This window comes from Brachybacterium sp. GCM10030267 (assembly GCF_042666875.1).
GTDB lineage: Bacteria > Actinomycetota > Actinomycetes > Actinomycetales > Dermabacteraceae > Brachybacterium.
In genome coordinates, this window is the sequence record NZ_JBHTCX010000009.1 from 56,239 (window position 1) to 111,683 (window position 55,445).

At 72.2% G+C, this 55,445-nt stretch carries 54 protein-coding genes (1 of these 54 running past the window's edge); 29 read left to right on the forward strand and 25 right to left on the reverse strand.

Annotated elements, in window-relative coordinates; all coding sequences use genetic code 11:
* Nucleotides 1-119: 119 nt before the first annotated feature.
* Nucleotides 120-2,114, reverse strand: a complete 1,995-nt coding sequence (locus ACFQS2_RS07920) for a VWA domain-containing protein (protein WP_377793283.1) — start codon at nt 2,112-2,114, stop codon at nt 120-122.
* Between the two features lie 31 nt (nt 2,115-2,145).
* Nucleotides 2,146-3,531 (reverse strand): sigma 54-interacting transcriptional regulator, encoded by a 1,386-nt coding sequence (locus tag ACFQS2_RS07925; RefSeq protein ID WP_377793284.1) that lies wholly within the window; start codon nt 3,529-3,531, stop codon nt 2,146-2,148.
* A gap of 57 nt (nt 3,532-3,588) precedes the next feature.
* Between ACFQS2_RS07925 and ACFQS2_RS07930 the strand changes: the two genes are divergently transcribed.
* The 3 genes from ACFQS2_RS07930 to ACFQS2_RS07940 are packed head-to-tail and all read left to right on the forward strand — an operon-like array spanning nt 3,589 to nt 5,660.
* Nucleotides 3,589-4,236: a histidine phosphatase family protein gene (locus ACFQS2_RS07930; RefSeq protein WP_377793285.1), complete on the forward strand. Its 648-nt coding sequence runs from the start codon at nt 3,589-3,591 to the stop codon at nt 4,234-4,236.
* Nucleotides 4,233-5,015 (forward strand): SCO1664 family protein, encoded by a 783-nt coding sequence (locus ACFQS2_RS07935; protein WP_377793286.1) that lies wholly within the window; start codon nt 4,233-4,235, stop codon nt 5,013-5,015. Before ACFQS2_RS07930 ends, ACFQS2_RS07935 begins: the two co-directional genes overlap by 4 nt.
* 30 nt (nt 5,016-5,045) lie before the next feature.
* Entirely contained in the window at nt 5,046-5,660 is a 615-nt protein-coding gene (locus tag ACFQS2_RS07940; protein WP_377019379.1) for an endonuclease, read from the forward strand.
* A gap of 3 nt (nt 5,661-5,663) precedes the next feature.
* Here the strand turns inward: ACFQS2_RS07940 and ACFQS2_RS07945 are convergent, their stop codons facing one another.
* The 8 genes from ACFQS2_RS07945 to ACFQS2_RS07980 form a co-directional block, all read right to left on the reverse strand.
* The gene (locus tag ACFQS2_RS07945) at nt 5,664-5,993 is read right to left on the reverse strand and encodes a plasmid stabilization protein (protein WP_377793287.1); all 330 of its coding nucleotides are present in this window, start codon (nt 5,991-5,993) and stop codon (nt 5,664-5,666) included.
* 86 nt (nt 5,994-6,079) lie between these two features.
* Nucleotides 6,080-7,252, reverse strand: coding sequence for a Vms1/Ankzf1 family peptidyl-tRNA hydrolase (locus ACFQS2_RS07950; RefSeq protein WP_377793288.1), 1,173 nt, complete (start codon nt 7,250-7,252; stop codon nt 6,080-6,082).
* Between the two features lie 128 nt (nt 7,253-7,380).
* Nucleotides 7,381-8,343, reverse strand: coding sequence for a RimK family alpha-L-glutamate ligase (locus ACFQS2_RS07955; RefSeq protein WP_377793289.1), 963 nt, complete (start codon nt 8,341-8,343; stop codon nt 7,381-7,383).
* A gap of 35 nt (nt 8,344-8,378) precedes the next feature.
* Entirely contained in the window at nt 8,379-9,209 is an 831-nt protein-coding gene (locus ACFQS2_RS07960) for an ABC transporter ATP-binding protein (protein WP_377793290.1), read from the reverse strand.
* On the reverse strand, nt 9,206-10,291 hold the full coding sequence (locus tag ACFQS2_RS07965; protein ID WP_377793291.1) for a FecCD family ABC transporter permease: 1,086 nt from the start codon (nt 10,289-10,291) through the stop codon (nt 9,206-9,208). Before ACFQS2_RS07965 ends, ACFQS2_RS07960 begins: the two co-directional genes overlap by 4 nt.
* Nucleotides 10,288-11,343, reverse strand: a complete 1,056-nt coding sequence (locus tag ACFQS2_RS07970; RefSeq protein WP_377793292.1) for a FecCD family ABC transporter permease — start codon at nt 11,341-11,343, stop codon at nt 10,288-10,290. Before ACFQS2_RS07970 ends, ACFQS2_RS07965 begins: the two co-directional genes overlap by 4 nt.
* Nucleotides 11,340-12,362: an iron-siderophore ABC transporter substrate-binding protein gene (locus ACFQS2_RS07975; protein WP_377793293.1), complete on the reverse strand. Its 1,023-nt coding sequence runs from the start codon at nt 12,360-12,362 to the stop codon at nt 11,340-11,342. Before ACFQS2_RS07975 ends, ACFQS2_RS07970 begins: the two co-directional genes overlap by 4 nt.
* 126 nt (nt 12,363-12,488) lie before the next feature.
* Entirely contained in the window at nt 12,489-13,145 is a 657-nt protein-coding gene (locus ACFQS2_RS07980) for a mismatch-specific DNA-glycosylase (RefSeq protein ID WP_377793294.1), read from the reverse strand.
* Nucleotides 13,146-13,180: 35 nt separating this feature from the next.
* Between ACFQS2_RS07980 and ACFQS2_RS07985 the strand changes: the two genes are divergently transcribed.
* Nucleotides 13,181-13,696 carry an O-acetyl-ADP-ribose deacetylase gene (locus tag ACFQS2_RS07985; RefSeq protein ID WP_377793295.1) on the forward strand — a complete coding sequence of 172 codons (516 nt, stop codon included), beginning with the start codon at nt 13,181-13,183 and terminating at the stop codon, nt 13,694-13,696.
* 5 nt (nt 13,697-13,701) lie between these two features.
* Nucleotides 13,702-14,295, forward strand: coding sequence for a thymidine kinase (locus ACFQS2_RS07990; protein ID WP_377793296.1), 594 nt, complete (start codon nt 13,702-13,704; stop codon nt 14,293-14,295).
* Nucleotides 14,296-14,304: 9 nt separating this feature from the next.
* On the opposite strand, the gene ACFQS2_RS07995 is transcribed toward ACFQS2_RS07990, so the two are convergent.
* Nucleotides 14,305-14,781 (reverse strand): hypothetical protein, encoded by a 477-nt coding sequence (locus tag ACFQS2_RS07995; protein ID WP_377793297.1) that lies wholly within the window; start codon nt 14,779-14,781, stop codon nt 14,305-14,307.
* Nucleotides 14,782-14,878: 97 nt separating this feature from the next.
* Here ACFQS2_RS07995 and ACFQS2_RS08000 point away from each other — a divergent pair, with 97 nt between their 5' ends.
* Entirely contained in the window at nt 14,879-18,103 is a 3,225-nt protein-coding gene (locus ACFQS2_RS08000) for a GH92 family glycosyl hydrolase (RefSeq protein ID WP_377793298.1), read from the forward strand.
* Here ACFQS2_RS08000 and ACFQS2_RS08005 read toward each other — a convergent pair.
* Nucleotides 18,051-18,857, reverse strand: coding sequence for a TIGR02206 family membrane protein (locus tag ACFQS2_RS08005; protein WP_377793299.1), 807 nt, complete (start codon nt 18,855-18,857; stop codon nt 18,051-18,053). The two genes, ACFQS2_RS08000 and ACFQS2_RS08005, sit on opposite strands and share 53 nt — an antisense overlap.
* A gap of 246 nt (nt 18,858-19,103) precedes the next feature.
* Between ACFQS2_RS08005 and ACFQS2_RS08010 the strand changes: the two genes are divergently transcribed.
* The gene (locus ACFQS2_RS08010; RefSeq protein WP_377793300.1) at nt 19,104-19,616 is read left to right on the forward strand and encodes a phosphoribosyltransferase; all 513 of its coding nucleotides are present in this window, start codon (nt 19,104-19,106) and stop codon (nt 19,614-19,616) included.
* A gap of 82 nt (nt 19,617-19,698) precedes the next feature.
* Here the strand turns inward: ACFQS2_RS08010 and ACFQS2_RS08015 are convergent, their stop codons facing one another.
* Complete coding sequence (locus ACFQS2_RS08015; protein WP_377019362.1) at nt 19,699-20,706, reverse strand: DUF808 domain-containing protein; 1,008 nt, start codon at nt 20,704-20,706, stop codon at nt 19,699-19,701.
* A 140-nt stretch (nt 20,707-20,846) separates the two neighbouring features.
* On the opposite strand from ACFQS2_RS08015, the gene ACFQS2_RS08020 reads away from it, so the two are divergent.
* On the forward strand, nt 20,847-21,494 hold the full coding sequence (locus tag ACFQS2_RS08020; protein ID WP_377019361.1) for an SDR family oxidoreductase: 648 nt from the start codon (nt 20,847-20,849) through the stop codon (nt 21,492-21,494).
* 143 nt (nt 21,495-21,637) lie between these two features.
* Nucleotides 21,638-22,786 (forward strand): MFS transporter, encoded by a 1,149-nt coding sequence (locus ACFQS2_RS08025; RefSeq protein WP_377019360.1) that lies wholly within the window; start codon nt 21,638-21,640, stop codon nt 22,784-22,786.
* On the opposite strand, the gene ACFQS2_RS08030 is transcribed toward ACFQS2_RS08025, so the two are convergent.
* Nucleotides 22,776-23,060 carry an acylphosphatase gene (locus ACFQS2_RS08030; RefSeq protein WP_377019359.1) on the reverse strand — a complete coding sequence of 95 codons (285 nt, stop codon included), beginning with the start codon at nt 23,058-23,060 and terminating at the stop codon, nt 22,776-22,778. The two genes, ACFQS2_RS08025 and ACFQS2_RS08030, sit on opposite strands and share 11 nt — an antisense overlap.
* The gene (locus ACFQS2_RS08035) at nt 23,060-25,537 is read right to left on the reverse strand and encodes a phosphoketolase (RefSeq protein WP_377793301.1); all 2,478 of its coding nucleotides are present in this window, start codon (nt 25,535-25,537) and stop codon (nt 23,060-23,062) included. Before ACFQS2_RS08035 ends, ACFQS2_RS08030 begins: the two co-directional genes overlap by 1 nt.
* A 173-nt stretch (nt 25,538-25,710) precedes the next feature.
* Here ACFQS2_RS08035 and ACFQS2_RS08040 point away from each other — a divergent pair, with 173 nt between their 5' ends.
* The 4 genes from ACFQS2_RS08040 (at nt 25,711) to ACFQS2_RS08055 (ending at nt 29,026) form a co-directional block, all read left to right on the forward strand.
* A complete protein-coding gene (locus ACFQS2_RS08040) occupies nt 25,711-26,598 on the forward strand; it encodes a glycosyltransferase family 2 protein (RefSeq protein WP_377793302.1) in 888 nt (295 codons plus the stop codon).
* Entirely contained in the window at nt 26,595-27,527 is a 933-nt protein-coding gene (locus ACFQS2_RS08045; protein ID WP_377793303.1) for a glycosyltransferase family 2 protein, read from the forward strand. Before ACFQS2_RS08040 ends, ACFQS2_RS08045 begins: the two co-directional genes overlap by 4 nt.
* A gap of 94 nt (nt 27,528-27,621) precedes the next feature.
* Nucleotides 27,622-28,119, forward strand: a complete 498-nt coding sequence (gene tpx / locus ACFQS2_RS08050) for a thiol peroxidase (protein ID WP_377793304.1) — start codon at nt 27,622-27,624, stop codon at nt 28,117-28,119.
* A gap of 106 nt (nt 28,120-28,225) precedes the next feature.
* Nucleotides 28,226-29,026, forward strand: coding sequence for a sulfite exporter TauE/SafE family protein (locus ACFQS2_RS08055; RefSeq protein WP_377793305.1), 801 nt, complete (start codon nt 28,226-28,228; stop codon nt 29,024-29,026).
* Here the strand turns inward: ACFQS2_RS08055 and ACFQS2_RS08060 are convergent.
* From ACFQS2_RS08060 to zupT, 4 genes are all read right to left on the reverse strand, one after another.
* Nucleotides 29,016-29,807: an alpha/beta fold hydrolase gene (locus tag ACFQS2_RS08060; RefSeq protein ID WP_377793306.1), complete on the reverse strand. Its 792-nt coding sequence runs from the start codon at nt 29,805-29,807 to the stop codon at nt 29,016-29,018. The two genes, ACFQS2_RS08055 and ACFQS2_RS08060, sit on opposite strands and share 11 nt — an antisense overlap.
* Nucleotides 29,808-29,930: 123 nt before the next feature.
* On the reverse strand, nt 29,931-32,159 hold the full coding sequence (locus ACFQS2_RS08065; RefSeq protein WP_377793307.1) for an NADP-dependent isocitrate dehydrogenase: 2,229 nt from the start codon (nt 32,157-32,159) through the stop codon (nt 29,931-29,933).
* A gap of 140 nt (nt 32,160-32,299) precedes the next feature.
* A complete protein-coding gene (locus tag ACFQS2_RS08070; RefSeq protein WP_377793308.1) occupies nt 32,300-33,493 on the reverse strand; it encodes a hypothetical protein in 1,194 nt (397 codons plus the stop codon).
* Between the two features lie 61 nt (nt 33,494-33,554).
* A complete protein-coding gene (gene zupT / locus ACFQS2_RS08075) occupies nt 33,555-34,394 on the reverse strand; it encodes a zinc transporter ZupT (protein WP_377019350.1) in 840 nt (279 codons plus the stop codon).
* Nucleotides 34,395-34,496: 102 nt separating this feature from the next.
* On the opposite strand from zupT, the gene hisD reads away from it, so the two are divergent.
* On the forward strand, nt 34,497-35,834 hold the full coding sequence (gene hisD / locus ACFQS2_RS08080; protein WP_377793309.1) for a histidinol dehydrogenase: 1,338 nt from the start codon (nt 34,497-34,499) through the stop codon (nt 35,832-35,834).
* A gap of 127 nt (nt 35,835-35,961) precedes the next feature.
* Here the strand turns inward: hisD and ACFQS2_RS08085 are convergent, their stop codons facing one another.
* On the reverse strand, nt 35,962-36,438 hold the full coding sequence (locus ACFQS2_RS08085; protein WP_377793310.1) for a DUF3054 domain-containing protein: 477 nt from the start codon (nt 36,436-36,438) through the stop codon (nt 35,962-35,964).
* Nucleotides 36,439-36,567: 129 nt separating this feature from the next.
* Between ACFQS2_RS08085 and ACFQS2_RS08090 the strand changes: the two genes are divergently transcribed.
* The 7 genes from ACFQS2_RS08090 to ACFQS2_RS08120 all read left to right on the forward strand — a co-directional run bounded on the left by ACFQS2_RS08090 (nt 36,568) and on the right by ACFQS2_RS08120 (nt 41,442).
* Nucleotides 36,568-37,701 (forward strand): histidinol-phosphate transaminase, encoded by a 1,134-nt coding sequence (locus ACFQS2_RS08090; protein ID WP_377019347.1) that lies wholly within the window; start codon nt 36,568-36,570, stop codon nt 37,699-37,701.
* Entirely contained in the window at nt 37,698-38,321 is a 624-nt protein-coding gene (hisB, locus tag ACFQS2_RS08095) for an imidazoleglycerol-phosphate dehydratase HisB (RefSeq protein WP_377019346.1), read from the forward strand. Before ACFQS2_RS08090 ends, hisB begins: the two co-directional genes overlap by 4 nt.
* Nucleotides 38,318-38,920, forward strand: a complete 603-nt coding sequence (locus tag ACFQS2_RS08100) for a hypothetical protein (protein WP_377793311.1) — start codon at nt 38,318-38,320, stop codon at nt 38,918-38,920. The genes hisB and ACFQS2_RS08100 overlap by 4 nt, the downstream gene beginning before the upstream one ends.
* Entirely contained in the window at nt 38,917-39,639 is a 723-nt protein-coding gene (hisH, locus tag ACFQS2_RS08105) for an imidazole glycerol phosphate synthase subunit HisH (RefSeq protein ID WP_377793312.1), read from the forward strand. Before ACFQS2_RS08100 ends, hisH begins: the two co-directional genes overlap by 4 nt.
* Nucleotides 39,636-39,794 carry a hypothetical protein gene (locus ACFQS2_RS08110; protein WP_377019343.1) on the forward strand — a complete coding sequence of 53 codons (159 nt, stop codon included), beginning with the start codon at nt 39,636-39,638 and terminating at the stop codon, nt 39,792-39,794. Before hisH ends, ACFQS2_RS08110 begins: the two co-directional genes overlap by 4 nt.
* 83 nt (nt 39,795-39,877) lie before the next feature.
* The gene (priA, locus tag ACFQS2_RS08115; protein WP_377019342.1) at nt 39,878-40,612 is read left to right on the forward strand and encodes a bifunctional 1-(5-phosphoribosyl)-5-((5-phosphoribosylamino)methylideneamino)imidazole-4-carboxamide isomerase/phosphoribosylanthranilate isomerase PriA; all 735 of its coding nucleotides are present in this window, start codon (nt 39,878-39,880) and stop codon (nt 40,610-40,612) included.
* Complete coding sequence (locus ACFQS2_RS08120; protein ID WP_377019341.1) at nt 40,609-41,442, forward strand: SseB family protein; 834 nt, start codon at nt 40,609-40,611, stop codon at nt 41,440-41,442. Before priA ends, ACFQS2_RS08120 begins: the two co-directional genes overlap by 4 nt.
* A 62-nt stretch (nt 41,443-41,504) precedes the next feature.
* Here the strand turns inward: ACFQS2_RS08120 and ACFQS2_RS08125 are convergent, their stop codons facing one another.
* Together ACFQS2_RS08125 and ACFQS2_RS08130 are read right to left on the reverse strand one after the other, a co-directional pair.
* Nucleotides 41,505-41,849: a DUF1844 domain-containing protein gene (locus tag ACFQS2_RS08125; protein ID WP_377019480.1), complete on the reverse strand. Its 345-nt coding sequence runs from the start codon at nt 41,847-41,849 to the stop codon at nt 41,505-41,507.
* A gap of 90 nt (nt 41,850-41,939) precedes the next feature.
* On the reverse strand, nt 41,940-42,947 hold the full coding sequence (locus ACFQS2_RS08130) for a hypothetical protein (protein ID WP_377793313.1): 1,008 nt from the start codon (nt 42,945-42,947) through the stop codon (nt 41,940-41,942).
* Between the two features lie 353 nt (nt 42,948-43,300).
* Between ACFQS2_RS08130 and infC the strand changes: the two genes are divergently transcribed.
* From infC to ACFQS2_RS08155, 5 genes are read left to right on the forward strand one after another with little or no spacing between them, the layout of a single operon-like run.
* On the forward strand, nt 43,301-43,879 hold the full coding sequence (infC, locus tag ACFQS2_RS08135) for a translation initiation factor IF-3 (RefSeq protein ID WP_377793323.1): 579 nt from the start codon (nt 43,301-43,303) through the stop codon (nt 43,877-43,879).
* A 25-nt stretch (nt 43,880-43,904) separates the two neighbouring features.
* Nucleotides 43,905-44,099 carry a 50S ribosomal protein L35 gene (gene rpmI / locus ACFQS2_RS08140; protein WP_377019339.1) on the forward strand — a complete coding sequence of 65 codons (195 nt, stop codon included), beginning with the start codon at nt 43,905-43,907 and terminating at the stop codon, nt 44,097-44,099.
* 58 nt (nt 44,100-44,157) lie between these two features.
* Complete coding sequence (rplT, locus tag ACFQS2_RS08145; RefSeq protein WP_377019337.1) at nt 44,158-44,538, forward strand: 50S ribosomal protein L20; 381 nt, start codon at nt 44,158-44,160, stop codon at nt 44,536-44,538.
* Nucleotides 44,539-44,554: 16 nt separating this feature from the next.
* Nucleotides 44,555-45,463 (forward strand): TrmH family RNA methyltransferase, encoded by a 909-nt coding sequence (locus ACFQS2_RS08150; protein WP_377793314.1) that lies wholly within the window; start codon nt 44,555-44,557, stop codon nt 45,461-45,463.
* Complete coding sequence (locus ACFQS2_RS08155; RefSeq protein WP_377793315.1) at nt 45,460-47,595, forward strand: cytochrome c oxidase assembly protein; 2,136 nt, start codon at nt 45,460-45,462, stop codon at nt 47,593-47,595. Before ACFQS2_RS08150 ends, ACFQS2_RS08155 begins: the two co-directional genes overlap by 4 nt.
* A gap of 19 nt (nt 47,596-47,614) precedes the next feature.
* On the opposite strand, the gene ACFQS2_RS08160 is transcribed toward ACFQS2_RS08155, so the two are convergent.
* The 3 genes from ACFQS2_RS08160 to ACFQS2_RS08170 all read right to left on the reverse strand — a co-directional run bounded on the left by ACFQS2_RS08160 (nt 47,615) and on the right by ACFQS2_RS08170 (nt 51,208).
* Entirely contained in the window at nt 47,615-48,235 is a 621-nt protein-coding gene (locus ACFQS2_RS08160) for an MBL fold metallo-hydrolase (protein ID WP_377019334.1), read from the reverse strand.
* A complete protein-coding gene (locus ACFQS2_RS08165) occupies nt 48,232-49,332 on the reverse strand; it encodes an S-(hydroxymethyl)mycothiol dehydrogenase (RefSeq protein ID WP_377019333.1) in 1,101 nt (366 codons plus the stop codon). The genes ACFQS2_RS08160 and ACFQS2_RS08165 overlap by 4 nt, the downstream gene beginning before the upstream one ends.
* A gap of 109 nt (nt 49,333-49,441) precedes the next feature.
* A complete protein-coding gene (locus ACFQS2_RS08170; RefSeq protein ID WP_377793316.1) occupies nt 49,442-51,208 on the reverse strand; it encodes a WXG100 family type VII secretion target in 1,767 nt (588 codons plus the stop codon).
* Between the two features lie 260 nt (nt 51,209-51,468).
* Between ACFQS2_RS08170 and pheS the strand changes: the two genes are divergently transcribed.
* From pheS to argC, 3 genes are all read left to right on the forward strand, one after another.
* Nucleotides 51,469-52,575, forward strand: coding sequence for a phenylalanine--tRNA ligase subunit alpha (gene pheS / locus ACFQS2_RS08175; protein WP_377793317.1), 1,107 nt, complete (start codon nt 51,469-51,471; stop codon nt 52,573-52,575).
* Nucleotide 52,576: 1 nt separating this feature from the next.
* Entirely contained in the window at nt 52,577-55,177 is a 2,601-nt protein-coding gene (gene pheT, locus ACFQS2_RS08180) for a phenylalanine--tRNA ligase subunit beta (protein ID WP_377793318.1), read from the forward strand.
* A 185-nt stretch (nt 55,178-55,362) separates the two neighbouring features.
* A protein-coding gene (gene argC, locus ACFQS2_RS08185; protein ID WP_377019329.1) for an N-acetyl-gamma-glutamyl-phosphate reductase crosses the window boundary here: on the forward strand, nt 55,363-55,445 show its 5' end (the start). The gene runs 1,048 nt beyond the window's last position; 83 of the gene's 1,131 nt are visible here — the first part of the coding sequence; its start codon is at nt 55,363-55,365; the stop codon falls past the right edge of the window.

Genomic DNA, 55,445 nt, shown 5'->3' on the forward strand with positions numbered 1-55,445 from the left:
GAGAACCCTCGTCAGTTCTCGTGATGACGTGCGCAGCGTGGCGGATACTCCCCCGTTGCCGACACGGAGTCTACACAGGAGCCCTGAACGCCCGCGAGAACGCTGAGAGCAAGGGCACCTCAGAGCAGGTCGTCAGGCCCGGTGTCCCGGTGGGCGTGGAGGAACTCGTCGACCACGGCCGCCCCGAGATCCTCGGGGTCCGGGGCGACGACGGTGCCGCCGACGCGTCGGGCCATCGCCGCCAGGAACCTGGTGAGGCCAGGGTCGTTCCCGAGCCGGAAGAAGGTGGTCGAGGCCCCGGCCCGGCCGAGTCGGTCGAGCTCCGCCACGGTGGCGGTGATCGTCTCGGCCTCGGGCGGGTAGGAGAACCAGGACTCGCCGCCGGGAAGCAGCTGCGCGGTGGGCTCGCCGTCGGTCACCACCAGCAGCACGGGCTGCATGCCGGGGTGCTTGCGGAAGAACTGTCCGGCGAGCATCAGCCCGTGGTGGAGGTTGGTGCCCTGCTCGTGCACCGCCTCGAGCGCCAGCAGCTCGCCGATCTCGCGGGTGCGTGCGTAGCGGCCGAAGGAGACCAGCTGCAGCGCATCGCCCCGGAATCGGGTGCTGATCAGGTGGTGCAGCGCCAGGGCGGTGCGCTTCATCGGCACCCAGCGGCCCTCCATCGCCATCGAGAACGAGGTGTCCACGAGCAGTGCGACGGCCGCCCGGCTGCGGGCCTCCGTCTCCCGCACCTCGATGTCCTCGACCTGCAGGTGCACCCCGGCACCGGGGTCGCCGCCCTCGCCGGCGGTGCGGGTGATCGCATTGGTCAGGGAGCGGCCGACGTCCCACGGCTCGGCATCGCCGAACTGCCACGGGCGCGTGGCCCCGGTCTGCTCGCCGGCCGCGCCGGCCTGGCGGGTCTCGCGGGCCCCGGTGCGGGAGGAGAGTCTGCTCGCGGTGTCGCGCAGCAGGGACGCGCCCAGCTTCCGCGTCGCGGCGGGGGAGAGCCGCAGAGTCCCGTCGGCGGAGCGACTGAGGTACCCGGAATCCCGCATGGCCTGTTCGAGCTCCTGCAGCGTGCGGGCCGAGACCGCAGCGTCCTGACCCAGGTGCCGGGTCAGGGCTTCGATGTCGAGGTCCGACAGACTCGAGCCCGCGTAGGACTGCGAGAGCTGTTCGGCGAGATTGTCGAGATCGGCGAGGTCCTGCATCACGCCCGCACCCTCGCCGAGACCGAGCCCCTCCTCCCCGTCGAAGGACTCCGAACCGGTCCAGTCCTCACCCGGGCGCAGCGCCTGCAGAGCCCCGTCCATGCGGGCCAGCTGCGCCATCAGCTCCGGTGACCCGAAGGCCTGGCCGGACAGTGCCATCAGTTCCTCGCGCTGCTCGGGCGTCATCGAGCGCAGCATCCGCGCGGCGGCGGCCGAGCGCTGGGCCAGCACGTCGATCAGCTCGTCGATGTCCTGGGGGTCCTCGGGGAAGGCGTCCCCGTGCTTGGCCATGAACCCGTCGAAGTCCTGGGAGGTGTCCTCGCCGCGAGCGTGCTTCTCCAGCAGGTCGCCGAGGTCCCGGAGCATCTCGGTGATGGCCGCGCGGTCCTCGTCGGTCGCTCCTTCGAGGGCCTGCTTCATCCCGGCGAAGCGCTGGTCGAGCATCTCCCGGCCCAGCAGCTCCTGGATCTGCTGATAGGTCTCCCGGCCCTCGGTGGAGGCCCAGTCGTAGCCGGCGAGCTCGGTGACCGCGGCCGACGTGGAGCTGGGCAGGTTCTCGATCGTCATCTCCCGCAGTGTGCGGTCGGTGGGATCCATCTCGGTGTCTCGGGCCAGCTGCCCGCGCTCGGCGAGGACCGCCTTGTCCAGCAGCTTCTTGACCTCCTGCAACGTGCCGTCGAGGCGGTGCCGGCTCAGCAGATCGCGCCGCCGCTGCTGGACGCGGCCGGCGAGCTCGTCGAGTCCCTCACGGCTGCGGCCGCCGCGGCGCAGGAACTCCCGCAGGGCGTTCTCGGGCGAATAGCCGTCCATGACCCCCTCGGAGACGGCATCGAGGGCCTCGGCGAGGTCGACGGGGGGCGCGAGCGGATCGGGGCCTCCGGTGAACCGCCCGTAGCGGGCGCGGCGCTGGGGTCGGGGCATCGCGTCATCCTCCTTCTCGGCCGAGGAGCACTCAGCCGTAGACCGTCTCCCCGGCCCCGCTCTCCTTGGAGAGGCGGCGGACCAGGAACAGGCCCTCCAGGGCCAGCTCGATCGCCCCGGCCCGCCCACCGGGACTGTGCGCGCCGAGCCGTTCGGCGATCTCGTCGTACATCTCCGGGGCGGACAGCTCGGGCAGGGACTCGAGGAATTCCGTGGCCGTCACCTTGTCGCCGGTGGTGACGGTCTGGGACCCGTCGAAGGCCTCCACCAGCGGGCCCAGGTCGAGGTTGCGGAAGTGCTCGCGGACGGTCTCGGCGGTGGCGGTGCGCAGCAGGTGCTCGAGGATCTCGAGTTCGCGCCCCTCCTCGCCGGATTCGAACTCGACCTTGCCGCCGAGAACGTCGATCGCCGTCTCCAGGTCGACGGGCCGGGCCACGGCCTCGTCATCGCGCACGGTCGCGCGGTGCAGGGCGGCCGCGGCGACGGTCTCCGCGGCGGCGATGGCGAAGCGGGCCGAGACCCCGGAGGCCTGGTTCACGGCCGCGGAGTCACGCAGGTTGCGGGTGAAGCGGGCGAGGATCTCCAGCAGTACGTCGGGCACCGCGGCGGCGAGCTCGGCCTCCTGGCGGGTCACGGCGATCTCGTCGGCGATCTCGAGCGGGTAGTGGGTGCGGATCTCGGCGCCGAATCGGTCCTTCAGCGGGGTGATGATCCGCCCGCGGTTGGTGTAGTCCTCCGGGTTCGCCGAGGCGGCGACCATCACGTCCAGCGGGAGCCGCAGCACGTAGCCGCGGACCTGCACGTCGCGCTCCTCCATGACGTTCAGCAGCGCGACCTGGATGCGTTCGGCCAGGTCGGGCAGCTCGTTCAGCGCCACGATGCCGCGATTGGCGCGGGGGACCAGCCCGTAGTGGATGGTCTCGGGGTCACCCAGCCGGCGACCCTCCGCGACCCGCATCGGGTCGACGTCACCGATCATGTCGGCCACCGAGGTATCGGGCGTGGAGAGCTTCTCGACGTACCGCTCGCTGCGGTGCAGCCAGACGATCGGGAGGGTCTCGCCCTCGGCCGCGAGGCGTTCGCGGGTCGCGTCGGTGATCGGGTCGAAGGGATCCTCGTGCAGCTCCGAGCCGCCGACGGCCGGGACCCATTCGTCGAGCAGACCGACGAGGGTGCGCAGCAGGCGGGTCTTGCCCTGCCCGCGCTCACCGAGCAGGACCACGTCGTGACCGGCGATGATGGCGCGCTCGAGCTGCGGGATGACGGTCTGCTCGAAGCCGTGCATGCCGGGCCAGGGGGAGCGGCCCTCGGCCAGGGCGGCGAGCAGGTTCTCGCGCATCTCCTCGCGCAGGGTGCGGTGGGTGTATCCGGCGGCGCGCAGCTCGCCGAGGGTGGTGATCTCAGGCTTCTGGCTCACACCCACACGGTAGACCTCTCTGTCCTTCGCGGGGGAGGGGTGCCTACTCTGTGGTCGATGAGCGAGAACACGGGCACCCTGGTCCTGCTGGTGCGTCACGGGACCACCTCGACCACCGGCACCCTGCTGCCCGGGCGGGCGAGCGGCCTGCACCTGGCCGACTCCGGTCGCGCCCAGGCCGAGCAGGTGGCCGAGCGGCTGCTCGAGCGCCACGTGCAGCGCCCGCTGAGCGCCCTGCTGACCTCGCCGTTGGAGCGGGCCGTTCAGACGGCGACACCCACGGCCGAGCGCACCGGGCTCACTCTGAGGCACGAGGAGCTGCTGCTGGAGTGCGACGTCGGGGAGTGGACCGGGCAGAAGCTCGCCGACCTCTCGCGGCTGCCCGAATGGCGCACCGTGCAGTCGGCGCCCTCGCAGTTCACCTTTCCCGGCGGGGAGAGCTTCACCGACATGCAGAACCGGATGGTCTCGCTCGTCGAGCGCCTGCGCACCGAGCACCCCGGCGGCACCGTGGTGTGCTTCTCCCACGCCGATCCGATCCGCAGTCTGCTCGCCCACGCCCTGGCCGGTGGTCTGGATGCGATGCAGAGGCTGTCGGTCTCCCCGGCATCGGTCTCCGCCGTCCAGTACCCCGAGGACGGGAACCCGGTGGTGCTGCTGACGAACTCCGGGACCCGCCCCCTGGCCGATCTCACCGCGCAGTGACCGAGCTCCACGCCCTCGAGACGGAGCCGATCGAGCTGCTCGGCGGGATCGTCGGCTCGAGCAACGAGACGTTCCTGGTGCGGCTGGGCGAGGCCTGCGCTGACGTGCACGCGGTGTACAAGCCCGAGCTGGGCGAGCGGCCCCTGCACGACTTCCCACCCGGCCTGTATCGGCGGGAGCGGGCCGCCTACCTGCTCTCGCAGCATCTGGGCTGGGGCCTGGTGCCGCCGACGGTCATCCGCGAGGACGGACCTTTCGGGGTCGGCTCCTACCAGCTGTTCCGCCACCACGACCCGGACGAGCACTACTTCACGCTGTACACGCGCAGCACGGGGCACGTTCTGCCCGTCGTGCTCGAGGGATTCGGCGACCCCTTCGGGCTCGGTCTGCTGGAGGCCTCGGCCGACGGGGCGGGCGAGGACGTCCAGGAGCAGCTGCGGCGACTGGCCGTCTTCGACATCCTCGCCAACAACGCGGACCGCAAGGCGGGTCACGTGCTGCGTGGGACCGACGGGCGGGTGTGGGCGATCGACCACGGGCTGTGCTTCTCCGAGGATCTCAAGCTGCGCACCGTGATCTGGGACTTCGCCGGGGAGGCGTTGGAGGACGAGACTCTGGAGTCGTTGTGGGATGTCGTCGACGAGGTGCCCGCAGAGGTCGCGGACCTGCTCGAGCCCGCGGAGGTGCGAGCGCTGCAGGGACGCGCCCGCTGGCTCACCGCGGTCGGCGAGCTGCCCGGGGACCCGACGGGGATGCGATTCCCCTGGCCGCTGATCTGAGCCTGGCCGCTGATCTGAGAGGAGCGAAGGATGGCACGGGAGCACGAGAAGACCGTCGCCGAGCTGCTGGAGACGTATGGGACCACCTATGCCCAGCAGGCGGGCATCACGCTGCGGGACAAGCCCTCGCCGCTGTACCGGCTGCTGGTGCTGTCCACGCTGCTGTCGACCCGGATCAGCGCCGACATCGCGGTGGACGCCGCGATCGAGCTCTCCCGCGCCGGGTATCGCACGCCGCAGCGGATGCGTGAGGCGAGCTGGCAGCAGCGGGTCGACGCACTCGGTCGTGGGCACTACCGCCGGTACGACGAGTCCACCGCGACGCGGCTCGGGGACGGTGCCGAGCTGCTGCTCGAGGAGTACCGCGGTGACCTGCGCCGGCTCCGCGAGCAGGCCGAGGATCGTGAGGGCGTCCTGGATCTCCTGCAGGCCTTTCCGGGCATCGGGCCGACGGGCGCCGCGATCTTCGTCCGCGAGGTGCAGGGCATCTGGCCGGAGCTGGGCCCGTTCCTCGATGCCAAGGCACTGGACGGGGCCCGGCGCGCCGGGCTGCCCGAGGACGTCGCGGCACTGGACGCCCTCATCGACCCCGGCGACCGGCCCCGGCTGGCTGCGGCCCTGGTGCGGGTCGCGCTGGAGGGGTAGGACTCACTCGCGGTCCTCGACCGCGTCCTCCAGCTCGTCCTTGTCCATCTTCGAGCGGCCCTCGACGCCCTGGCGCTTGGCGTCCTCGTACAGCTGGTCCTTGGTGCGGCCCTGGGGGCCCTGGCCGGACCGCTCGCCGCCGCGCTCGGACGGGGACTTGTCCTCGGTGGAGGTCTTCGAGGCCTCGTCGGCCTCGCCTTCCTGGGCCCGCGTCTTGTTGACCGTGCGGGCGGCGATCTCCTCCGCCGTGTCCTCCGAGCGGCCCTGGTCCTTCACGCTGTCCTTGACGTGCTCGTACTGCCGTTCGCGCTTCTCGCTCCATGCCTCGGGCATGATCGGCTCCTTCCCTCAGGGAAACTCATCCATCTCCATACTGGAAGTCCTCGCCCCGAGCGTCGAGCGCCCGGACCAAGCGGTTCTCAGCTGCGCAGCTGCTCCTCCTCCTCGGCCCGCGGCGAGGGCTCCTCGCGCTCGGGCTCGACCGCGTCCTCGCGCTGGGTGTCTCCGCTCATGCTGCCGATCCGGTTCGACGGGGTGGCCTCGTCGCGCCAGCGCAGCAGGGCGCCGACGCCTTCCGGGATCCCGTCGAACTCCGCCTCCAGCGCGGAGACGGAGGCGTCGGTGAGGATGGCCCGGCGCAGCACACTCTCGATGCCGTCCGGCTCGGTGCCGGAGACGAAGATGAGCTCCTCGACCTGACCGCGGTCCAGGGCCTGGCCCACCTCGCGCGCACCGCCGACGGAGGCGCCGTCGCGGGCCTGGCTCTCGTGGAACCGCTCCGAGAGCGCGCGCTGGCGTTCGTCGATGAACTCCCGGGTGGTGCGGGCGACGACCTCGCGGAACGAGTCGCGCTCCAGCGCCACGCCGCGGGTGCCGCCGGAGACCTCCTGCAGCCGCTCCCGGACCTCACGGCCCACGGCGTCCTTGCACAGGCTCATAGCGCGCACGTCGCCGCTGAGCAGCACCATGTCGGGGTCGTGCTCGCGCACGATCCGGTCGACCTTCTCGGCGACCGCGTCGGCATTGCGCTCCCAGGAGTCCTCGACCCGGGCCTCGTAGTTGTTGGCGCGCCAGCCGTGCTGGGTCCCGCCGCCGAGGTTGGCCTTGTGCAGCTCGTCGTGGCCGCCCTCGACCGTGTCGTCCGCGCCCAGCCCGTTGGGCCCCTGTGCGATCGACGGATTCTCCGGGGCGCGCAGATGCAGATCAGCGCCCGCTCGATCCACGACGATCAGCAGCTGGCTGACCGCGAACGGCGTCAGCTGCAGCAGCGGCAGCAGCTGAGGCGACTCGCCCCGGTGCACCGACTCCTGCAGCGGCGGCACGGGCAGGACGCGGTCGATGAGGATCTCGTCGTCGGTGGCGATGATCGTGCGGCCGTGGCGGCCGCCGATCGGGGACGGGCTGAGCACCGTCTCCTCGATCCGGGTCAGCAGGTCGTCCGGGGCGCCGTCGGCCGCGAGCGAGGAGCGCATCTGCGACCAACGCGTCTCGAGCTCGGCGGCGGAGTGCGGATCCGTCCTGGTGGTGTCGAGGTGGACCGAGGTGAAGGGACCGGACCGTTCGAGTGCCGGCTTGAGCCAGGGCAGTTTCACTGTGACCTCCTGCGTGCTCGACGTGCGGGGACCGAGCTCCCAGCTCGGCCTCGTTGCACCGCGTGGGTCGTCCCACCCTTCCACGCGGTGGGGGCCGCCGCAAGCGGCATCCCGAGGCGGTGGCCGAGTCAGTGCTCGCCGCCGGTCTCCTGACGCAGCAGACCGCCGAGCCAGCGCGCGATGTGCCGGGCCGCCGGCACCTCGAGACCGTTCTCGACGTCCGGGTTGTAGTTGGTGTTGGTGTTGATGTCGTAGGTGACGGCGCGGCCGTCGACCGTCCGCATGTACTCGACGCCGGCGATCTCGATACCGTGCCGCGCCAGCAGGTCCCGGTAGCCGCGGATCAGGGGATCCTCGGCGGTGACCTCGGGGCGGATTCGGAACATCGGCTCCGGCTCGACGCCCGGTTCCGGCACGGCGCACGCCTCGGCGGGGCACAGCTCGAAGCCGCCGCCGGAGGTGTCCACCCGGACCGCGTAGACGAACTCGCCGCCGACGAACTCGGCGCGGGTGATGGCCGGCTCGGCGGCGACCAGGAGCTCCTGCAGCAGGGTGATCCCGTCGGCCGCCTCCTCGAACTCCTCGCCCTCGACGTACGCGGCGAAGGAGGCGTGGTCCTCGAATCGGCGCACGCCCTGGCCCTTGCCGCCCTGGTTGTGCTTGGTGATGAAGGGGGCCTCGATGCTCCCGGCCGCCTCGAGGAGGCCCGCGCGGCCGTGGACGGCCACGGTGCGCGGCACGTCGAAGCCCGCGCTGCGCAGCACGGAGTGCTGGATGACCTTGCTGACCTCGAGGTCGGCGACGTCGCGGCCGCCCACCACGCGCCGGCCCCGGGAGGCGGCCCAGCTGGTGATCGAGCGGGCCGCGTCCTTCGCCAGAGGCGCGCCGCGGGTGTGGGAGGAGGCGCTCAGCCGCGACCAGAACACCCCGCGCGGCGGCTCGGAGTCCAGGTCCAGGGTGCCCTGCCCCAGCGGCCACTCCACCAGTGGCACGCCCTCGGCCTCGAAGGCGCGGCGGAAGGGCGGCATCCACTCGGGGTTGTCGTGCAGCACGTGCACGGCCGGTTCACCGGTGGCGGCGGAGGTACTCATGGTCTTCTCCTCGTCGGCGATGTCTGGGCGCTTCGTCAATGCGCATCGGCGGCCGGATATTCCAGCGCTCGACCGTGATGGCGGCCGATCGGCACCATCAGCGGCAGCCCGGAGACCGGATCGGTGATGACCCGGTTGGTCAGGCCGAAGACCTCCTGCACGCGGTCCTCCGTGAGCACCTCGGCGGGGCGGCCGCACGCGCGCACGGCGCCGGAGGCGAGCATCACCAGCTGGTCGCAGTAGCGCGCGGCGAGATTCAGGTCGTGCAGCACCATGACGATGGTGATCCCGCGGGCCCGGTTCAGATCCGTCAGCAGGTCCAGCACCTCGACCTGGTGGCTGACGTCCAGGAACGTGGTGGGCTCGTCCAGCAGCAGCAGATCGGTCTCCTGCGCCAGCGCCATCGCGATCCACACCCGCTGGCGCTGCCCGCCGGAGAGCTCGTCGACCGGCCGGTCGGCGAGGTCCGCGGTGCGGGTCGCGTCCAGGGCGGCGGCGACCGCGTCGTCGTCGGCGCGGCTCCAGGGGGAGAAGACCCCCTGGTGCGGGTGCCGCCCGCGGCCTACGAGATCGGCGACCGTGATCCCCTCGGGCGTGATCGGGGCTTGGGGAAGCAGTCCCAGGAGGCGGGCCAGGTGCTTGGCGGGCATGCGGTGGACCTGCTGGCCGTCCAGCAGCACCCGGCCCGCCCGCGGCGTCAGCAGGCGGGACATCGAGCGCAGCAGCGTCGACTTGCCCGAGGCGTTCGCGCCCACGATCGCGGTGACCTTCCCGGGCAGCACCGAGAGGTCCAGTCCCTCGATGACGGTGCGCTCGCCGTAGCCGAGGGTCAGCTCCTGGACGCGCAGGGTGTGGTCACTGGTCACAGGGTGCTCCCTCGACGGTTCACGCGGATGATGAGAAAGATCAGGTACGGGGCCCCGAGCACGCCGGTGACCACGCCGACCGGGTAGCGGGTACCGGTGGCGTACTGGCCCAGCAGATCCGCGACGAGCACCAGCAGTGCGCCCACCAGAGCGGCGGGGACGAGCGGGGAGGAGTCCGGACCGACCAGTCGGGCGGCGATCGGACCGGACAGGAACGCGACGAAGGCGATCGGCCCGCAGGCGGCGGTGGCGAAGGAGATGAGCCCCACGGCGGCGACCACGACGATCAGCCGGGTGCGGCCCACGCGTACGCCGAGGGCCTGGGCGGCGTCGTCCCCGAGCTGGGTGGCGCGCAGATCGCCGGTGCGGGAGAGGAGCACCGGGGCCAGCACCGCGAGCGCGACCAGGACCGGCACCGTCTGCTGCCAGGAGGTGTTGTTCAGGCTGCCGGTGAGCCAGCGCAGCGCCTCCTGCAGGTCCCACTGGCCGGCACCGGTGAGCACCCAGTCGGTCAGGCTCTGGAGCATCGCCGCGACTCCGATGCCCACCAGGATCAGCCGCATCCCGGCCATGCCGCCCCGCGCGGCCAGCAGGTAGATCAGCACGGCGACGCCGAGGCCCGCGAGGATGGCCAGCAGCGAGACCGCGGGGCCGGACAGGCCGAGGACCACGATCCCGAAGGCCGCCGCGGCGCTGGCGCCCGAGGAGATGCCGATGATGTCGGGGCTCGCCAGCGGGTTGCGCAGCATGGTCTGGAAGGTGACACCGCCGAGACCGAAGCACGCCCCGGCCAGGACCGCGAGCACGGCGCGGGGCAGCCGCAGCCTGCCCACGGTGAAGCTCGCCCCGGGCACCTCCTGGCCGGCGATGACGGCCAGCACCTCGGCGGGGGTGTAGAACGTCCGCCCCACCATCAGCGAGAGACAGAAGACCAGCAGGATCGCCGTGGCGAGGACGATGACGGTCACGGCGGCGCGGGTGCGGCGCCGGCGCCGGGCCGCGGTGACCCGTGCCAGGGTGCCGGTCGTGGGCGCAGCGGTGCTGCTCGGAGCGTGCGTTCGCGTGCTCAGCGTGGCGCTCATAGGGAGGCCAGCCTCTGGCGTCGGACGATGGCGATGAAGACCGGCGCTCCCAGCAGAGCGGTGACGATGCCGACGTCCAGCTCGGACGGGCGTGCGACGATGCGACCGAGGACGTCGGCCGCCGTCAGCAGGGCCGCCCCGGCCACCGCGCTGAAGGGCAGCAGCCAGCGGTGGTCCACGCCGATCAGGAGCCGGCACGCGTGAGGGACCACCAGGCCGACGAAGCCGATGGGGCCGGTCACCGCGGTCGCCGCTCCGCACAGCACGACGGCGCCGAGCGCGGCCACCGCCCGGGTCACGGCGACGCGCTCGCCGAGTCCGGCCGCCAGCTCGTCCCCGAGCGCCAGGGTGTTCAGCCCCCGTGCGGACAGGAGGCTGAGCACGAGACCGCCGAGGAGGAACGGGGCGACCTGCTGCAGGGAGGCGTAGGTGCCGCCGCCCACCCCGCCGATCTGCCAGGAGCGCACACTGTCGCCGATGTCGGAGCGGGGCAGCACGACAGCGCTGATGAAGGAGGTCAGCGCCGCACCGGTGGCCGCCCTGGCGAGGGCGAGCTTCAGCGGGGTGGCTCCGCCCCGGCCGAGCGAGCCGAGCGTGTGGACGAGCACCGCAGTGGCGCCGGCGCCGACGATCGCCACCCAGATGTAGCTCGAGGCGGCGGTGAGGCCGAAGTGGGCGATGCCGATCACCACGGCCAGCGACGCACCGGTGTTGATCCCCAGGATGCCGGGGTCGGCGAGCGGGTTGCGGGTCACGCCCTGCATCACGGCACCGGAGACGCCGAGCGCGGCGCCCGCGGCGATGGCGAGCAGCGTGCGGGGGATGCGCGTGGCGACCGCGGCCGGCCCGAATCCGTCGGTCGATCCGCCGAGAGCCGCGAGGATGTCGGCCGCACCGACCTCGCGCGAGCCGATGGTGACCGAGAGCGCCATCAGTGCCGTCAGCACCGCGAGCGTGACCAGCAGCCAGAGCGTGCGCGTGCGCGCCGACCGCCGCAGCGTGGCGGCGGTGCCTGCTGTGGCCGGGGCCGAGCTCGGGGCGGTCGCGGTCACGAGACGGCGCGGTCCAGCTCGGCCAGGTAGTCCTCGAGGATGTAGGAGATCGCCAGCGGGGTGGGGTTCGCCGCGGTGCCCAGCGGGCTGTCGCTGGGCAGGTTCACCACGGCACCGTTGCGGACGGCGGGGATCTGGGAGAGCAGCGGGTCGGCCTCGAGGGCCTCGATCAGGGTCTCGTCGCCGTAGGTCACGATGATGTCGACGTCGTGGAACACGTCGGCCTGCTCGGCGCTGATCGTCGCGGAGAACTCCGTGGCGTCCTCGGAGGCGGCGACAACGCTGGGGGCGATCGCCATCCCGAGATCCTCGAAGAACATCGTGCGGGTGTCGTGGGCCGTGTAGAAGCTGATCTCGGAGAGGTCGATGGTGTCCACGTGGGTCAGGAACATGGCGTTCTTGCCGGCGATCGCGGGGTGCCCGGCGGCGGCGTCCTCGATCTCGGTCTCCAGCTCGGCGATCAGCGCCTCGCCCTCGGAGGCCATCCCCATCGCGGTGGAATTGACGGTGATCATCTCGCGCCAGGGCGTGCCCCAGGCGATCTCCGGGAACGGCACGGTCGGGGCGATCGCGGTGAGGGTGTCGTAGTCCTCCTGGGTCAGGCCCGAATAGGCCGCGAGGATCACGTCGGGCGCGGTGTCGGCGACGCCCTCGAAGTCGATGCCGTCGGACTCGTCGAACAGTTCCGGGGTCTCGGCCCCCAGCTCCTCGAGCTTCTCGGCGACCCAGGGGAGGACCCCGTCCCCGTCGTCGTCACCGAAGTTGGCCGCGGCCATCCCCGCGGGCACCACACCGAGGGCCAGCGGCACCTCGTGGTTGGCCCACGCCACGGTGGTGATGACCTCGGGGGCCGCCGGGATGGCCGTGGTCCCGAAGGCGTGCTCGATCGTGATCTCGCCATCTCCGCCGACGTCGGAGGAGCCGCCCTCCTCGGCCTGGCCGGAGGAGGAGCAGCCGGCGAGGGCGGCGGCCAGGACGGCGGCGGAACCGGCGAATGCGCGGCGGGACAGACGGGTCATGAGAGGCCTTTCGTCAGTGGCCGCGCGCGGAGGCGGGCGCCGGTCGGGCATGACACGGCCCGGAGAAGAACAGCTAAGGCTTGCCTCATCAAAATACGCAACAGCAGTGTTGCGTGCAACTGGGTGTCACTGGTCGTGCGGATCCTCGAGCGGGACTCCCGCGCGGCGGGCGACGTCCCGCCAGGTCGCCGCCAGCGATTCCACGGTCGCGTGAGCGTTCAGGCCGCTGGGCTGGGGCACCACCCACAGCGCCACCTCCGCCGGCCACCCGGCCAGACCTGCGGTCTCCTGCGGGCCCAGCTGCGCCCGCGGCACCGCGAACGCGGCGCGGAAGGCCGTGATCCCGGCGATGGCCACCAGGGCCGGCCGCAGCTCGGCGGCACGGCGGCCGAGCACCTCACCGGCCTCGCGCAGCTCTGCCCGGCCGAGCTCGTCGGCGCGCGCGGTGGCCCGGCCGATCAGGTTCGTGATGCCGATGCCGCGCTCGCGCAGTGCCTGCTCGTCCTCGGCCCTCAGCCCGCGGGAGGCGTCGATCAGGTGCGGGGTGAGACCCGCGCGGTGCAGGGAGGGCCAGAAGCGGTTGCCCAGCCGGGCGAAGGGCGCGTTGACCGCGGCGGTCCACAGCCCCGGGTTGATGCCGACGATCAGCAGCCGCAGCTGCTCGCCGCGCGATGGGTCCGGGAGGACATCGTCCATGGCATCGCCCTCGAGGGCGGCGAAGCGGGCGAGATCCTCGCGGGTGGGCCTGCGGCCGGCCAGGGGAGAGGGGAGGCGCGTGCTCATCCGGGCACTGTACGTCGGCTCGGTATCCTGAGCCGATGGAGCTGCGGATCGCCCCCGGAGACATCACCACGACCGCCGCGGACGCCATCGTCAACGCGGCGAACTCCTCCCTGCTCGGTGGCGGAGGCGTCGACGGCGCCATCCACCGCCGCGGCGGGCCCGAGATCCTCGCCGAGTGCCGACGGCTGCGGGAGGACGAGCTGCCCGACGGCCTGCCCGCCGGTCGGGCGGTCGCCACCACAGCCGGTGACCTGCCGGCCCGCTGGGTGATCCACACGGTCGGCCCGGTGCACGCGACGAACGAGGACCGCTCGGAGACCCTGGCCTCCTGCTACCGCGAATCACTGCGCGTCGCGGCCGCGATCGGCGCTCGCAGCGTCGCCTTCCCCACCATCTCCGCCGGCGTCTACGGCTGGCCGCTCCCGGATGCGGCCCGGATCGCCGTCGAGACGGTCCGGTCGATGGACGACGAGGTCGGCGCCGACATCGCCGAGGTGCTGTTCGTGCCCTACGGCGAGGCGGCCGAGGCGGCGTTCCGCGGCGTACTGTGACCTCCATGCGCCGCCCCGAAGCAGCTCGGCTGACCGTGATCGCCGGCCCCATGTTCGCCGGCAAGACCGAAGAGCTGCTGCGACGCGTCCACCGCTCGCGGCTCGCCGGCCTGCGCGTCGACGTCATCGGCCACCGCCTGGACGACCGTGCCGGACCCGGTCGCCTGAGCACCCACATCGGGCGCTCCACACCGGCCAGGATGCTCGGCGAGGCCCGCGACGTGCTGGAGGTCCTCGACGGGGAGCGTCCGGACAAGCTCGCGATCGACGAGGCACAGTTCTTCGGCCCCTCGATCGCGCCGGTGATCGAGCAGCTGCTGGAGGCCGGCATCGACGTGGAGGTCGCCGGGCTCTGCGTCACCTACGACGGGGAGCCGTTCGACCCGGTCCCCGCCCTGATGGCCGTCGCCGAGGAGGCCGTGAAGCTGACCGCGGTGTGCGCGGTCTGCGGGGCCGACGCGGCTTTCCACGTGCGCCTGGCCGGGGAGGCGGGCGATGCGCTGCGGCCCACGGCCGAGCAGGTCGGGGGCAGCGAGTCCTACCAGGCACGCTGCCGCAGCCACCGGCTCCAGCGGCCGGACGGGGCCCGGAACAGGTGATGGCCCGGATCAGGTGATGGGGTCGTCCCCGGGCTCGACCAGGCGGATCCCGTCCAGATCCCACTGGCCGTCGGTGCGGCGCACGAAGTACTGCAGCTGGACCTCGGTGTCCCGGCCGTCGACGGTGTACGTCTCGGTCACGTCGAAGATCGCGTAGCCCTGGCGGTTGGTGCGCTCGGTGACCTCGTAGTCGATCCCGGACATGCCGCCGACGGTCTCCTCGAAGACCTCGCACGAGGTCAGCCCCGTCGACTCGCGGTACTCCTGCGTCGTCGAGTCCTCGAACAGCTCGCAGTCGCCGGACTGGAGCGAGGAGTAGAAGTCCTCGAGCGTCGACTGCGGATTCCCGCGGGTGAGGACCTGCCAGGCGATGATCACCGCGAACAGGCCCACGATCACGAGGCCGACCGCGGCGATGCCCGCGGCCAGCAGCCAATGCCACAGCGGGCGCCTGCGCGCGCTGCGCGGAAACTGTGCGTCGACCATGTCTTCCCCCCGAGGACCGGCAGCCGTGTCGTGACGCAGTATTCCGCACCGCGAGGCGATGTGCGATGCGCGAGCCGGTATCGATAGCCTTACGGCCATGATCGTCACCGCAGACCCGGGCCCCGTCGGATCTCCCACCAGCAAGGACGGCGCCGGCTTCCTCGCCGCCTCTGCCCTGCGGTACACCGTCGAGCCGGGGGAGCGGGCCGAGTCCCTGCTGCCGTCCCTCGACGGGGTCGACGAGCCCGTCGGGCGCATCGTGCAGGACGATGACGTGCTGCGCGTGTTCGTGCACCCGCAGCTGGACGAAGCGCTCACCTGGGGCGCGACCTACGTCGCGGTCGACCTGATCTTCACCGACGGCGCCCGTCTCTCCGAGCTGGAGCCGCGCGACCAGTACGGCACCGAGGCCACCGCCCGGGGGATGGGCGAGGGAAAGATCCTGTACGCGGACCAGTGGAATGACGTGCAGGTCGCCCTGGGGGCCGCGGCCGGGCGCACGATCGCGGAGGTCGTGCTGGTCGCCGACGCTCCGGCCGATCCCGAGGCCGACCTCGTGGACGCCGCCGAGGGCGACCTCGAGGGCGCCGGTCCCGCGGAGCCCGAGCGGCTGACGGGGTGGATCGACGGCCCCTACATCGGTCCGAGGCCCGCGGACCCGCCGGCCGGTGACCCCGTGGCCTGGGTCGACACCCGGCGCGGCACGCACGCCTCCGGCGACTTCTCCCGGGGCAACAACGTCCCGGCCACCGCCATGCCCAACGGGTTCGCGATGTTCACGCCCCTCACCGACGCCCGGACCCGGCGCTGGCTGTACGAGTACCACCGCCGCAACGGCGCTGACAACCGCCCGCGCCTGCAGGGCCTGGCGGTCTCGCACCAGCCGAGTCCCTGGATGGGCGACCGCAACCAGTTCGTCCTCATGCCGCTTGCCGGTGAGGAGCCCGACGCCGATCCGGAGGCCCGCGCCCTGGGCTTCGATCATGCCGCCGAGACTGCGCGCCCGGACCTGTACGAGGTGGCCCTCGACGGCGGCACCTCGCTGCGTCTGGCGCCGAGCGACCACGGCGCGGTCTGCGAGATCGACTTCCCGGCCGAGCCCTCCCCGCGGCACCTGCTGCTCGAGGGGACCGACGAGCACGCCCGGATCGACGCCGCCGGTGCGGTCTTCGACGGGAGGCTGCGCGCGTGGGTGGACCCGGTGGCCGGCGAGGGGGCGACCCGTATGTTCGTCCTCGCCGAGGTCGAGCCCGCGCCGGTGGCCGTCGGCCCCTCGCGCGGCGGTTCGCCCGGCGCCAGCGTGCTGACCTTCGAACCCGGCACGCAGCGGGTCACCGTGCGTCTGGTCACCAGCTTCATCGGGCTCGAGCAGGGCCGGCGCACCTTCGCCCACGAGGTCGAGGGGCGCAGCATCGCCCAGGTGCGCGCGGAGGCCCACGCCGCCTGGACCGAGCGCCTGCGCGTGATCGAACCGGCCGGAGCCACCCCGCCCCAGCTGCGGACCCTGTACGGCAACCTGTACCGCCTGAACCTCTACCCCAGCTCGCACTGGGAGAACGCCGGCAGCCCGGAGCGGCCCGAACCGGTGCACGCCAGCCCCGTGCTCGCGGTCAAGGGCGAGGCCACCGACACCCGCACCAACGCCCAGGTGCTGCCCGGCAGGATGTACGTCAACCACGGCTTCTGGGACACGTACCGCACGGCCTGGCCCGCCTACGCGCTGCTGTACCCGGATCTCGCCGCAGAGCTCGCCGACGGCTTCGTCCAGCAGTACCGCGAGGGCGGGTGGATCGCGCGCTGGTCCTCGCCCGGCTACGCCGACTGCATGACCGGCACCAGCAGCGACATCGCCATCGCCGACCTCGCCGTCAAGGGCGTCACGCTGCCGGACCCGCTCGCCGCCTACGAGGCCGGCCTGCGCAACGCCACCGTCGCCCCCACGCAGCCCGAGGTGGGCCGCAAGGGCAACGAGCGGGCCGTGTTCACCGGCTACGTCGACACCGACACCCCCGAATCCGTCTCCTGGGCACTGGAGGCCCACATCAACGATGCCGGGCTCGCCGCGCAGGCCGAGCTGCTCGCCGAGGAGACGGAGGCCGACGACGCCCGCCTCGCCGCCCGGCTGCGCGAGGAGGCGGAGTACCTGCGAGCCCGAGCCCGGAACTATCTGCTGCTGTTCGACCCCGGCGTCGGGTTCTTCCAGGGCCGGCGGGCCGACGGCGGCTTCGCCCGGAGCCCCGAGGAGTTCGACCCGCGGGTATGGGGCGGGGACTTCACCGAGACCGACGGCTGGAACTTCGCCTTCCACGTCCCCCATGACGGCGAGGGCCTGGCCGCGCTGTACGGAGGCCGCGCCGGGCTGCGCGCCAAGCTGGAGGAGTTCTTCCACACCCCCGAGCGTGCCGACCTCAAGGGCACCTACGGGCACGTCATCCACGAGATGCTCGAGGCCCGCGCGGTACGGATGGGCCAGTTCGGCGTCTCGAACCAGCCCAGCCACCACATCCCCTTCCTCTTCCACCACGCGGGCGAGCCGCACCGCGCCTCTCAGGTGGTGCGCGAGGTCCAGCGTCGCCTGTTCGTCGGTGAGGAGATCGGCCAGGGCTATCCCGGCGACGAGGACAACGGCGAGATGAGCGCCTGGTGGCTGCTGACGGCGCTGGGTCTGTACCCGCTGCAGCTGGGCACCGGCCGCTACCACCTGGTGGCACCGCTGTTCGAGCGGGCGACGGTGCGGCCGCTGGGCGGTGAGCCGTTCACGATCACCGCCGAGGGGCAGGCTCCGGCCCACGACGTCATCACGGGTCTCAGCGTGGACGGCCGCGAGCACCGGGACTCCTGGATCGAGCACGGGGACCTGCGCGGAACGCTCCGCTTCCGCCTCGGCGCCGAGCCGACGGGCTGGGGCGAGGTGCCGCCCTCACCGACTCCGGCGGGGCACCGGCCGCAGCCGCTGCGGGACCTCTTCGCGGCCGATCCCGCGGATCCGGTGCGGGACGACGACTCCCGCACCGAGCGCTCCTGGGAGACGGCCGACGCGGTGATCGAGCTGCCCGAGCTGGGCGAGCCCCTCCAGGCGCGGTTCCTCACCTTGACCTCCTCGGCGCAGGAGGGCGGGGACCCGATCGCCTTCCGGGTCGAGGGCTCGGTCGACGGCGAGAACTGGACGGTGCTGGACAAGCGCTCGAGGGAGTCGTTCCGCTGGCGGCGCCAGACACGTCCGTTCCGGATCGCGACGCCGCGGGCGTGCACCCATCACCGCCTGGTGATCACCACCGCGCAGGGGCCTCTGCGCCTGGCCGAGCTGGAGCTGCTGGGCTGAGATCTCCTCGCCGTCGCCGCAGCAGCCCGCCACGTCCCGTGGCGGGAGTGCCGCGGCGCCGATCGATCGCGGTGAAGGGCCAGGTCATGAGCGCCCACACGAGAGCGATCGCGATCGCTTCGACCAGCAGGTACTGCGGCCAGGGGCCCATGACGTCCAGAATGCTCGCGCCCTCCGGGGCGCGGTTGAGATAGCCGTAGTTGGCGCCTGTGAGCGCATTGCCGGTGAAGGCGATGATCGCCCACGCCACCGTGGCGGCATACGTGAGCAGATATCCCGGCCAGGTGGGGCGATACCCGAGTCCCCACACCAGCACCACCGGGGCCAGCACCCCGGTCGCGTGGGCGACCCAGTACTCCGAGAACTCCAGCGGGACCGAGACGAAGTAGTTCAGATCCGGGGTCAGCACCGACTGCATGTTCAGCGTCAGTCCCCAGAAGTACGTGATCACGATCGCCCAGCGGGCCTGCGTGATCAGCGCGAGCGGGATCAGGAATCGCAGGACGTCCGAGTAGTGCAGGGGCAGCGACTCGTCGATGTTCCAGGACCAGGGCATGAAGCCCCACGCCGTCCAGAACACCGAGTTCGCCAGCAGCACCCAGCCGGCAGCGCGCAGCACCCGGTCCGCCGTGGCGGGCTCGACGCGCCGCGCCCAGACCACGAGGGCGATCGCCGCCAGCACGATGATCAGGAGCACTCCGAGGTGCGTGGTCCCGTAGGCGGGCATGTACCCGATCCGGTCCGACTCCGGCATCGCTGATCCTCCCCGTCGGTGCGGTCCGGCTCCGCCCGGCGCGGATCCGTCGAAGCGTCCCAGCAGAGCATACGAGGATGCCTGCCCGTCGGGGCCGCTATCGGCCCTCGGCCATCAGAGAGTCGGGAGGCCCCGCCCCGTGGCGGTGCGATGCGGTGCGGTGCGGTGCGGTGCCTACGGTACGGCGCCCCCGGCCGAGGGCCGATAGCATCGGGGGTCCCCGCGCCGAACACCCGAGGAGATGCGATGTCCCAGGCCTTTCACGCCGATTCGTCCGAGCTGGTGACCAAGGAGGTCCTCAGCTGGGAGCTGTTCGGCACTGCGTCGCGGGAGCTGGCACGAACGGTGGCCGATTCCGACTTCGCGCCGGAGATCATCATCGCCGTCGCCCGTGGCGGCCTGGTGCCAGCCGGCGCACTCGCCTACGCCCTGGGGCTGAAGCTCGCCGACGCGATCAACGTCGAGTTCTACACCGACGTGCACGAGACGCTGCCGGACCCGGTCCTGCTCGCGCCGATGCTCGACACCGAGTCGATCAGCGGCAAGCGGCTGCTGGTGGTCGATGACGTCGCCGACTCCGGGCGCACCCTCGCACTCGTGCTGGACCTGCTGCGCGAGCAGGGGGCCGACGCGCGCAGCGCCGTGCTGTACGCGAAGTCCCGTTCGGTGGTCGCTCCCGACTTCGTCTGGCGCCGCACCGACGAATGGATCGTCTTCCCCTGGTCGGCGGAGCCCCCGGTCACCGCTCAGGCAGGCTGACCGCGAGGTCGGCGCGGGAGCCGCGCCGCGAGGTCCCCGCGGGGCCGCCCCTCGCGATCTCCCCGGCGGTGCTCCCAGCGGCTCAGTGCTCCGTCCGGGGCTTCTCGGTGGGGGCCGCCGCGTCGTCGCCGGGCTGGTCACCGGCGCCGTGTCCCTCGTCCCCGCCGTGGTGACCGAAGGGCAGGAAGTGCATGATCACCGCGAGGACGGCGCCGACGAGCAGACCGATCAGGAACGAGAAGAACGTGTTGATCAGCCAGCCCAGAACTCCACCGACGGCGGCGATCCCGGCGACGGCCTCCTCGAGGTGATGGACGAAGCCGTAGGGCTGAGCGAGTCCCAGATCGTGGGTGCCGACCAGCAGGATGTGGCCGCCGACCCACAGCATCGCCACCATGCCGACATAGCTGATGATGTCCATGACCACGGGCATGGCCCGGACCAGAGAGTTGCCGATGCGCTGCTTCGCCGCCGAGTTCTCCTCGGCGGCCATGGCCAGGCCCACGTCGTCCATCTTCACCAGGATCCCGACCGTTCCGTAGACCAGGACGGTGATACCGAGCGCGATCACCACGAGCACCGCGGCGCGGGTCCAGATGTCGGGTGCTTCGACGGAGTTCAGCGAGATCACCATGATCTCGGCCGAGAGGATGAGGTCGGTGCGGACGGCGCTCGAGACGATCTTCTTCTCCGCGTCGGCGCCCTTCGCGGCGGCCGGGGCCTTCTTCGGCGTGCCGCTGACCAGCTCCCAGATCTTCTCGGCGCCCTCGAAGCTCAGATACAGGCCGCCGAGCATGAGTATCGGGGTGAGCAGGAAGTCCGCGAACGTGCTGAGCAGCAGCAGGACCGGCAGGATGAACACGAGCTTGTTGACCAGCGAACCCTTGGTGATCCGCCAGATGATCGGGAGCTCGCGCTTGGGCTTGATGCCCTGGACGTACTGCGGGGTCACGGCCGTGTCATCGATCACCACGCCGACGGCCTTGGATCCGGCCTTGGCGGAGGCGGCGGCGATGTCGTCCGTACTGGCCGCGGCCAGCCTCGCCAGGGCGGCCACGTCATCGAGCAGTGCGGCGAGTCCACCGGCCATGCTGGTTCCTTCCCTGAGGGCGCGGCCGCCCCGGTGGCGACCCGGGTCAGGATACCGGGGATCGCTCCTTTGTCTGCCCGCAGCGGAATGAAGCTCGGGGTATCTCGACGCGGTCGTCGTCGCGGTGCCACAGTTGGTGCATGGATATCGCACTCATCGGAGGACATGGCAAGGTCGCGCTCCTGGCGGAGCCGCTGCTGTCGACGGCAGGACACACCGTCAACGCGGTGATCCGCGACCCGGATCAGAGCGCTGACGTCGAGGCGGCCGGTGCCCGACCGGTCGTGGCCGACATCGAGACCCTCGACGCCTACGGCTGGGACGAGCTGCTGCGCGGCAACGACGCAGTGGTGTGGGCCGCCGGCGCCGGGGGCGGCAACCCCGAGCGCACGTGGGCCGTGGACCGCGGGGCCGCGATCGCCTCGATGGAGTCCGCCCGGCGCGTCGGTGCGACGCGCTACGTGATGATCAGCTACTTCGGAGCCGGGCCGGATCACGGCGTCTCCGAGGACGACCCGTTCTTCGCCTACGCCGAGTCCAAGGCCCAGGCCGATGCCCACCTCCAGGGCACCGAGCTGGACTGGACGATCCTCGCCCCGTCGGGTCTCACCCTCGACGAGCCCACCGGGCGGATCGAGGTGGGCGTCCCCGAGGGCGGTCACGTCTCGCGCGGGAACGTCGCCCGCACCATCGTGGCCGCGCTCGAGCGGCCCGGCACCATCGGGAAGTTCCTCGCCTTCAACGACGGCGACCAGGAGATCGGCGCCGCGCTCGACGCGGCGATCTGACCCCGCTCCGGTTCCCCGGCCCACGGCCCCGGCATCGCCCGATGCCGGGGCCGTGGCGCGTCCATGGGCCCCGGCATGCCCTGCCCTGACCTGACCTGCACGAGTGCCGTACCGTGAGGGGTTTGCTCGCAGAAGGAGGATGTGTGGACGTCGTACGGCGGTGGGCGGCGGTTCTCTCGCTCGCGATGGGGATCTTCGTCCTGATCACGATCGAGGAGCTGCCGATCGGGGTGCTCAGCGTGATGGCACCGGACCTCGGGGTCAGCGAGGGCGTCGGCGGCCTGGCCGTGACCGTCCCCGGCATCCTCGCCGGCGTCGTCGCCGTCGTGACCCCGGTGGTCGTCGGCACCCTGGACCGACGGATCGTACTGGTGATCGCCCTGGTCTCGGTGGTGGTCTCCTGCGCTCTCAGCGTCATCGCCCCGAGCTTCACCATGCTCCTGCTCGCCCGGCTCTTCGCGGGCATCGCGATCGGCCTGTACTGGGCCGTGATGGCAGTCGTGGCCGTCGGACAGGTGCCGCGAGAGCAGACCGCCCGGGCGCTGACCGTCGCGTTCGCGGGCTCCGGGAGCGCGCTGGTGATGGGCGTGCCGGTGGCCACGTGGATCGGCACCCACCTGGGCTGGCGGGAGGCCTTCGGCGTGGTCGGCGGCGTGGCCGCCCTGGTCGCCGTGGCGATCGCGGTGCTGGTGCGGCCGGTGCACTCCGCGGTCAAGGTCACCCCGGCGATGATGCTGGTCGCCGCGCGCACCCGTGGCGTCCGGTACGCCGTCGCGCTGACCGGGCTGGTGGTCATCGCCCAGTTCATCACCTACAGCTACGTCAGCCCCATCCTGCTGGAGCGGGCAGGGATCGCCGTCACCGACATCGGCCCGATGCTGCTGACCTTCGGCCTCGCCGGCCTGCTCGGGAACTTCGCCGTGGCGCCGGTGCTCAGGCGCAGCGCACCGCTGGGCGTGCTCGTCGTCTCGGCCGGGCTCGGTCTGTCGCTGCTGGCCGTGGTGGCGCTGATGCAGGGAACCGTCTCGGCATTGGCGATCATGCCGGTGTGGGGACTCTTCGCCGGCGCCGCCCCCGTCGCCATCCAGGCATTCGTCGGCACCGAGGCGCAGGACGTCATGGAGGAGGGGACCGCCCTGAACAGCGCCGTGTTCAACACGGCGATCGCCCTCGGCGCCCTGATCGGCGGGCTGATCATCGACGCCGCCGGCCAGACCACCATGATCCTGACCTCGGCCGTGATGGTCGGGGCCGGGGTGGCAGTGGCCGTGCGGTACCTCGTCAGCCGATGATGCGCATCGTCTCCGCGCCGCGGGGAGCGTCCTCGCGCACCTCGACGTCGGAGACCCGAGCGGCGGGTGGGCCCTGACGCAGCCAGTCGACCATCGCCTCGACCGCGTCCCCGGCGCCCTCCACGTCGGCCTCCACCGTGCCGTCCAGCAGGTTGCGCACCGTGCCGCCGACCCCGAGACGCTCCGCCTCGGCGGCGGCCGACATCCGGAAGCCGACGCCCTGGACCCTGCCGCTGACCCGCACGATCCGGCGGACGTCGTCAGCGCCTGCCATCACGCGTTGTCCCCTCCCGTGTCGGAGGCCTGGGGCGGCGCCTCCTCGCCGGCCGCGTCGGCATTGTCGTCCCACTGCCAGCCCGCGATCTCGGGGACGTCCTCCCCGTGCTCGTACGCATACGCCCGGGCGCGCACGCGGAGGTCGGACATCTGCTGGCGCAGCCCGGCGTAGCGGGTGGCCAGGCCGGCCCGGTCGATCACGTCCATGACCAGGTGGTAGCGGTCGGCATCGTTGCGCATCAGCATGTCGAACGGCGTCGTGGTGGTGCCCTCCTCCTTGTAGCCGCGCACGTGGACGCGGCCGATGCGGTCGTGACGGTAGGCCAGGCGATGGATGAGCCAGGGGTATCCGTGGTACGCGAAGATCACCGGCACGTCCTCGCCGAAGATGCCCTGGAAGTCGCGCTCGGAGAGCCCGTGGGGATGCTCGCTGTCGTCCTGCAGGCGCATCAGGTCCACCACGTTGACCACCCGCACTTTCAGCCCCGGCACCTGCTCCCGCAGGATCTTCGCGGCCGCGAGCGTCTCGATGGTGGGGATGTCCCCGGCGCAGGCGAGCACCACGTCGGGGTCCTCCCCGGTGACCTCCGTGCCGGCCCACTCCCAGATGCCCAGCCCGCGGGCGCAGTGGACAATCGCCTCGTCCATGCTCAGCCAGTTCGGGTTCGGCTGCTTGCCGGCGACGACCACGTTGACGTACTGGCGGGAGCGCAGGCAGTGGTCGTAGGTCGACAGCAGGGTGTTGGCATCCGGCGGCAGGTAGACCCGCACGATCTCGGCCTTCTTGTTGACCATGTGGTCGATGAAGCCCGGATCCTGATGGGAGAAGCCGTTGTGGTCCTGCCGCCACACGTGCGAGCTGAGCAGGTAGTTCAGGGAGGCCAGCGGCCGCCGCCACTCCAGCTCATTGGTGACCTTCAGCCACTTGGCGTGCTGATTGACCATCGAGTCGACGATGTGGATGAAGGCCTCGTACGAGGAGAACATGCCGTGGCGGCCCGTGAGCAGATACCCCTCCAGCCAGCCCTGGCACTGGTGCTCGGAGAGCATCTCCATCACCCGGCCCGTCGGCGCCAGGTGCTCCTCGCGGTCGTGCGGCTCGAACTCGGCGTTCCACTGCTTGTCAGTGACGTCGTAGACCCCCTGGAGCCGGTTCGAGGCGGTCTCGTCGGGCCCGAAGATCCGGAAGCTGTGGGGGTTCTGGGCGATGACATCGGTCAGCCAGGTGCCCAGGACCCGGGTCGCCTCAGCGGTGGAGGCGCCGGGATAGGGGACCTCCACCGCGTAGTCGCGGAAATCGGGCAGCCGCAGGTCCTTCAGCACGGAGCCGCCGTTGGTGGCCGGGTTGGCGGACATCCGCAGTTCACCCTCCGGGGCCGCGGCGGCGATCTCGGCGCGCAGGGCGCCGGACTCGTCGAACAGCTCCTCGGGGCGATACGAGCGCAACCAGGAATCCAGATCGGCCAGGTGCTCCTCGGTGTCGCGGGCGTTGGGCAGGGGCACCTGGTGGGAGCGCCACGAGCCCTCGGTCACCTTGCCGTCGATGGTCTTCGGTCCGGTCCAGCCCTTCGGCGAGCGGAAGATGATCATCGGCCAGGCCGGTCGCGTCGTCTCCCGCCCGGCCTCGGCGTCCTCGCGGGCCTGCTGCTTGATCTGCGCGATCTGGTCCAGGGCCGTATCGAGCACCTCAGCGAAGCGCCGGTGCGCGGCCATCGGATCCTCGTCGTCGAAGCCGCCGCGGAACAGCAGCGGGGTGTGCCCGTAGCCCCGCATCAGGTCCTCGAGCTCGTCGTCGCCGATACGGGCCAGGACGGTGGGGTTGGCGATCTTGTACCCGTTCAGGTGCAGGATCGGCAGCACCACCCCGTCGGTCAGCGGATTGAGAAACTTGTTGGAGTGCCACGAGGTGGCCAGCGGACCGGTCTCCGCCTCTCCGTCCCCCACCACGGTGAAGGCGATCTCGTCGGGCCGGTCGAACATGGCGCCGTAGGCGTGGGAGAGGGCGTAGCCCAGCTCTCCGCCCTCATGGATCGATCCCGGGGTCTCCGGGGCCACGTGCGAGGGGATCCCGCCGGGGAAGGAGAACTGCGTGAACAGGCGAGCCAGTCCTCGCTCGTCCCGGCTGACGGCGGGGTAGACGTCGGAGTAGGTGCCCTCGAGGTAGCTCGCGGCGACCAGTCCCGGACCGCCGTGCCCGGGGCCGGTGATGTACATGGCCTTCAGGCCGCGCTGGGAGATCGCCCGATTGGCGTGGGCGTACAGGAACGTCAGGCCCGGAGTGGTGCCCCAGTGCCCGAGCAGACGCGGCTTGACGTGCTCGCGCTGCAACGGGCGGCGCAGCAGCGGATTGTCCTTGAGGTAGATCTGCCCGACCGAGAGGTAGTTCGCTGCCCGCCACCACCCGTGGAGCCGCTCGAGCTCCTCGTCGGTGGGGGTCTCGGCGGGGGAGTTCGGCCAGCTGGCAACGGTGGTCATGGCGCCTTCCTGCAGCTCGGGCAACAGAGATCCCGGAGGGGATACGTTCACGGTACGACCCGGACCGGGCCGGCGGAAGGGACCTCCGGCCCGCTCGTGCGATGGACCGGCCTCGCTACTGTGGGCCGACAGCGACGGAGCCGACGAAGCCGAGGAATCGAGGGGAGTGCCGCATGAGCGTCGAGCGGGTCACGGTCGTGATCGCCACCCGCAACCGCGGCGACGAGCTCGTGGAGCACCTCGGTCACCACGAGGCCCCCGTGATCGTCCTGGACAACGCCTCCACGGACGGCACCGTCGCGGCGGTGCGCGGCGCCCATCCCCACGTGCGCCTCGTGACGCTGCCCGAGAACATCGGCGCGCAGGCACGCACCATCGGAGCCGAACTGGCCACCACCGACTACGTCGCCTTCGCCGACGACGACTCCTGGTGGGCGCCCGGGGCGCTGGCGCGAGCCGTCGACGTCTTCGATGCCCACCCGCGGCTCGGGCTGATCGCGGGCTCCATCGCCGTGGGGCCCGAGGAGCGCCCGGACCCGCTGAACGCCGTGCTCGCCGCCTCCCCGCTGGGCACTGCGGACGACGCGCCCGGCCCGCTGCTGCTCGGCTTCGTCGGCTGCGGGGCGATCGTGCGTCGGGACGCGTTCTTGGAGGCGGGCGGCTTCGACGACGTGATCCGCTTCCCCGGGGAGGAGGATCGGGTGGCGCTGGACCTGTTCGACGCCGGCTGGCAGCTGAGCTACGTGCCCGAGATCCGCGCCCACCACCACCCCTCGCCCCATCGCGAGTCCGCCCGGCGCCGTCAGACCGAGGCGATCCGCAGCCGGATCCTCACCGCCCTGCTGCGCCGTCCGTGGTCGGGAGTGCGGGCCGAGGTCGTCACGGCGCTGCGCTCGGGGACGCGCGGCCGATGGGGCCTGCTGGGTGCCCTGCGCCGCGCCCCGGCCGCCCTGCGGCGGCGGCGCCCGGTCTCGCCCTCGACCGAGGCCGCCCTCGCCCTGGTGCGCTCCGGACCCGCTGCGCGCCCGGCCCGCTCGGCGTCGGACGAGGAGCGGCGATGAGTCCCGACGAGCGGGTGGCGGTCGTGATGATCACCTACAACCGGCGCGACGAGGCACTGCTGGCGATCTCGCGATTGCGGGAGCTGCCCGAGCAGCCGCACGTGGTGGTCGTGGACAACGGCTCCGAGGACGGCACCGCCGAAGCCGTCCGGGAGCGGTTCCCCGAGGTGGACCTGGTGGCCAGTGCCGTGAACCTGGGAGCCGTCGGGCGCAACGTGGGCCTCGAGCGGGTCGGGACGCCGTTCGTCGCCTTCTGCGATGACGACACCTGGTGGGAGCCGGGCTCCCTGCGCCGGGCGGCCGACGCGCTCGCCGAGCATCCCCGCCTCGGGGTGGTCACCGGCAGGATCCTGGTCGAGCCGGGCGGACGCGAGGACCCGATCAACGCCGAACTGCTCCATTCGCCGGTCGAGGGCCCGCCGTGGATGCCCGGCCCGACCCTCGGCAGCTTCCTCGCCGGTGCCTCGATGGTCCGCCGCAGCGCCTTCCTCGCGGCCGGCGGCTTCAGCGAACGGCTGTGGCTCGGCGGGGAGGAGGAGCTGCTGGCGGCCGACCTGGCGACCGCCGGCTGGGAGCTGGTCCACCTGCCGGACGTGATCGTCCATCACCAGGCCTCCACGCAGCGTGACCCCCGGCTGCGCCTCCGGCACGGGCTGCGCAACACCCTATGGTTCATCTGGCTGCGCCGGCCGCTCGGTGCGGCGCTGCGGCGGACCCGCGACGTGCTGGCCACGGCACCGCGCGATCGGCTGACCGCACTGGCGCTCTGGGACGCGCTGCGCGGAGCCGGCTGGGTGCTGCGGCAGCGGCGCCCCCTGCCGGCCAGGATCGAGCGCCGCTTCCGGGCGCTGGAGGAGGCTCAGCGCCGCAGCACCGCCCGGCGCTACGGCAGACCCAGCGGGCCCCGACAGCGCCGCGGCGACCGGTAGTGCCGACGCGGCGCGCGACCCGCCGGCGGACGCGCGACCCCGCCGGCGGTGGACCCGGTTTGTGCCCTCCGCCGCTGACCGTGAGGATGGGGGCATGGCTTCGATCACCTTCAAGAACACTCCCGTGACCACCGTCGGCGAGCTGCCCGCCCAGGGCTCCCCGCTGCCGGCCTTCGAGCTCGTCGGCCAGGACCTCGGGCCCGTCTCCAGTGCGGACCTCGCCGGCAAGCGCATCGTGCTGAACATCTTCCCCTCGCTCGACACGGGCACCTGCGCGACCTCCGTGCGAAAGTTCAACGAGCTCGCCGCCTCGCTCGAGAACACCGTGGTCGTGTGCGTGTCCAAGGACCTCCCCTTCGCCCAGGCCCGCTTCTGCGGCGCCGAGGGCATCGAGAACGTCGTCACCGGCTCCGCGTTCCGCTCCAGCTTCGGCGAGGACTACGGCGCGACCATGAGCGACGGCCCGCTGGCCGGCCTGCTCTCCCGCGCCGTCGTCGTCGCCGACGCCGACGGCAACGTCGTGCACACGCAGCAGGTGGCCGAGGTCGCCGAGGAGCCGGACTACGACGCCGCGGTCGCCTCCCTGAGCTGACCGTCCTGGCCCCGACCGTCCCGGCGCGAGCTCCCGCTCCTGACGCGACCCGCGCGCGGGGCCCGGGTGCCCGGACCACGCCCGCGCGGCAGTAGGCTCGGACGTCGTGGAACCCGTCTCGCTGATCGTCCTGCTGGTGATGGGCACCCTCGCCGGAGCGATCAACGCGGCGGTGGGCTCGGGGTCGCTCCTGACGCTGCCGGTGCTGCTCGCCCTCGGCATGCCACCGGGGACCGCCGTGCGCACCAACACGGTCGGCATCCTGTTCTCCACGATCGGCTCGACCCTCGGCTACCGCCGGGAGATCGCCGAGGAGAAGGGCAATCTGGCGCCGCTGGTCCTGGTCACGGCGCTGTGCGCGGGCCTCGGCTCGATCCTCCTGCTGCTCTCGCCCGCCGAGGCGCTGGACGTGGTCGTGCCGGTGCTGATCGTCGTCGCCCTCGCTCTGGTGATCTTCCAGAAGCGGCTCACCGCCGCGATCCGCGCGCGGCAGGATCGGCGGGCCGCGCGCGCGGCGTCGGCTCCGCAGCGCAGCCCGTACCGGTCACCCGGTCTCGTCGGCGCGATGGGCGCCGCCTCCGTCTACGGCGGGTACTTCACCGCTGCCCAGGGCATCCTCTACCTGGGGATCCTCGGTGCCCTGACGGGGCGCACGATGGGGTCGGTCAACAGCATCAAGAATCTGATGAGCCTGGTGGTCAACGTCGCGGCCGCGGCCGTCTACGTGCTCGCGCACTTCCTGATCGGCTCCGAGATCGTGTGGCCGGCGACCGCGGCGATCGCCGTCGGCGCCCTGCTGGGCGGCTACTTCGGTGCGCACCTGGCCAAGAAGCTGCCCGACTGGCTGCTGCGCGGGATCATCGTGGTCGTCGCGCTGGTCGCGATCGTCCGCCAGATCACCGGCTGAGGAACGGCAGGACGCGTGCGAGCACCTCGTCGGGCGGGGACAGGGTCCCGCCGTGGTCCCGGCCGGGCAGGGGGACGAAGGCGGCGCCCGGCATCGTCTCCGCCGCGTGCCGGGACTCCTCGAACCGGGGATGGTTCTCGGTCCCGGTCATCCACAGCGTCGGGACCTCACAGGCGGCGAGGACCGTCTCGGAGACGCCGGGGGTGGCGTCCGTGGCGGTCAGCAGAGCCGCCATCGCCAGCGGGTCCGCGGCCAGGAACGCCTCGCGGGTGGCGCGGGCCCGGCGCGAGCTGACGTCCGGCCCCAGTCCCTGGCCGGCGCAGAACGCCTCCATCCCGCCCTCGCGCACCGCGTCGATGACGCCCGGGAAGAACACGGAGTCCACGGCCCCGCGCTGCGCTGCGGCGGAGCCGCCCAGGCACACCAGATGGGTGACCCGCTCGGGATGCTCGAGCGTCGCGGCGAGGGCCACGCGCGCCCCCAGCGAGTACCCCATCAGGCCGGCCCGGTCCACGTCCTCCGCCTCCAGCACGGCCAGCAGGTCCGCGACGAACCGATCCTGGGCGTAGCTCGAGCTCTCGTGCGGCTTCTCGGAGCCTCCGTGACCGCGCAGGTCCACCCGGATCACGGTGTGCTCGGCCGCCAGCGGCGCGAGGTAGCCCAGCCCGCGCCAGATCGCCCGCGACAGCACCGACCCGTGCAGGAGCACCAGGGCCGGCCCGGACCCGGAGACGTCGTAGCGCAGCCGGACCCCGTCGGCGGGGGAGTGGACGAGGGGCACGGGATCCTTCCGGCGGTGGGCGGTGGGCGGTGAGGGTGTGCGGGGCCGAGCGGCGGGACGAGTCCGGCCCGGTCCGCACTGCGGGCCGGGCCGGACTCCAGGACGCTCAGGGGAGGGGAGGCCTCACAGGGCCGCCGAGATCTCCTCGAGGATCCGGTTGAACGTCGGCGAGGGGCGCATCACCGATGCGGACTTCTCCAGATCCGGGCGGTAGTAGCCGCCGATGTCCGCCGGGGAGCCCTGCACCGCGATCAGCTCCTCGGTGATGGTGTCCTCGGCATCGACGAGCTCCGTGGCGATGGGCTCGAAGGCGGCCTTCAGCTCGGTGTCCTCGCTCTGCTGGGCCAGTTCCTGCGCCCAGTACAGGGCGAGGTAGAAGTGGCTGCCGCGGTTGTCGATGGTGCCGAGCTTGCGCTGCGGGGACTTGCCCTCGTGCAGCAGCGTCTCGGTGGCCCGATCCAGCGCGTCGGCCAGCACCCGCGCCCGGTCGTTGCCGGCGGTGCGGGCCAGGTGCCGCAGCGACTCGGCCAGGGCCAGGAACTCGCCGAGCGAGTCCCACCGCAGGTAGTTCTGCTCGACCAGCTGCTGGACGTGCTTGGGGGCGGAACCTCCGGCGCCCGTCTCGAACAGACCGCCGCCGTTCATCAGCGGCACCACCGAGAGCATCTTGGCGCTGGTGCCCAGCTCCAGGATCGGGAACAGATCGGTGAGGTAGTCACGCAGCACGTTGCCGGTCACCGAGATGGTGTCCTCGCCGCGGCGCACGCGCGCCAGGGTGTGCCTGGTCGCCTCGATCGGAGCCATGATCCGGATGTCCAGGCCCTCGGTGTCCTCCTCGGCCAGGTACGCCTCGACCTTGCCGATGAGGTTGCGGTCGTGCGCTCGTGTCTCGTCGAGCCAGAACACGGCGGGCATCCCGGACTCGCGCGAGCGGCGCACGGCGAGCTGGACCCAGTCGCGGACGGGGGCGTCCTTGGTCTGGCAGGCGCGGAAGATGTCGCCCGCGGCGACCCCGTGGCTCATGAGCACGGCGCCGGAGGAGTCACGCACCTCGACCTGCCCATCGGCGGCGATCTCGAAGGTCTTGTCGTGCGAGCCGTACTCCTCGGCCTTCTGCGCCATCAGACCGACGTTGGGCACGGTGCCCATCGTGGTGGGATCGAAGGCGCCGTGGGCCTGGCAGTCCTCGATGGTGGCCTGGTAGACGCCCGCGTAGGACGAATCGGGGATCACCGCGAGGGTGTCCTGCTCCTGGTCGTCCTTGTTCCACATGTGGCCCGAGGTGCGGATCATCGCGGGCATCGACGCGTCGACGATGACGTCGGAGGGGACGTGGAGGTTGCTGATGCCCTTGTGGGAGTTGACCATCGCCAGATCCGGGCCGTCGGCCAGGTCCTGCTCGATGGCGGCCTTGATCCCGGCCCGCACCGACTCCTCGAGGTCCTCCGCACCGGCGAGGATGCCCCCGAGGCCGTTGTTCGGGGAGAGCCCCGCGGCCTCGAGCTGGTCGCCGAACTGGGTGAACAGCGTCGGGAAGAAGGCGCGCACGGCGTGGCCGAACAGGATCGGATCGGAGACCTTCATCATGGTCGCCTTCAGGTGCAGGGAGAACAGCACACCCTGCTCCTTGGCGGCGGCGATCTGCTCGCGCAGGAACGCGTCGAGCGCCTCGGCGCTCATCACGGAGGAGTCGACGACCTCACCGGCCAGCACCGGCACGGAGGGCTTCAGCACGGTCTCGGTGCCGTCGGCGCCGACGTGCACGATCGAGAGGGTGTCCTCGCCCTCGAGCACGACGGACTGCTCACGGGAGCGGAAGTCGTCCTGACCCATCGTCGCCACGGCGGTCTTGGAGTCCTCGCTCCACTGGCCCATCCGGTGCGGGTGGGCCTTGGCGAAGTTCTTGACCGCGGCGGGAGCGCGCCGGTCGGAGTTGCCCTCGCGCAGCACGGGGTTCACGGCCGAGCCCTTGACCGAGTCGTACCGGGCGCGGATGTCCTTCTCCTCGTCCGTGGAGGGGGACTCGGGATAGTCCGGCAGGGCGACGCCCTGATCCTGCAGCTCCTTCACGGCGGCCTTCAGCTGGGGGACCGAGGCGGAGATGTTGGGCAGCTTGATGATGTTCGCCTCGGGCGTCTTGGCCAGCTCGCCCAGCTCGGCCAGGGAATCGGGGACCCGCTGGTCCTCGGGCAGCAGATCCGAGAAGGCGGCGATGATGCGGCCGGCCAGGGAGATGTCACGCGTGGTGACGTCGATCCCGGCGGTGTCCGAGAAGGCGTCGAGGATGGGCAGGAACGATGCGGTGGCCAGCATCGGTGCCTCGTCGGTGTGGGTGTAGATGATGCGCGCCATGTGTCGCGGGGCTCCCTCGGGTCGGTGCGTCATGTGTCTTGACGTCAAGACTAATCGACGGCGGAACGGGGCCGGCGGCGTCGATCCGGTCGCCTCCACGGTACGGGACGCACCCGCCGGCACGCTCCTGGGGAGGACGGTCAGGACCCTGCGTCCGCCTCGGCCACCTCGACCGTCCACGGGTCGGAGAGGACGACGTGGGTGGCGCCCTCCTCGTCCACCGTGACCGCGAAGGCGTGCGCGTCGTACGGGCCGGCCTGCAGGGCGGAGCGGGTGCAGGTCATGCGCGTGGTCCAGGCCGTCTCGGACGTGGTCACTCCCTCCTCGCCGATCCATTGCAGGCCGATGTGGCCGGCGTTGCGTGCGCCGGCGACGACCGTGCCGGACTCGGGGGCGGTGAGCACCACTCCCTGGAGCAGGGCGCGGGTGCCGAGGTCCTCGGAGCTGATCGTGACCTCGGCGTCGACCCCCGCGCCGAGCTGATCCTCGGGGACGGCAGCAGGGACGCTGGTCTCCTGGTCGCTCACGGTGACGCTGAGCCCGTCCCCGTCGCCGACGGGCTCCAGCGGGGAACGGCAGCCCAGAGGGGAGAGATCGGCGGGGATCTCGCCCTCGGGAGCGGTGGCCGCCCCGGGGACCGGCTGCGGCGCCCCGTCGACGACGTCGAACAGGACGTCATCGGACGTGCTCCAGCCGGCGTCGTCCTCGCCGCGGTCGGGCCCGTCGATCCCGCCGCCCGAGAGGGCGAGCAGATACTGCCCGTCCGGCAGCGCGGCGTCGTCGCAGGTGCCCAGTGTCAGCCGGGCCGTCACGGCCGACGGTGCCGCGCCCTCGCCCGGGATCTCGACGCGCTCGCGCGCCACGATCGGCGGAGTCGGGGCTCCGTCGGTCCCCATCTCGTCGTACCCCTCGGCCGGCGCACCCCGGTTCGCCGGGTCGGCGGGGACGACGACGGCCTCGGGGACGAACCCGCCATAGCTGTAGCCGTCCTGGAGCTGGAACGGGCCGCTGACCACGATGTCGTTGCCGTCGGTCCGGACCGACTCCGCGGAGAGCACTCCGGGGCCGGCGGCGTGCTCGGGTGCGTCGGCGTCCCCGCCCGGGTCGCACAGCCAGGAAGGGTCCACCGCGGTGGTCTCGGCCTCGGCCACCGCGGTGGGATCCATCGGCTCCGCGGAGGGGGCGGGCTCGGTGGGCCGGTCTCCCGGCAGGGCGTCGCAGGCACCGAGCGCGAGCACCACAGCTGCGGCCGCCATCAGTCGCGCCGCACGGGTCCCGACCGGGTGCGCAGTATGCCCGGTCCTCTCGTGCCGGATCCCCACGTTCTCGTCCATCTCGCCCCTTCTCCATCCTCCGGCTCGCTCCCCGGATCCCCCGCGCCTGCCCGCGTGCCGCTCACAGCACCAGCAGCGTCACCGCCATGATCGCCATACCCGCGATCAGCGAGTAGATCACCGTGTGGTGCTCGCCGGTCTCCTCGGCCGCGGGGAGCAGTTCATCCAGCGAGACGAAGACCATCACCCCGGCCACGCCGGCGAGTATCGCTCCCATCGCGCCGCCGGTCAGCAGCGGGGCCAGCAGCAGGAACCCGATGACCGCGCCCGCGGGTTCCGCCAGGCCCGTCATCGTCGCCAACCAGAACGCCGTCCTCCGGGACCCGGTCGCACGGCGCACGGGCACCGCGACCGCGAGACCCTCGGGAATATTGTGCAGCGCGATCGCGGCGACCACGGGGATGGCGACCTCCGGGGCCTGCAGGGCGGCGACGAAGGTCGCGAAGCCCTCGGGCACGTTGTGCAGGGCCAGCGCGGCGGCGGTCACCACGCCGGTGCGCATCAGCCGTGCCTTCAGCGCCCGGTCGGCGACCTGCTCCTCGGGCTCGCGCACCTCGGCCCGCCCGGCGGTGCCGGCCATGCGGCCGGAGAACTCGTGCGGATTGACGGGCTGCGGCACCAGCCGGTCCAGCACGGCGATCAGGCCGATGCCGACGAAGAAGGAGAGCACGGCCACGCTGGTGCCGCGCCCCGTGACCTCTCCGCCGGCCGGCTCGCCGGAGAGGATCCGGGCTCCCTCGGGCATGAGCTCGACGAAGGACACGTAGAGCATCACGCCCGCGGACAGCCCCAGCCCGCCGGCCAGCATCTTCGGGCTCGTCCCGCGCCCCATCACCCCGAGCGCCGCCCCGATGCTGGTGGCCGCGCCCGCGACGAGGGTGAGCAGGAGGGCGACGAGCACGACTCGACCTTAACCGCCCGCGGCGCCCGTGCCGTGGCGCCGAGCCGCCAGCCCGGTGGGACCGGCGCGCCGTCGTCCCGCCGCTCTTCGTAGACTGCTCCCATGCCTGATCCCGCCCCCTTCCTCGCCGTGACCGATCTCCGCGGGCGCACGCTCAGCGCCTCGGAGCTGACGGCGGCCCTGCCGCGCGCCGAGCTGGACGTCGAGTCCGCGGCCCGGGCCGTCCGCCCCGTGGTCGAGGACGTCGCCGCGCGGGGCGCCGATGCCGTCCTGGACGCATCCGAGCGGTTCGACGGGGTGCGTCCCGAGCATCTCCGCGTGCCGCAGGCCGAGCTGGACAGAGCTCTCGATGAGCTCGATCCGCAGATCCGGGACGCGCTGGAGCAGTCCGCGGCCCGGGTGCGGGCCGTCGACGGTGCGCAGCAGCGCCCCGAGGAGACCGTGCAGGTCGTGCCCGGTGGCACCGTCTCCCAGCGGTGGGTGCCGGTGCGGCGCGTGGGCCTGTACGTGCCCGGTGGTCGTGCCGTGCTGCCCAGCTCCGTGGTGATGAACGTCGTCCCCGCCCAGGTCGCGGGTGTCGGCGAGATCGTGCTGGCCTCGCCGCCGCAGAAGGAGTTCGGGGGCCTGCCGCACCCGACGATCCTCGCGGCCTGCGCTCTGCTCGGCGTCACCGAGGTGATCGCCGCCGGCGGCGCCCAGGCGGTCGCACTGCTGGCCCACGGCGCCGAGGACGTCGACGGCGACGGCCCGCTCACGCCCGTCGACCTGGTCACCGGCCCCGGCAACGTGTACGTCGTCGCTGCCAAGCGCCTGGTGCGGGGCACGGTGGGGATCGACGCCGAGGCCGGTCCCACCGAGATCGCGATCCTCGCGGACCGAGCCGCCGAGCCCGCCTACCTCGCCGCCGATCTCATCTCCCAGGCGGAGCACGACCCGGCGGCCGCGAGCATCCTGGTCACCGACGCGCCCGAGCTCGTGGGCGCGGTCGAGGCGGAGCTCGCCCGGCAGGTGCCGCTCGCGCTCCACCGCGAGCGCATCGAGCAGGCACTGCGAGGGCCCCAGAGCGGGGCCGTCCTGGTCGAGGACATCGGTCGCGGGCTCGAGGTCGTCGACGCCTATGGCGCGGAGCACCTGGAGATCCACACTGCCGACGCCGCAGAGGTCGCCGCGCGCGTCACCAACGCCGGCGCGGTCTTCGTCGGCCCGCACAGCCCGGTCAGCCTCGGCGACTACGCCGCGGGCTCGAACCATGTCCTGCCCACCGGCGGCAGCTCTCGCTACAGCGGCGGCCTCGGCGTGCAGACGTTCCTGCGCGGGATCCACGTCGTGGACTACGACCGCGATGCCCTCGCCACGGCCCGCCCGGCGGCGACCACGCTCGCCGCCGCCGAAGGGCTGCCCGCGCACGGCACGGCGATCGACATCCGCTTCGAGCGTTGAGCCGGGCGGCGGCCCCGCCCGGCAGGTGATCGCCATGCGGTGGACGTCAGCGCCGAGTCATCCCCTCCTGAGGGCGTGAGAGCGCGCCTGCGTCCCGATTCCTGCGCTGCCGCGGTCCCGGACGGGCTCAGGGCGAAGAGCGCCGGCTTCCGTCGTCCTCGGTGTCGACGGCGGCGGGGGAGGCCTCCTCGGAGTCGGCGTTCGCCGACCCCGCGGCGCTCCCGGTGCCGGCCGCGAGGACCTCGACCCGTTCGCCGCGGGTGAGGAAGAGAGCCACGGCTCGCCAGCCGAGCATGCCGATCGCGGTGACCACGCCGGTGACGATGACGAAGGATGTCTCCGTGCCACCGCCGAAGAGGGTGCGGATCGCCATGGCCGTCGCGAGCATGATCGCCCACACGAACAGCCCGTGCGGCCACAGCCGGAACGGTGCACGCCAGGCACGGATCGCCAGGTGGCCCAGCAGCACGCCGACGGCGAACGGCCACCCCACCAGGAAGAGGTTCTGCGAGGTCAGCGGCGTGCCGTGCTGCACGAAACCGATCGCGACGAAGAGGATCACGACCAGCAGGTCACCGACCAGAGCACCCAGGGAGCGGAACATGCCCCCAGGGTAAGGGCGGCTCCCGCAGGGTCCTGACCGAGGAGAGGGCACGCGTGAGGCGGGCCACGGCGGCCCCCGCAGCCCGGACGGCAGGCTCGTCCCCGCCGCCGGCGTTCTACCATGGAGACCATGCCTGCGAACTCCGCTCCGACCACCGCCACCGCCGCGCTGCCCGTGCCGCGCGACGGGATCGTGGGCGCCGCTCCCTACGGCGCCCCGCAGCTCCCGGTCGAGCACGCGCTCAACGTCAACGAGAACCCGTACGGGCCCTCGCCGGAGCTGGCCGAGCACATCGGCCGCGCCGCTGCAGAGGCCGCGCGGGGCCTGAACAGGTACCCGGACCGCGAGGCGCTCGCCCTGCGCGGCGAGCTCGGCGAGTACCTCGCCGCCGAATCCGGCATCCCGGCACCGGCTCCCGAGGCGGTGTGGGCCGCCAACGGGTCCAACGAGGTCATGCACCAGCTGCTGCTGGCCTACGGCGGCCCCGGCCGCACCGCGCTCGGGTTCACCCCGCACTACTCGATGTACCCGGAGTACGCGCGCGACACCTACACCGGGTGGGTCACCGTCGAGCGCGGGCCGGCTCCGGAGTTCGCCCTGACCCCGCAGGCCGTGCGCGAGGCCATCGCCGTGCACCAGCCCAGCATCGTGGTGCTGACCAGCCCGAACAACCCCACCGGCACCGCGCTGACGCTCGACGTCGTCGAGGCGGCGGCCGCGGCGCTGGCCCCCGCGCGAGGTCTGCTCGTGGTCGACGAGGCCTACGGCGAGTTCCGCCGCGACGGGGTGGCCAGTGCCCTCACCGTGCTCGAGGATCACCCGAACCTGGTCGTCACCCGCACCATGTCCAAAGCGTTCGCCCTGGCCGGAGCACGCCTGGGATACTTCGTCGCCGACCCGGCGATCGTGGACGCCGTGCGGGTGGTGCGCCTGCCCTACCACCTCTCCGCCGTCACGCAGGCGGTGGCCCGCGCCGCCCTCGCCCACCGTGAGGAGCTGCTGGGCAAGGTCGCGCTGCTGCGCACCGAGCGCGACGCCCTGGCCGAGCACCTGATCGCCCGGGGCCACAGCGTGGCTCCGTCGGACGCGAACTTCCTCCTCATGCGCACCTTCGCCGACCGCGACGACGTGTTCGAGGCGCTGCTGCGGCGCGGCGTGCTCGTGCGCGCCGTCGGCCCCGCCGGCTGGCTGCGCGTCTCGGTCGGCACGCCCGAGAACAACGCCGCATTCCGCACCGCCCTCGAGGAGGCCGACCCCCGATGACCGACACCGCCGCACCCCGCTCGCCCCGCACCGCGAGCATCTCGCGCACCACCCGCGAGTCCTCCGTCGAGGTCACGCTCGATGTCGACGGAACCGGTCAGGTCGACGTCTCGACCACCGTCCCCTTCTTCGATCACATGCTGACCGCACTGGGCACCCACGCCCGCTTCGACCTCACCGTCCGGGCGAGCGGGGATACCGACATCGACGCCCATCACACCGTCGAGGACACCGCGATCGTGCTCGGTCGCGCGCTGCGCGAAGCCCTCGGCGACAAGCAGGGCATCTCCCGTTTCGGAGACGCCCTGGTCCCGCTGGACGAGGCGCTCGCACAGGCCGTGGTCGACCTCTCCGGCCGCCCGTACTGCGTCCACAGCGGGGAGAGCGAGGCCCAGGCCCACCACCTGATCGGCGGGCACTTCACCGGCTCGCTGACCCGGCACGTCTTCGAGTCCATCGCCCATCACGCCGCGATCTGCCTGCACATCCGTGTGCTCGACGGCCGCGACCCCCACCACATCGTCGAGGCTCAGTTCAAGGCGCTCGCCCGCGCGCTGCGCACCGCCTGCGCCCGCGACGAGCGCGTCCTCGACGTGCCCTCCACGAAGGGAGCCCTGTGAGCACTCCTGACCGCCCCGACCCCACCGAGGACCCGGGCGGCTCCGGCGACATCGACGCCGAGTTCGCCCGCCTGACCGAAGGCCTCTCCCTCGACGAGGGGGCGCCCCTGACCGTCGACGACGTGCTGTCCGACGGTGAGGACGACCAGGAGCCGACCCTCGCCGTCGTCGCCACGTCCGTGGCGTCGGCGAAGGCCCTGGCCGGTGCGATCCGCCTGGGCCGAGAGGCACGCACCGACGGGATCGACATCCCGGCCGCCACCCGCACCCTGGACACCCGCACGGGGGCCATCGCCGTGGGCGCCCTGCCCGAGAACACCGCCCACGACCTCGCGGCGATCGCCTCGACGGCACTGCAGCGCAACGGCATCGTGCTGTTCTGGCGCCGCGGCGACCGCATGACCGCCACTCGCTACCGCAACGGCGAGCGCGGCGAGGACGTCTCCCCGGCGATCGTGCTCGGCGCGGTCGACGACATCGTCGAGCAGCTCCTGCTGGGCGCGACGGGCCTGGACGAGCTGGACGAGGGGATCGACCCCGCGACGATCACCCGCACCGAGGCCCTGAAGTGGATCGCCTCCGGGAAGAAGCGCTCATGAGCGCGACCGGAGCCGAGTCCGCGGGGAGCGGTGCGGCGCAGCAGGACGCACCCCACGTGGTCGTCCTCGATCACGGCTCGGGCAACGTGCGCTCCGTGGTGCGCGCCCTCGAGGCGGCCGGTGCCCAGGTCGAGCTGACCGCCGAGCGGGACCGGGCCCTCGCGGCCGACGGACTCGTCGTCCCCGGCGTCGGCGCCTTCGAGGCGACCGTCGAGCAGATCCTCGGCGTCGGCGGCGACCGCATCATCGAGCAGCGTCTGGCCGGGGGCCGCCCCGTGCTCGGCATCTGCGTCGGTCTCCAGGTCATGTTCGACGCCGGCACCGAGCACGGCCGGCGCAGCACCGGCCTGGGCCAGTGGCCCGGCGAGGTGACCCGTCTGGAGGCGCCGGTGGTGCCCCACATGGGCTGGAACACCGTGGAGGCGGCAGAGGGGACGCAGCTGTTCGACGGCATCGGCGACGAGCGCTTCTACTTCGTCCACTCCTACGCGGCCCGGAGCTGGGTGATGGAGCAGACCGGCTCCCTCCCCGCACCGAAGGTGACCTGGGCCGAGCACCATGGCGACCGGTTCATCGCCGCGGTCGAGAACGGCGCCCTGGCGGCCACCCAGTTCCACCCCGAGAAGTCCGGCGAGGCAGGGGCCAGGCTGCTGGCGAACTGGCTGCGGACCCTGCCGCGCCGGGCGGCGGCGGGCAGCGGCGATGAGCACGCGCGATGATCGGCGCGTTCCTCATGCTGTTCGCCGGCGGCATGCTGCTCGGCGGCGCCTGGTCCTTCTTCCGGGCCAGGAAACCGTGGTGGGCGACCGTGGGATTCGCCCTGGCCGGTCTGGTCTGCTTCGCGGTCTCGATCTGGAGGATCCAGACCGGCTGAGCCGGCTCCATCCCCTCTCCCACAGCTCGACCCCCACCCCGCGGCACCGACCCCGGGACCACCCCGCCCCTCAGGAGGCCACTATGACCGCTCCCGTGCTCGAGCTGCTCCCTGCCGTCGACGTGCAGGGCGGCCAGGCCGTCCGCCTCGTCCAGGGTGAGGCAGGCACCGAGACCGCCTACGGCGCACCCCAGGACGCCGCGCTCTCCTTCCAGGCAGGTGGGGCGAGCTGGCTGCACCTCGTCGACCTCGATGCCGCCTTCGGACGCGGCAGCAACGCGTCCCTGCTGGCCGAGGTCGTGGCCACCGTCGATCTGAACGTCGAACTCTCGGGCGGGATCCGCGACGACGAGACCCTGGCCGCTGCGCTCGCCACCGGCTGCCGGCGGGTCAACCTCGGCACCGCCGCCCTGGAGAACCCGGAATGGACCGCCGAGGTGCTCGCCGAGCACGGGGACCGCATCGCCGTCGGCCTCGACGTGCGCGGCACCACGCTGGCGGCGCGGGGCTGGACGCGCGAGGGCGGCGACCTCTGGGAGACGCTCGAGCATCTCGACGAGGCCGGCTGCCAGCGCTATGTGGTCACCGACGTCGCCAAGGACGGCACCCTGCGCGGCCCCAACGTCGATCTGCTGCGCCAGGTGTGCTCGCGCACCGACGCGGCCGTGGTCGCCTCCGGTGGGGTCTCCTCCCTGGAGGACCTGCGGGTGCTGCGCGAGCTGGTTCCCGAGGGCATCGAGGGCGCCATCGTCGGCAAGGCCCTGTACGCCGGGGCATTCACCATGGGCGAGGCACTGGACGTCGCGGGGCGTGCATGAGCAGTGCCGCCTCCGGGACCGGTGAGCAGGACTCGCGCGGGGACCGGGCACGGCGCGTGCTGCCGTCCCATTTCCGCGAGAAGTCCGCACTGACCGACACCGCCGGGGTGCCGTGGGCCGGGCGCGACCATGCGGCCAGCCCCTTCCCGGGCGATGACGGCACGACTCCGCCTGAGCTCGCCCGGGCGCTGGCCGCCCATCGCGCGGGATCGGACCCGCATCGTCAGGCCCTGGTCGCCGCTCTCGCCGCCGCCCGCGTGCTGGTGCCGATCATGGCGGTCGCCGCCGGCACGGAGACCACCGCGCACGGCGTCCACGGCGACAACGGGGCGGATATGGCGATGGTCTCCCTCACCGCCCCCGACGGTGCCCGCGTGCTGCCGGTGTTCACCTCGGTCGCGGCGCTGTCCGCCTGGCGCACCGATGCCCGCCCGGTGCCCGTGATCGCTCCTCAGGCCGCCCAGGCGGCGGTGCAGGAGGGCTGCACCTCCCTGCTGCTGGATGCTGCGGCCCCGGCCGACGAGGGCGGCCCGATCCTGCTGCCGCGCTCGGTGCTGTGGGCCCTGGCCCAGGGCCGCACCTGGATCCCCCCGCACGCCGACCCGGAGGTCACCGCGGCCCTGACGCGCATCGCCGGAGCGACTGAGCACGTCAGGGCGCTGGACGCCCACGCGGGGGAGCGCAGCGAGGTCGACCTCCGGCTGCGGCTGCGACCCGGCCTGACCGAGACCCAGGTGCGCGCGGTCGTCGACGAGGTCTCCGCTCGCCTGGGCGCTGAGGAGCTCGTCGCCGAGCGCATCAGCTCATTGCGGCTCGTCCTCGGCTCCTGAGCTGCCGAGCTCCGCCTTCCCCGGTCCCTCCGGGCCCGGCCCGCCCGGTCCGGGCTGCGAGGTCAGGAGACGCGGCCCGTGTACTTCTCCCCGGGAGCTTCACCGGGAGCGTCGGGGAACGGCAGCGCCTCGGCGAAGGCCAGCTGCAGCGACCGCAGCCCGTCGCGCAGCGACCGGGCGTGCTCGTTGCCGATCTCGGGCGCTGCCGCGGTGACCAGACCGGCCAGCGCGGTGATCAGCTTCCGGGCCTCGGAGAGGTCCTGGTACTGCCCGGTCTCCTCGTCCTCGGCGAGTCCGACCTTCACCGCGGCGGCGCTCATCAGATGCACGCAGGCGGAGGTGATGATCTCCACCGCCGCCACCTCGGAGATGTCGCGCAGCGCCTCCGCGGAGAGGTCCTCGTCCAGTGGCGCGGGCGCGAGGGCGGCGTTGTGGTTCTGGGTCTCGTTCTGGTTCTCGTTCACGATGTCCTTCGGGGGTCGGGAGATGCGATGCCCTCATCCTCCCAGGGGGAGGGTCCCGGTTCCGGCATCGGTGTTCATGGACAGGTCGAATTGCACACCGGCCGGTTCGGCACCGACGGGCACGTCGTAGACGGCGTGCATCGTGGCCCTCTGCTCGGGACCGACGAGCCCGAGAGCATCCGTATCGGCCACGTACTCCCGGGAGGCCTCCTCGTTCACGGGGACGACCGTCCCGTCGGCGGTCTGCAGGACGGCATTGTCGACGAGGTACAGGGCCTGGGTCGACGCATTCACGATCTCGAACGTGACGATGACGAACTCGCCATCGGGCTCCACGGTCTCGGCCCTGTCCCCGACCTGGCGCACTCCGACCTCGGTCCCCAGCTCCCGGACGGTGACGTCGCCGATCGCGACCTCACCGGTCGCCGATGCCCCGGCGGGCGCCGGGTCGGCCGGATCGGCATCCGATGCCGCGGGGGCCGCCGGCGTCTCGGGAGCCAGCGCGCGGTAGGCGAGGATGCTGCCGCCCACGGCCACCACCAGGACGAGCACTGCCACGACGGCGAGCGAGGCGATCAGCGGGCCGCGCCGCGGGCCACCGGGCGCCGCGTCGCCCGGAGCCGGCGACGGCGCCGGACGGCGATTGGGCCGGGCGGGACGCGGGGGAGGCGTCGGGAAACCCTCCGGGACCGGGCGCAGCACGGCCCGGGGAGCAGTTCCCTCGCGCAGGGCCGTCACCGGCTGCATCCCGGTGGCAGGCTGCACGCCGGTGTCCTCGCCGGCGGACCCGGCCTCGGGGGCACCGGACTCCTCGGGGGCGCCGGACTCGTCGGCGGCGCCGGACCGCTCGGGAGCGCCGGGCTCGTCGGACTCGGCAGTGACCGGGCCCGCCTCCGTCTCGGAGGATGACGACGGATCCGACGGAGCGGGGTCGGCCGGTGCGCCGTATCCGTACTCCTGCGCCGCGGAGCCGGGACCCTGCTGCGGGGGCGACCCACCGACCTCGGTGGGCTCCTCGGGGGTCTCGCGGTCGATCTCCACCACAACTCCTCGCTGGTCGCAGGTCGCGGACGCGACGGACATCACCTGGACTGCCCGGATGGCCCTGCTAGAATAGACGACTGGAACAGGTCGAAAACCCTCGTCAGTCGTTCCTCAAGTGGAGTCCCTTCCCACCTCGTGGCACTCAGCCCCGGGCCTGCCGGTCCTGGGCGAACAGTCACCAGGTCAGTATCGCAGTCGGGCAGCAATGTCCGGTCGGCGCCGCGGCGCCGCGCACCTTGGGGCCTCCGCATGAAGCGGGGGCCTTTCGTCGTGTTCGAGTCGAACCAAGGTGAGGAGCCAACATCAGCGAACAGCGCATCAATGGTCAGATCAGGGTCCCCAAGGTCCTCCTGGTCGGGCCCGCCGGCGAGCAGGTCGGTGAGGTCCGCGTCGAGGACGCCCTGCGTCTCGCCGCAGAAGCCGATCTCGACCTCGTCGAGGTCGCCCCCGGCGCGAACCCGCCGGTCGCCCGTCTCATGGACTACGGCAAGTACAAGTACGAAGCCAACCTGAAGGCGCGCGAGTCGCGGAAGAATCAGGCCAATACGGTCCAGAAGGAAATCCGTATGGGTCTGAAGATCGACACCCATGACTACGAGACCAAGCGCCGCAACGTTGAGAAGTTCCTGGCCGGCGGTGACAAGGTCAAGGTCATCATCCGTTTCCGTGGTCGTGAGCAGTCCCGCCCCGAGATGGGTGTGCGTCTGCTCAGCCGGATGGCCGAGGACGTCTCCGAGTACGGTTTCGTCGAGTCGCACCCGCGGCAGGACGGCCGCAACATGGTGATGGTCTTCGGGCCTCACAAGAAGAAGGCCCAGGCCATGGCCGAGGCCCGCAAGCGCAAGACCGATGCCGAGAAGGCCGCTGCCCGCGGTGGGGACGACTCGTCCTCGGCCGGGGCGGACGCCGAGTCCGGCTCCGAGTCCTGAGAACGTACGAAGGAGAACAGGCACCATGCCCAAGAACAAGACCCATTCGGGGACCAAGAAGCGCGTCCGCACGACCGGCTCCGGCAAGCTCATGCGCGAGAAGGCCAACGCCCGCCACCTGCTGGAGCACAAGTCCTCCACGCGCAAGCGCCGCCTGGGCACCGACACCAACGTCGCCAAGTCCGACGTCAAGCGCATCAAGAAGCTGCTGGGCCGCTGATCGCCCGCGCGGGAGCCCGCCTCCCGCCCCCTGAACATCACGATCGAAGGAGTATCACGTGGCACGCGTGAAGCGGGCGGTCAACGCCCAGAAGAAGCGTCGGGAGATCCTCGAGCAGGCCAGCGGCTACCGCGGTCAGCGCTCCCGTCTGTACCGCAAGGCCAAGGAGCAGGTGCTCCACTCGGCCACCTACAACTACCGCGACCGCAAGGCGCGCAAGGGCGACTTCCGTCGCCTGTGGATCCAGCGCATCAACGCTGCGGCCCGCGCCAACGGCCTGACCTACAACCGCTTCGTCCAGGGCCTCGGCCTCGCGGGCGTCGAGGTCGACCGCCGCATGCTCGCCGAGCTCGCGGTCAACGATGCCCCGGCATTCGCCGCCCTGGTCGAGGTCGCCAAGAACGCCCTGCCCAAGGACGTCAACGCGCCGGCAGCCTGACATCGCTCCCTCTGCGATGACCGAGCGCCCGGATCAGTCCCCGATCACCTCGCCCCGCTCCGAGCGGGTGCGGAAGGTGGCGGCACTGACCGGGCGCTCTGCACGTCGCAAGCAGGGTCGCTTCCGCATCGAAGGACCGCAGGCGGTCCGCTCCCTGCTCGCCCACCGCCCGGACCTCGCTCTCGAGCTCTTCGTGACTCCCGAGGCACTGACCGCTCATCCGGAGCTCGCCGACCTCGCGCAGGACGCCGGCGTGGCGGCGCGCGAGGTCCCGGGCGAGGTCATCCGTGCCATGGTCCGCGACCCCGGCCCCGGCCACGACGGCGAGCTCGACACGGAGGCGGCCACCGGTTCCCGCGCCGGGGCGCTGGTGAGTCCTCAGGGCGTCGTCGCGATCGGTCGACTGCCCGCCGAGGAGTCGTCGGCCGCGCCTGTTGCGATCCAGGCCCTTCCCGGCACCGCGCCGGTCACCGTCGTCGTGCTCCATGAGGTGCGCGACCCCGGCAACGTCGGCACCCTGATTCGCACAGCCGATGCCGCCGGCGCCGACCTCGTGGTCCTGACCCGCACCAGCGCCGACCCCTTCTCCCCGAAGGCGGTGCGAGCCGCCGCAGGCAGCCTCGTCCACCTCCCGGTGGTCGCCGGAGCGGACATCGACGAGACGCTCGGGAGCCTGGCCTCCGCCGGCATCACGGCGGCGGCCACCAGCGGCCGTGCCGAACAGGACCTGTTCGCTGCGGACCTGCCCGCGCGTGTGGCCTGGATACTGGGCAACGAGGCCCACGGACTGGACGAGAGCACGCTCGCCGCCGCACCGTTGGCCGTGCGCATCCCGCTCGCCGGCCACGCCGAATCCCTGAACGTCCACACCGCGGCGACCGTCTGCCTGTTCGAGACCCTCCGCCGCAGGCAGGCAGGGGTATGACGCGCCGATCCGTGAAGCTCGGTGCCCTCGCCGTCCCGGCCCTGCTGGCCCTGACCATCGCCTCCGCACTGGCCGGCCTGTTCGCCACCGGCGCCGCCGCACCGGCCACCCTGGTCCCGGCCTCACCGCTGGTCACCTGGGGGATCCCGGTGGTGCGGGCCCTTCACCACCTCGGGCTGCTGCTCGCCGTCGGCGCCGGGGGAACCGCCGTGCTCCTGCTCCCGGGGCCGTCCCGGCGGGAGGTCACCACGCTCGACCCGGTCCGGCGCCGCACAGTCCGGATCGGCGCCGCCGGAGCCGCGCTGTGGGCCGTGGCCTCCGCAGCTCTGGTCCCGCTCGGGGGGCTCGAGGCCGCCGGGGCCGATTCGGGGCTCGACGTCTGGGATATCGCACTGGCCAGCGATCTCGGCAGGCTGCAGCTGACCGTCGCCGTCGCCGCTGCGCTGTCCGCGCTCGCCTATGCGCTGGCGCGCTCCACGGTCCTGGCGTGCTGGGCGCTGGCCTTCTCCGGGATCGGAGTCGGCGCGCTGGGTCTCGCCGGCCACGCCGGAGCCAGCCTGGACCATGTCAACGCCGTCAACGCCATGGCCCTGCACCTGATCTCGGTCTCGGTGTGGGCCGGAGGTCTGCTGGTGATCGGCCTGATCGCCCCCTGGCTCGAGGACGACCGGCTGGCCACGACGGTGCGGCGGTTCTCGCCCTGGGCGCTGACCGCGATCATCGCTCTGGCGATCAGCGGCCTGGTCAGCGCCACGATCCGCATGTCCGGCTGGGGGCAGCTGGTGACCACCGGGTACGGCCGCATCGTGCTGCTGAAGGCCACCGGTCTCGTGGTCCTCGCCGGCATCGGCGCGCTGCAGCGTCGCCGGCTGGGGGAGCGGCTGCGCTTCCGGCACCTGGTCGTCACCGAGGGTGTGGTGATGGCCGGCGTGATCGGGGCCTCGATCGCTCTGGGACGCTCCGCGCCACCGGTGCCGCAGGAGATTCCGGCGGTGGGTGACCTGCGGGTCCTCTCGCTCGTGGGGTACCTGCCGCCCGAGCAGGAGTTCAGCCCCACCTCGATGTTCACACTGTTCGAGCCGGACTGGATCGCGCTGCTCCTGGCCGTGGTCATGGCCGGGGTCTACGTGGCCGGCGTGGCCCGGCTGCGGCGCCGGGGCGACGCCTGGCCGTGGCACCGCACCGTCGTGTTCGTGCTGGGCTGCCTGGCCTTCGCCTGGGTCATGAACGGCGGCGCCTCCGCGTGGGGGAAGATGCGCTTCGACGCCCACATGGTCCAGCACATGGCGATGATGATGATCGTGCCACCGCTGTGGGTCCTCGGAGCCCCCGTCACGCTGCTCTCACGCGCCGTCCCCCCGCGCACCGACGGGTCGCGCGGCATCCGCGAATGGGTCCTGGCCGCACTGCACTCCGGCTTCGCGCGGCTGGTCTCCTCGCCGCCTCTGGCCGGAGCCCTGTTCGCGGGGTCGCTGGTGGTCTTCTACTTCACGCCGCTGTTCGAGCTGGCGATGTACACCCACCTCGGCCACGTGCTGATGACCGTGCACTTCCTGGCCTCGGGCTACCTGTTCGCGTGGGTCCTGATCGGCATCGACCCGGCGCCGAGGCCGATCAACCCCATCCTGAAGCTGATCACCCTGCTGGTCACCTTGGCCTTCCACGCCTTCTTCGGCGTCGCCCTGGTCTCGGCGACCTGGCTCATCGCGGAGCACTGGTACACCGACCTCGGCATGTACTCCCTCCAGCGCCTGGAGCTGATCCAGGTCCGCGGAGGCACCATCATGTGGGCCATCTCGGAACTGCCCACCGTGGGCTACGCGATCCTCGTCGCCGTGCTGTGGATGAAGTCCGAGGACCGGCGGGCACGGCAGTTCGACCGCAAGGCCGACCGCGACGGCGGCGCGGAACTGGCCGCCTACAACGCCTACCTCGCCAGGCTGCGGGGAGAGCCGACGGGGCCGACGGAGGCTGCGGTATCCAGCCAGGAGCCCGCGAGGCACGAGCCCCCGGCCGCCCGCGACGACGCCGCCCGCGACGACGCCGCCCGCGACGACGCCGCCCGCGACGACGCCGCCCGCGACGACGCCGTCGCCGAGGACGATGTCCCGGGCGGCCCGGCGCAGCGGTAGCCCGACCGCCGGCCCTGGCTCACAGCCAATCGCCGCGGGCAGCCTCCTTCTCGGCACCGATGGTCGTGTCCGGGCCGTGCCCGGTGTGGACCATCGTCTCGTCGGGCAGAGCGAACAGACGCTCCCGGATCGACTCCTCGATCGTCTCCCGCGAGGAGAAGGAACGGCCCGTCGCCCCGGGGCCGCCCTGGAACAGGGTGTCACCGCTGAAGAGAGCCCCCAGCGCCTCGGCGTAGTAGCAGGTCGCCCCGGGGGAGTGGCCAGGGGTGTGCAGAGCTTCGAGATCCACGCCGGCGATGGTGAACATGTCCCCGTCGCTGACGTCGTCGTCCCAGGGCAGGTCGCCGTGGGTCAGCTGCCACACCTCCCGATCGGCGGGATTCAGCAGGACCGGCGCCTCGAGCTCCTCGGACAGCTCCGGCGCCATCCGCGCGTGGTCGTCGTGGGAGTGCGTGAGGAGGATGCCGACGCATTCGCGATCCCCGACGAGCTCGAGGACCGTCTTGACGTCGTGCGGGGCGTCGACGACGACGCACTGCTGGTCGTCGCCGAGGACCCACACGTTGTTCTCGACGTCGAAGGTCTCCCCGTCCAGGCTGAACGTGCCGGAGGTGACGGCGTGAGCAAGTCGCGCGTTCATCGGCCGATCACCGCCACGGTGCGCAGGGTGTTGCCCTCGTGCAGGGCGTCCAGTGCCTCGTCGACGCCGGCCAGATCGGTGCGGCCGGTCACGAAGCGGTCCAGCGGCAGCCGTCCCTGCAGGAACAGGTCCGTGAGGTAGGGGAAGTCCCGCTCGGGCAGGCAGTCGCCGTACCAGGACGACTTCAGCGAGCCGCCGCGGCCGAACACGTCCAGCAGCGGCAGGGTGAGCGTCGCGTCCGGATGCGGAACGCCGACGAGGACGACGCGGCCGGCCAGGTCCCGCGAGTAGAAGGCCGTCTCGTACGTCTGCGGGATGCCGACCGCGTCGATGACGACGTCGGCCCCGAAGCTGTCGGTGAGCTCCTGGACCTTCTCGGCCACCTGCTGCGGCGAGAGGCCCCCGGTGTTCACCGTGTGGGTCGCCCCGAGCTCCTCGGCCGCGGGGAGCTTCTTCTCGTCCACGTCCAGGCCGATGATGGTCGTGGCCCCGGCGAGCTGCGCCCCGGCGATCGCGGCGCATCCCACGCCGCCCAGCCCGATCACGGCCACGGATTCGCCGCGCTGGATGGCACCAGTGTTCACGGCAGCGCCGATCCCGGCCATCACGCCGCAGCCGAGCAGGCCTGCGACCTCGGCCGGGGCCTCCTCGGAGACCTTCGTGCACTGGCCCTCGTGCACCAGCGTCTGCTCGGCGAACGCGCCGATGCCGAGCGCGGGCTCGAGCTCGGTGCCATCGGTCAGCGTCATGGACTGCGAAGCATTGTGGGTGTCGAAGCAGTACTGCAGGGCGCCCTTCGTGCAGGCGCGGCACTGCCCGCACACGGCGCGCCAGTTCAGGACGACGAAATCGCCGACGGCGACGTGGGTGACGGAATCGCCGATCTCCACGACCCTGCCGGCGGCCTCGTGCCCCAGCAGGAAGGGGAACTGGTCGTTGATCCCGCCGTCGCGGTAGGCGAGATCGGTGTGGCAGACGCCGCAGGCCTCGATGTCCACGACGACGTCATGCGGTCCGGGGTCCGGGATGACGATGTCGACCAGCTCGGCCGGCTGTTTCTCGGTGCGGGCGATGACGCCCTTGACGGTCCGGGGCATGAGCTGCTCCTGACTTCCGGTGACGGGGATGTTCCTGCCCCCAGCCTAAGCGGTCGGTGCTGGTCGCACCGCCGATCCGGCGGACGGGCGAGGCCGCGCGCCCGCCGGGTCAGCCGACGACCATCCCCGGGCCCTCGATCTCCGGGTGGACGCGCTCGGCGCTGTGCCAGTTGCCGGCCTCGACGGGGCGGTAGTTGTAGTCGCGCACCATCTCCTCGACGGTCTGGCGCGGACCGTGATGGCTGTCCGCGGCGACCATGGCCGTGAGGTAGTCCGCCTCGTTCTGGTACTGACCCGGGTTGCCGTGCCACGCGGCGCGATTGTCCGCCATGACCGAGACCTCATCCTTCGACATCGCGATCGACAGGTCGTCGCCGCGCTGGAACTGGCCGTAGTTGTCGCCGATCAGATCGGTCATGGCCGGGGTGCGCTCGACGTCACCGAGGGTCACCTTGTAGGAGGTCTGCTTGCCGGTCCCACCCTCGACCATCACGGAGTTGTTCTCGGCCTCCCCGTGCGGAAGGATCTGCTGGGCGAACTCCTGCGACCCGTCGGGGTAGTCGCGCACGATGAGCTCGTCCGAGAATCCCTCGTGCTTGCGGCCGAGCGTCAGCACGTCCTCGTGACCGAACTCGAAGCCGCTCTCGATCACGGTGGACGTGTGCGTCTGCCGGTAGCGGTCCTCGACCCCGGCGCCCGACGCATCCTCGGGCATCCCCTGGTTCATCGCCCGCATGTACGCCTCGGTGCCCGCGGCGTCGTCGCTGAACTCCGAGTACTCCAGGACCTTCGTCTTCTCGATGGTCTCCTGGCCCATGGAGAGCTTCAGGTCACCGTGGCCGAGATCCACGGTGGAGCCGTGGGCGGTCATCTCGGTGGGGCCCTCGAGCATCGAGAGGTTGCCGGTGTCCTCGTCCCGGGAGATCTTCAGCGACTGGGAGTTGCCCTCCTTGACCGATCCGCCGAGACCGAGCTCGAAGCCGCGGTACTCGCCGCTGACCGACAGCGAGCTCTTCTCCTCCACGCCCGTCCCGGTGGTCACGGAGGCGCCGGGCGGGATCGACGAGGGGTCGAAGGGATTGATCTTCATCGCCTCGGCGGCGTCCGTGCCCTTGGGGACCTCGACGCTGTAGACCTGCTCGACCTTGCTGCTGGTGCTTCCCTCGGCCCCGATGACCTTGCCGTCGAACTCGCCCGAGCCGCTGAATTCCGCCAGGCCGGTGAAGGTGTACTTGAGCTTGCCGTCGGCGGTCTCGGTGACCTCCATCGTGTCGCCCACCCGCACTGATGTCGTCACCGTACCGTTCGGCGTCTGGACCTCGGTCTCCACCGTCGTCGTCCCGTCGAGCTTGACCGTCTGGGACCCGTCATCGCCCAGCGTGATCTTCGAGCCGTCGGGCAGCGTGATCGTGGTCTTCGACCCGTCGCCGCGCTTCTGGTCGAAGTCGTCCTCGGCGATCCGGGCACCCATGAGCGTCGAGCTGTCGCCGCCGTGGCCCAGCAGATCGCTCCACCACGTCCCGGTGCCCAGCTGATCGCCGCCCTGACCGAGCAGAGCGGCCAGGGTCCGGCCGATGCTCGAGCCCAGCAGCGCGGTCAGGCCCTCGGGCGCGGAGGCCCGGTCCTGCTGGTCCGCCTCCTCGGTCAGGGTCGTGGACGCCTCGCTCAGGCGGTTCCCGGCCGAGCTCATCAGCCCGGCAGTGCGATGCCAGTCCGTGCGGAACGCCTCCGCGTCGCGGCCCTCCCACGAGCATGAGGCGACCAGCGGTGTCAGGGTCGCGAGGAGATCGTCGAGCCGGCGGGCGCCACGGGCAGTGGCCAGGGCGTGGGCTCGCAGCGCTTCGGTGTCGGCGCCATGGGTGATCGCGTCGGCCATCGTTCTCCTCGTCGTCCGCCCGGTCCCTCGTCCGGGCATCGTCGGATCGGTCGCTATCGGTCGCTATCGGTCGCTCCGGGAGGTCGGTCCCGACGCTACGGGAACCGGGCGGCCGCTTCCATGGGGAGAACTCCCCGTCCTGCCCTCCCCGCCGGCGACGGCCGGACGGGCGGGGAAGGGCTCGGCCCGTCGTCCGTAGAATGGCCCGGGCCGCCGCCATGGCGCCGCCCCGATCAGCCCGCCGGACGAAAGCGAATCCTGTGTCCGATTCATCCCCCGCGCCCGAGCCGCCCGTCATCGACGAGGCGAGCATCGGCGCCGCCGTGGACGTCGCCCTGGCCGCGATCGCCGCGGCCGCGACCACCGACGAGCTCAAGCAGGTGCGCATCGAGCATGTCGGCGACAACAGTGTCCTGACCAGTGCGAACCGCTCCCTCAAGGATCTGCCCAAGGATCAGCGCGCTGCGGCCGGCAAGCTGGTCGGTCAGGGCAAGGGCCGGGTGCAGAAGGAACTCGCCGCCCGGCAGCAGGAGCTGGCCGCCGCCGAGGAGGAGGCGGCGCTCGCCGCCGAGACGGTCGACGTCACCCTGCCCACCGACCGTCGCCCGCGCGGCGCCGCGCACCCCCTGACCACGCTGACCGATCGCATCAACGACTTCTTCATCGGGATCGGCTGGGAGATCGCCGAGGGCCCCGAGATCGACGCGGAGTGGCTGAACTTCGACGCCCTGAACGCGGACCCGGAGCACCCCTCGCGCTCGCTGCAGGACACGCTGTACGTCGCGCCCGAGGGGTCCGGGATGCTGCTGCGCACCCAGACCTCCCCGGTCCAGATCCGCGCGATGCTCGAGCGCGGCGCCCCCCTGTACGTCGCGTGCCCCGGCACCGTGTACCGCGCCGACGAGATGGACGCGACGCACTCGCCGATGTTCCATCAGGTCGAAGGCCTCGCAGTCGACAAGGACCTCACCATGGCCAACCTGGTGGGCACGCTGGACGCCTTCGCGGCGCACCTGTTCGGCGGCCGGCCCATCACGCGGCTGCGTCCCAACCACTTCCCCTTCACCGAGCCCAGTGCGGAGATGGACTTCCGCTGCTTCCGGTGCGAGGCCCGCCTCGGGCTGGACCATGACGCGGACCCTGCCTGCCGCGTGTGCGGCGGCACGGGGTGGATCGAGATGGGCGGCTGCGGCATGGTCCATCCGAACGTGCTGCGTGCGGCCGGGGTGGACCCGGAGGAGTACCAGGGCTTCGCCTTCGGCCTGGGGATCGAGCGCATTCTGATGCTCCGCAACGGAGTGGCCGACATGCGCGACATGGTGGAGGGCGATGTCCGCTTCTCCCAGCACTACGGGACGGAGATCTGAGATGCCTCGCATTCCCCTGACCTGGCTCGCCGAGCACGTCACCCTGCCCGAGGACGCCTCGGCGCTGCAGGTGGCCACCGACCTCTCTCGCGTCGGCCTCGAGGAGGAGGCGATCCATGGCGCCCAGGTGACCGGCCCGCTGGTCGTCGGCCGTGTGCTCGAGCTCGTCGGCGAGCCGCAGAAGAACGGCAAGACCATCAACTGGGTGCGGGTGGACGTCGGGCCCGAGAACAATGAGGCCGCCGACGACCCGAAGGATCCGCAGCCCGGCGAGGAACGGCCCAGCCGCGGCATCGTCTGCGGCGCCCACAACTTCGTCGCGGGTGACCTCGTCATCGTCTCGCTGCCAGGCACCGTGCTGCCCGGGGACTTCGCCATCGCCGCCCGGCGCACCTACGGCCACACCTCCGACGGCATGATCTGCTCCGGCGAGGAGCTGGGTCTCGGCCCGGACCCCGCGGGGGAGGACGGCATCATCGTCCTGGGCCGCGGCCACGCCGAGGGGCTGAGCGCCGAGCCCGGGGACGACGCGATCTCCCTGCTGGGCCTGGCCGACGAGGTCGTCGAGATCAACGTGACCCCGGACCGCGGCTACTGCTTCTCGATGCGGGGCGTGGCCCGCGAGTACTCCCACGCCACCGGCGCCGCGTTCACCGACCCGGCCGCCACCGTCGAGGTGCCCGAGCCCGCCGGGGAGGGGCCCGCGGTGCAGCTGCGCGACGACGCCCCGATCCGCGGCGGCCAGGGCTGCTCCCGGTTCGTCGCGCTCGAGGTCAGCGGCGTGGATCCCACGGCGCAGACCCCGCGCTGGATGGCGCGCCGGCTCACCCAGGCGGGCATGCGCCCGATCTCCCTGATCGTGGACGTCACCAACTACGTGATGCTCGACCTCGGCCAGCCGCTGCACGCCTACGACGCCGAGAAGGTCGTCGCCCCGATCGTGGTCCGCCGCGCTCGGGCCGGGGAGCAGCTCACCACTCTCGATGACGTCACGCGGACGCTCGATGGCGAGGACCTCCTGATCACCGACAGCGAAGGCGGCGAGGGCGAGCGCGTGCTCGGGATCGCCGGGGTGATGGGCGGTGCCGACACCGAGGTCGGTGAGGGCACGAGCAGCATCGTGCTCGAGGCGGCGACGTTCCAGCCGGTCACGGTGGCGCGCTCCGCGCGCCGGCACCGCCTGCCCTCGGAAGCCTCCAAACGCTTCGAGCGCGGTGTGGATCCGCACCTGCCTGTGGTGGCCGCACGCCGCGCCGCCGAACTCATCACCCGCTTCGGCGGCGGACGGATCAGCGACCGCCTCACGGATGTGGGCGGCGTCGGCGAACCGGTCCAGATCAGCCTGCCCGTGGATCATCCCGAGCGCGTCGTCGGGATCCCGTACACCCCGCAGCAGGTGCGCGGCACGCTGGAGATGATCGGCTGCACCGTCGAGGACGGCGCCCAGGGCGCCTTCGGTGTGAGGCCGCCCAGCTGGCGCGGCGACCTCACCCTCAAGGAGGATCTGGTCGAGGAGGTGGCGCGGCTCGTCGGCTACGAGAAGATCCCCTCCGTCCTGCCGACGGCGCCCGGCGGGCGCGGGCTCACCGTCGCCCAGCGCGCCCGTCGCAGCGCCAACCGGGCGCTGGTCGAGGCCGGTCTCACCGAGGTCGCCTCCTCGCCGTTCGTCGGCGAAGACGTCTTCGACCAGCTGCGCTACGGGGCCGACGACGAGCGCCGCGGCGCCGTGCGGCTGCTGAACCCGCTGGCCGAGGACGAGCCGCTGATGCGTTCCGAGCTGCTGCAGACCCTGCTGCCGGTGGCTCGCCGCAATCTCGGCCGCGGCGAGGACTCCGTGGCGATCTTCCAGCTCGGCACCGTCTCCCGCTCCCGCGGGGAGGGGGTCCGCTCCCCGGTTCCGGCACCTGCGCAGCGACCCACCGACGCGGAGCTCGAGGAGATCCTCGGTGCCCTGCCCGCCCAGACCCGTGCGCTGGCCGCCGTCGTCGGCGGCGCCTCCGGGCCCGGCTCGTGGCAGGGGGATCCCGCGCCGTGGGGATGGGGCGATGCCTTCGACCTGGCCCGCCGGGTCGCCGCCGCCGTCGGCGGCGAGCTCGAGGTGCGCCAGGTCGAGCGTGTGCCCTTCCACCCCGGACGGGCGGGGCAGCTGCGTGTGACCACGGCCGACGGGGAGTCCGCGGTGGTCGGCTACGCGGGTGAGCTGCACCCGGCGGTGGTCACGGAGTTCGGGCTCCCGGCCCGCACCAGCGCCTTCGAGCTGGATCTGGAGGCCGTGATCGCCTCCGCCCCGGCCGTCGTGCGGGCGGCCCCGGTCCCGACGTTCCCCCCGGCCAAGGAGGACTTCGCCTTCGTGGTCGACGAGAACGTCCCCGCCAGCGCCGTCGAGGCCGCGATCGTGGTCGGCATGGGCGACCTCGCCGAACGGGTCCGCCTCTTCGACGTCTTCACCGGTGAGCAGATCGGCCACGGCAAGAAGTCCCTCGCCTTCGCGGTCCGGCTGCGATCGGCGGAAGGCACCCTGACCGCCGAGCAGATCGGGCAGGCGCGTCAGCGCTGCATCACCGCCGTGGAGAACGCGGTCGGGGGAGTGCTCAGGGCGTGAGCCCGCCGCTCTCGGAGGCCTGCCGGCACGAGGCCCCGAGCGAGCTCGCCGAGCCATGACAGGGAAGGCCCCGGTACCGGAGATGATCCGGAGACCGGGGCCTTCCGGTGTGCGAGGGCCCGGACTGCTGCCCGCTCACCGGCGCCGACTGGCTGATCATGCATTCGTCTGTATATACTTCCGGCATGATGTCGGTCCCGGATCCTTCGGCCACCCCAGCCCTCGCCTCGGACGCCGCCCTGTCGCCGGATCGCGGCGGTCGGCCGCG

Coding starts and splice junctions, on each gene's coding strand:
- ACFQS2_RS07940 (WP_377019379.1), top strand. CDS start 5,046: ATGGCACGGGAGCACGAGAAGACCGTCGCCGAGCTGCTGGAGACGTAT.
- ACFQS2_RS08040 (WP_377793302.1), top strand. CDS start 25,711: ATGAGCGTCGAGCGGGTCACGGTCGTGATCGCCACCCGCAACCGCGGC.
- ACFQS2_RS08085 (WP_377793310.1), bottom strand. CDS start 36,438: ATGTTCCGCTCCCTGGGTGCTCTGGTCGGTGACCTGCTGGTCGTGATC.
- ACFQS2_RS07980 (WP_377793294.1), bottom strand. CDS start 13,145: ATGAGCACGCGCCTCCCCTCTCCCCTGGCCGGCCGCAGGCCCACCCGC.
- ACFQS2_RS07990 (WP_377793296.1), top strand. CDS start 13,702: ATGCGCCGCCCCGAAGCAGCTCGGCTGACCGTGATCGCCGGCCCCATG.
- ACFQS2_RS08045 (WP_377793303.1), top strand. CDS start 26,595: ATGAGTCCCGACGAGCGGGTGGCGGTCGTGATGATCACCTACAACCGG.
- pheT (WP_377793318.1), top strand. CDS start 52,577: ATGCCTCGCATTCCCCTGACCTGGCTCGCCGAGCACGTCACCCTGCCC.
- ACFQS2_RS07920 (WP_377793283.1), bottom strand. CDS start 2,114: ATGCCCCGACCCCAGCGCCGCGCCCGCTACGGGCGGTTCACCGGAGGC.
- ACFQS2_RS08005 (WP_377793299.1), bottom strand. CDS start 18,857: ATGCCGGAGTCGGACCGGATCGGGTACATGCCCGCCTACGGGACCACG.
- ACFQS2_RS08170 (WP_377793316.1), bottom strand. CDS start 51,208: ATGGCCGACGCGATCACCCATGGCGCCGACACCGAAGCGCTGCGAGCC.
- ACFQS2_RS08015 (WP_377019362.1), bottom strand. CDS start 20,706: ATGGCCGGTGGACTCGCCGCACTGCTCGATGACGTGGCCGCCCTGGCG.
- hisD (WP_377793309.1), top strand. CDS start 34,497: ATGCCTGATCCCGCCCCCTTCCTCGCCGTGACCGATCTCCGCGGGCGC.
- ACFQS2_RS07955 (WP_377793289.1), bottom strand. CDS start 8,343: ATGAGTACCTCCGCCGCCACCGGTGAACCGGCCGTGCACGTGCTGCAC.
- ACFQS2_RS08165 (WP_377019333.1), bottom strand. CDS start 49,332: ATGCCCCGGACCGTCAAGGGCGTCATCGCCCGCACCGAGAAACAGCCG.
- hisH (WP_377793312.1), top strand. CDS start 38,917: ATGAGCGCGACCGGAGCCGAGTCCGCGGGGAGCGGTGCGGCGCAGCAG.
- ACFQS2_RS08035 (WP_377793301.1), bottom strand. CDS start 25,537: ATGACCACCGTTGCCAGCTGGCCGAACTCCCCCGCCGAGACCCCCACC.
- tpx (WP_377793304.1), top strand. CDS start 27,622: ATGGCTTCGATCACCTTCAAGAACACTCCCGTGACCACCGTCGGCGAG.
- ACFQS2_RS08120 (WP_377019341.1), top strand. CDS start 40,609: ATGAGCAGTGCCGCCTCCGGGACCGGTGAGCAGGACTCGCGCGGGGAC.
- ACFQS2_RS08070 (WP_377793308.1), bottom strand. CDS start 33,493: ATGGACGAGAACGTGGGGATCCGGCACGAGAGGACCGGGCATACTGCG.
- ACFQS2_RS08150 (WP_377793314.1), top strand. CDS start 44,555: ATGACCGAGCGCCCGGATCAGTCCCCGATCACCTCGCCCCGCTCCGAG.
- ACFQS2_RS08090 (WP_377019347.1), top strand. CDS start 36,568: ATGCCTGCGAACTCCGCTCCGACCACCGCCACCGCCGCGCTGCCCGTG.
- hisB (WP_377019346.1), top strand. CDS start 37,698: ATGACCGACACCGCCGCACCCCGCTCGCCCCGCACCGCGAGCATCTCG.
- priA (WP_377019342.1), top strand. CDS start 39,878: ATGACCGCTCCCGTGCTCGAGCTGCTCCCTGCCGTCGACGTGCAGGGC.
- ACFQS2_RS08000 (WP_377793298.1), top strand. CDS start 14,879: ATGATCGTCACCGCAGACCCGGGCCCCGTCGGATCTCCCACCAGCAAG.
- ACFQS2_RS07930 (WP_377793285.1), top strand. CDS start 3,589: ATGAGCGAGAACACGGGCACCCTGGTCCTGCTGGTGCGTCACGGGACC.
- ACFQS2_RS07995 (WP_377793297.1), bottom strand. CDS start 14,781: ATGGTCGACGCACAGTTTCCGCGCAGCGCGCGCAGGCGCCCGCTGTGG.
- ACFQS2_RS07975 (WP_377793293.1), bottom strand. CDS start 12,362: ATGACCCGTCTGTCCCGCCGCGCATTCGCCGGTTCCGCCGCCGTCCTG.
- ACFQS2_RS08010 (WP_377793300.1), top strand. CDS start 19,104: ATGTCCCAGGCCTTTCACGCCGATTCGTCCGAGCTGGTGACCAAGGAG.
- ACFQS2_RS07945 (WP_377793287.1), bottom strand. CDS start 5,993: ATGCCCGAGGCATGGAGCGAGAAGCGCGAACGGCAGTACGAGCACGTC.
- ACFQS2_RS08155 (WP_377793315.1), top strand. CDS start 45,460: ATGACGCGCCGATCCGTGAAGCTCGGTGCCCTCGCCGTCCCGGCCCTG.
- ACFQS2_RS07965 (WP_377793291.1), bottom strand. CDS start 10,291: ATGAGCGCCACGCTGAGCACGCGAACGCACGCTCCGAGCAGCACCGCT.
- ACFQS2_RS08065 (WP_377793307.1), bottom strand. CDS start 32,159: ATGGCGCGCATCATCTACACCCACACCGACGAGGCACCGATGCTGGCC.
- ACFQS2_RS08020 (WP_377019361.1), top strand. CDS start 20,847: ATGGATATCGCACTCATCGGAGGACATGGCAAGGTCGCGCTCCTGGCG.
- ACFQS2_RS08030 (WP_377019359.1), bottom strand. CDS start 23,060: ATGGCAGGCGCTGACGACGTCCGCCGGATCGTGCGGGTCAGCGGCAGG.
- rpmI (WP_377019339.1), top strand. CDS start 43,905: ATGCCCAAGAACAAGACCCATTCGGGGACCAAGAAGCGCGTCCGCACG.
- ACFQS2_RS08160 (WP_377019334.1), bottom strand. CDS start 48,235: ATGAACGCGCGACTTGCTCACGCCGTCACCTCCGGCACGTTCAGCCTG.
- ACFQS2_RS07985 (WP_377793295.1), top strand. CDS start 13,181: ATGGAGCTGCGGATCGCCCCCGGAGACATCACCACGACCGCCGCGGAC.
- ACFQS2_RS08110 (WP_377019343.1), top strand. CDS start 39,636: ATGATCGGCGCGTTCCTCATGCTGTTCGCCGGCGGCATGCTGCTCGGC.